The 57,671-nt window shown below is 53.3% G+C and carries 37 protein-coding genes and 1 tRNA gene (1 of these 38 running past the window's edge); 17 read left to right on the top strand and 21 right to left on the bottom strand.

What is annotated here, in order from left to right; genetic code table 11:
- Positions 1-78: 78 nt before the first annotated feature.
- Positions 79-1,182, bottom strand: coding sequence for a redoxin domain-containing protein (locus CA13_RS09590; protein ID WP_419194128.1), 1,104 nt, complete (start codon positions 1,180-1,182; stop codon positions 79-81).
- Positions 1,183-1,470: 288 nt separating this feature from the next.
- Here CA13_RS09590 and CA13_RS09585 point away from each other — a divergent pair, with 288 nt between their 5' ends.
- Both CA13_RS09585 and CA13_RS09580 read left to right on the top strand, forming a co-directional pair.
- On the top strand, positions 1,471-1,749 hold the full coding sequence (locus tag CA13_RS09585; protein WP_419194127.1) for a hypothetical protein: 279 nt from the start codon (positions 1,471-1,473) through the stop codon (positions 1,747-1,749).
- A gap of 88 nt (positions 1,750-1,837) precedes the next feature.
- Positions 1,838-2,662, top strand: coding sequence for a ParA family protein (locus CA13_RS09580; protein WP_146395858.1), 825 nt, complete (start codon positions 1,838-1,840; stop codon positions 2,660-2,662).
- 28 nt (positions 2,663-2,690) lie between these two features.
- On the opposite strand, the gene CA13_RS09575 is transcribed toward CA13_RS09580, so the two are convergent.
- Positions 2,691-3,416: a MotA/TolQ/ExbB proton channel family protein gene (locus CA13_RS09575; RefSeq protein ID WP_146395856.1), complete on the bottom strand. Its 726-nt coding sequence runs from the start codon at positions 3,414-3,416 to the stop codon at positions 2,691-2,693.
- 2 nt (positions 3,417-3,418) lie between these two features.
- Complete coding sequence (locus CA13_RS09570) at positions 3,419-5,302, bottom strand: GTPase (RefSeq protein ID WP_146395854.1); 1,884 nt, start codon at positions 5,300-5,302, stop codon at positions 3,419-3,421.
- 209 nt (positions 5,303-5,511) lie between these two features.
- On the opposite strand from CA13_RS09570, the gene purE reads away from it, so the two are divergent.
- Positions 5,512-6,021 (top strand): 5-(carboxyamino)imidazole ribonucleotide mutase, encoded by a 510-nt coding sequence (gene purE / locus CA13_RS09565; RefSeq protein WP_146395852.1) that lies wholly within the window; start codon positions 5,512-5,514, stop codon positions 6,019-6,021.
- Entirely contained in the window at positions 6,022-7,215 is a 1,194-nt protein-coding gene (locus CA13_RS09560) for a 5-(carboxyamino)imidazole ribonucleotide synthase (RefSeq protein WP_146395850.1), read from the top strand. It abuts the gene before it with no gap.
- A 28-nt stretch (positions 7,216-7,243) separates the two neighbouring features.
- On the opposite strand, the gene CA13_RS09555 is transcribed toward CA13_RS09560, so the two are convergent.
- Complete coding sequence (locus CA13_RS09555; protein WP_146395848.1) at positions 7,244-8,710, bottom strand: prenyltransferase/squalene oxidase repeat-containing protein; 1,467 nt, start codon at positions 8,708-8,710, stop codon at positions 7,244-7,246.
- A 34-nt stretch (positions 8,711-8,744) separates the two neighbouring features.
- Between CA13_RS09555 and CA13_RS09550 the strand changes: the two genes are divergently transcribed.
- The 3 genes from CA13_RS09550 (at position 8,745) to CA13_RS09540 (ending at position 11,055) form a co-directional block, all read left to right on the top strand.
- Entirely contained in the window at positions 8,745-8,972 is a 228-nt protein-coding gene (locus CA13_RS09550; RefSeq protein ID WP_146395846.1) for a hypothetical protein, read from the top strand.
- Between the two features lie 499 nt (positions 8,973-9,471).
- Positions 9,472-10,644, top strand: a complete 1,173-nt coding sequence (locus CA13_RS09545) for an endonuclease/exonuclease/phosphatase family protein (protein WP_419194126.1) — start codon at positions 9,472-9,474, stop codon at positions 10,642-10,644.
- 337 nt (positions 10,645-10,981) lie between these two features.
- Positions 10,982-11,055, top strand: a tRNA-Met gene (locus tag CA13_RS09540).
- Positions 11,056-11,503: 448 nt separating this feature from the next.
- Here the strand turns inward: CA13_RS09540 and CA13_RS34960 are convergent.
- The 17 genes from CA13_RS34960 to CA13_RS09460 all read right to left on the bottom strand — a co-directional run bounded on the left by CA13_RS34960 (position 11,504) and on the right by CA13_RS09460 (position 36,515).
- Complete coding sequence (locus CA13_RS34960; protein ID WP_419194125.1) at positions 11,504-11,626, bottom strand: hypothetical protein; 123 nt, start codon at positions 11,624-11,626, stop codon at positions 11,504-11,506.
- 104 nt (positions 11,627-11,730) lie between these two features.
- Positions 11,731-11,883, bottom strand: coding sequence for a hypothetical protein (locus CA13_RS09535; RefSeq protein ID WP_419195101.1), 153 nt, complete (start codon positions 11,881-11,883; stop codon positions 11,731-11,733).
- 387 nt (positions 11,884-12,270) lie between these two features.
- Complete coding sequence (locus CA13_RS09530) at positions 12,271-13,059, bottom strand: DUF5655 domain-containing protein (protein ID WP_473087452.1); 789 nt, start codon at positions 13,057-13,059, stop codon at positions 12,271-12,273.
- 177 nt (positions 13,060-13,236) lie between these two features.
- Complete coding sequence (locus tag CA13_RS09525) at positions 13,237-14,475, bottom strand: hypothetical protein (RefSeq protein WP_146395842.1); 1,239 nt, start codon at positions 14,473-14,475, stop codon at positions 13,237-13,239.
- A gap of 98 nt (positions 14,476-14,573) precedes the next feature.
- The gene (locus tag CA13_RS09520; RefSeq protein ID WP_146395840.1) at positions 14,574-16,295 is read right to left on the bottom strand and encodes a hypothetical protein; all 1,722 of its coding nucleotides are present in this window, start codon (positions 16,293-16,295) and stop codon (positions 14,574-14,576) included.
- Positions 16,288-16,842 (bottom strand): hypothetical protein, encoded by a 555-nt coding sequence (locus CA13_RS09515; protein ID WP_146395838.1) that lies wholly within the window; start codon positions 16,840-16,842, stop codon positions 16,288-16,290. Before CA13_RS09515 ends, CA13_RS09520 begins: the two co-directional genes overlap by 8 nt.
- Positions 16,839-17,255 carry a hypothetical protein gene (locus CA13_RS09510; protein WP_146395836.1) on the bottom strand — a complete coding sequence of 139 codons (417 nt, stop codon included), beginning with the start codon at positions 17,253-17,255 and terminating at the stop codon, positions 16,839-16,841. The genes CA13_RS09515 and CA13_RS09510 overlap by 4 nt, the downstream gene beginning before the upstream one ends.
- Positions 17,248-17,682: a MotA/TolQ/ExbB proton channel family protein gene (locus CA13_RS09505; RefSeq protein ID WP_146395834.1), complete on the bottom strand. Its 435-nt coding sequence runs from the start codon at positions 17,680-17,682 to the stop codon at positions 17,248-17,250. Before CA13_RS09505 ends, CA13_RS09510 begins: the two co-directional genes overlap by 8 nt.
- 37 nt (positions 17,683-17,719) lie before the next feature.
- Positions 17,720-18,247, bottom strand: a complete 528-nt coding sequence (locus CA13_RS09500) for a hypothetical protein (protein ID WP_146395832.1) — start codon at positions 18,245-18,247, stop codon at positions 17,720-17,722.
- 31 nt (positions 18,248-18,278) lie between these two features.
- Positions 18,279-19,667 (bottom strand): DUF3482 domain-containing protein, encoded by a 1,389-nt coding sequence (locus tag CA13_RS09495; RefSeq protein WP_419194124.1) that lies wholly within the window; start codon positions 19,665-19,667, stop codon positions 18,279-18,281.
- The gene (locus CA13_RS09490; RefSeq protein ID WP_146395828.1) at positions 19,664-22,192 is read right to left on the bottom strand and encodes a DUF2868 domain-containing protein; all 2,529 of its coding nucleotides are present in this window, start codon (positions 22,190-22,192) and stop codon (positions 19,664-19,666) included. The genes CA13_RS09495 and CA13_RS09490 overlap by 4 nt, the downstream gene beginning before the upstream one ends.
- Before the next feature lie 154 nt (positions 22,193-22,346).
- The gene (locus CA13_RS09485) at positions 22,347-23,948 is read right to left on the bottom strand and encodes a P-loop NTPase family protein (RefSeq protein ID WP_419194123.1); all 1,602 of its coding nucleotides are present in this window, start codon (positions 23,946-23,948) and stop codon (positions 22,347-22,349) included.
- Positions 23,941-29,445, bottom strand: coding sequence for an N-6 DNA methylase (locus CA13_RS09480; protein WP_146395823.1), 5,505 nt, complete (start codon positions 29,443-29,445; stop codon positions 23,941-23,943). The genes CA13_RS09485 and CA13_RS09480 overlap by 8 nt, the downstream gene beginning before the upstream one ends.
- Positions 29,446-29,489: 44 nt before the next feature.
- A complete protein-coding gene (locus tag CA13_RS09475; protein ID WP_146395821.1) occupies positions 29,490-30,713 on the bottom strand; it encodes a restriction endonuclease subunit S in 1,224 nt (407 codons plus the stop codon).
- Complete coding sequence (locus CA13_RS09470) at positions 30,710-32,269, bottom strand: class I SAM-dependent DNA methyltransferase (RefSeq protein WP_146395819.1); 1,560 nt, start codon at positions 32,267-32,269, stop codon at positions 30,710-30,712. The genes CA13_RS09475 and CA13_RS09470 overlap by 4 nt, the downstream gene beginning before the upstream one ends.
- Before the next feature lie 85 nt (positions 32,270-32,354).
- Entirely contained in the window at positions 32,355-34,757 is a 2,403-nt protein-coding gene (locus CA13_RS09465) for a DEAD/DEAH box helicase family protein (RefSeq protein WP_146395817.1), read from the bottom strand.
- Between the two features lie 219 nt (positions 34,758-34,976).
- The gene (locus CA13_RS09460; protein WP_146395815.1) at positions 34,977-36,515 is read right to left on the bottom strand and encodes a sigma-54 interaction domain-containing protein; all 1,539 of its coding nucleotides are present in this window, start codon (positions 36,513-36,515) and stop codon (positions 34,977-34,979) included.
- A gap of 428 nt (positions 36,516-36,943) precedes the next feature.
- On the opposite strand from CA13_RS09460, the gene CA13_RS09455 reads away from it, so the two are divergent.
- From CA13_RS09455 to CA13_RS09410, 10 genes are all read left to right on the top strand, one after another.
- A complete protein-coding gene (locus CA13_RS09455; protein WP_146395813.1) occupies positions 36,944-38,464 on the top strand; it encodes a caspase family protein in 1,521 nt (506 codons plus the stop codon).
- Between the two features lie 123 nt (positions 38,465-38,587).
- Positions 38,588-41,665, top strand: coding sequence for a hypothetical protein (locus CA13_RS09450; protein ID WP_146395811.1), 3,078 nt, complete (start codon positions 38,588-38,590; stop codon positions 41,663-41,665).
- Between the two features lie 2 nt (positions 41,666-41,667).
- Positions 41,668-44,949 carry a DEAD/DEAH box helicase family protein gene (locus tag CA13_RS09445; protein ID WP_146395809.1) on the top strand — a complete coding sequence of 1,094 codons (3,282 nt, stop codon included), beginning with the start codon at positions 41,668-41,670 and terminating at the stop codon, positions 44,947-44,949.
- Positions 44,950-44,964: 15 nt separating this feature from the next.
- Positions 44,965-51,396 (top strand): DEAD/DEAH box helicase, encoded by a 6,432-nt coding sequence (locus tag CA13_RS09440; RefSeq protein WP_146395807.1) that lies wholly within the window; start codon positions 44,965-44,967, stop codon positions 51,394-51,396.
- A 32-nt stretch (positions 51,397-51,428) separates the two neighbouring features.
- Positions 51,429-53,171 (top strand): NERD domain-containing protein, encoded by a 1,743-nt coding sequence (locus CA13_RS09435; RefSeq protein WP_146395806.1) that lies wholly within the window; start codon positions 51,429-51,431, stop codon positions 53,169-53,171.
- On the top strand, positions 53,171-54,244 hold the full coding sequence (locus tag CA13_RS09430) for a hypothetical protein (protein WP_146395804.1): 1,074 nt from the start codon (positions 53,171-53,173) through the stop codon (positions 54,242-54,244). Before CA13_RS09435 ends, CA13_RS09430 begins: the two co-directional genes overlap by 1 nt.
- A 331-nt stretch (positions 54,245-54,575) precedes the next feature.
- The gene (locus tag CA13_RS09425; RefSeq protein ID WP_419194122.1) at positions 54,576-55,034 is read left to right on the top strand and encodes a helix-turn-helix domain-containing protein; all 459 of its coding nucleotides are present in this window, start codon (positions 54,576-54,578) and stop codon (positions 55,032-55,034) included.
- A 146-nt stretch (positions 55,035-55,180) separates the two neighbouring features.
- Positions 55,181-56,734, top strand: coding sequence for a recombinase family protein (locus CA13_RS09420; RefSeq protein ID WP_146395802.1), 1,554 nt, complete (start codon positions 55,181-55,183; stop codon positions 56,732-56,734).
- On the top strand, positions 56,731-57,618 hold the full coding sequence (locus CA13_RS09415) for a plasmid partitioning protein RepB C-terminal domain-containing protein (protein WP_146395800.1): 888 nt from the start codon (positions 56,731-56,733) through the stop codon (positions 57,616-57,618). Before CA13_RS09420 ends, CA13_RS09415 begins: the two co-directional genes overlap by 4 nt.
- On the top strand, positions 57,615-57,671 hold the start of the coding sequence (locus CA13_RS09410; protein ID WP_146395798.1) for a plasmid partitioning protein RepB C-terminal domain-containing protein. 843 nt of this gene lie beyond the right edge of the window; the window shows 57 of its 900 coding nt (coding positions 1-57); its start codon is at positions 57,615-57,617; the stop codon falls past the right edge of the window. The genes CA13_RS09415 and CA13_RS09410 overlap by 4 nt, the downstream gene beginning before the upstream one ends.

Below are 57,671 nucleotides of genomic sequence, written 5' to 3'. Positions count from 1 at the left end.
TCGAATTGCGATTTTCCGACCTGGGCGATCGATTCGTCGAGGCTTACGACCAGCATAAACGTTTTAACAATGCTGCGTTTACGAGCCGAGTAACTGTTCAACCGATTGCCGCATGTCCTTTTCTCCTTCGGTTCCTTGCCAATTCATTTCGCCTTGCCACCATCGGCGGATGAATCCTTTTTTGTCGATCAAATAGACGGTTGGCCACATCGTATTGCCCCACGCATCCCAATTGGACGACTCTAAGTCCATTAAAACGGGATACTCGATGCCTTCCTTTTTCGCCGCTGCACGCACGGCGCTGATGTCTCGTTCGGTGGAGGTTTCCGGACGTTGGATTCCAATGACGACCAAACCTTTGTCGGCGTAATCGGTATGCCAAGCTGAATAGTGCGGCAAATTGCGTCGGCAATTGATGCACTGAAACGCATAGAAATGCAAGGCAACGACTTTGCCTCTCAAATCGGCTAGCTTTACCGGTGTACCCTGAATCCACGTCACTCCGTCATCGACTAGCTCGGGTGCAAGTGGATAGGTTCGTTGAACGGAAGCAAATGAAAACGGTTTTCCTGTTAATGCTCCGATACTAGAGCGCTGTTTGGTCGTCAGTACGTCGACAAACGACTGGCGTTCGTTCGCCTGCAATTCGCCGAGTTCTTTTTGTACCTCGTCCGCCGTCAATTCGCCTTTACTGAGCGATTGTTGGAGCTCATTGGATCGCTTGTCCGTTTCCTTGAAGCTTTCCACGAATTCGGTTAGTTGGCTATCCGAAATTTCAAGCGTATCTCGCAGATCGTTTCGTAGAACCATTCGCGATCCAAGTGCTTGTCGTTGCAATTGCGTCAGCCGAGTTTGTTGCTCGGGGGTCAATATCGTTTTCAACCGGGTCTGCAACTGGGTCGTCATCGCGTTGATGATCTCCTGCTGTTCTTTCGCCGGTTGGATTCGAGCGCGGAACCACGGTCCATCGACGTCGACCAAGACACCACGGATTTCTTGAATTTGCGATTCGCTGATTCCTAAATCCTGATGAACTGTGTCATCGCGGATCATTTGAAGAAGTACCGGCGGCAGAGTGGGAAACGCAGTTTGAGCGTAAGCATTTTTTTCACCGACAGCACAGATGATGAGGGGTAGAAAAAGAAGCATCAATACCAGGAAAACGGATTTGTATTTGTTCATGGGGGGTGTATGCAAGAGAAGTTTGAAGACAAGTGGGTGCAAAAGCAAAATAGCTAAACTGGCCGGATAACCGCCATTTGAGCACGCTAGGCCCGGTTCTGCCCCAACATCACCCCTAAAATCCTTACTTTCGTCTCAAGTTCCCTAACCGGAAAAGTCGATACGTTGAAAGTGAGAGTTCTCTAGACGGGCGACAACCAAACCGTGTAGTTGTATCTCCGACGCGTTTCTCCCAACTCGTTTTTGTGCGGTCATGCCGCTCGATTCACCCCGACTAGCTAGAAACAGATGCCCGAATCGAAACTCCGAATTGCTCCCTATTGCACCGATTCGACCCGCCAAGCGAATCCCACTCGCCAAGAACGCGAGCTTGACCGATTGACGGGGCTTTCGCCAGCCAAAACGGTATCCGTTTCCCTCAAGGAATTTGTTCCATTGATCATGGACGCAGCCAAAACCAATCGTAACTGGTTAGAAGACTTCGCCACCGACGACGTTCGCATCGACGCCGACCTCTATGAAGTACTACTGGCCTACCACCATCTTCGCCGTCAAGAAGCGGCCTAATTATGAGCCGTGTTTCCATTGGATTGGATTTTCGCCAATGGTCACAGCCAACCTCAGAAGTTGACTCACCCAACAAAGGATAGAGACAATGCGATCGATCGCCGTAATCAATCAAAAAGGTGGTGTGGGCAAGACCACTAGCGCGGTGAATTTGGCGGCAGCCTTAGCCGATTCAGGGCACCGCGTTTGCCTAGTCGATCTCGATCCACAAGCTCATGCGTCGTTACACCTGGGCATCGCTGCTGTCGATGGTGAACCGAGTATGTACGAAGTTCTTTGTGGCGATGCTTCGATCGGCCAAGCTCGTCGTCGGATCAACGACAAGCTCTGCGTGATCCCTTCGAACTTGGATCTTGCCGCAGCCGAACTTGAACTTGCAGGCGAAGTCGGTCGCGAAATGATCTTGCGCGACAAATTTCAAGACAACGACGAGCAATACGACTACATGATTCTTGATTGTCCTCCAAGTTTAGGGGTTTTGACTGTCAATGCATTGGTTGCGGTAAACGAAGTCTTCTTGCCCCTGCAGCCTCACTTTTTGGCGCTTCACGGACTCAGCAAATTGCTACGTACTGTCGAAGTGGTTTCGCGTCGCTTGAACGAACGTTTGCGACTTTCGGGTGTGATGCTTTGCATGTACGATTCGAACACGCGTCTGGCCGCCGAAGTCAGTACCGACATTACTGACTTTTTCGAAGCGGGAAAAGACTCGCGAGAATTCTTCCGTAATGCGAAGTTCTTTGACACGCGGATTCGGCGAAACATCCGTTTGGCGGAAGCGCCAAGTTTCGGTCAATCGATTTTCCAGTACGCGCCGGGCAGCAACGGCGCGATCGACTATCAATCGCTAGCCGAAGAAGTGATCGCCCAATCAGCGGCAAACGCTCAGACGCCGGTAAAAGCGGCCGCGTAGGTTAGCGTAGCGCACACGCAATGGGAGTCTATTTTGGTGGCCGCGTTCGCGCGGTTGGACGCCGTTTGATTGGTGCAAGGGCGTGTTGCGACTGATACGCGACTTGAGCGATCAACGAATCGACGCGGTTGCGGCAAATCGCGTATGCGGCAAGCGACGGGATTGCAACGATCAATCCGCCGACCGTGGTAACGAGCGCTTGATAAATGCCCTCGGCTAAATCGCCTGCACCGGCGGCACCGCGCGTCGTGGCGACTTGTTGGAATGCGAAGATCATACCGGTAACGGTCCCAAGTAGCCCCACCATAGGAGCGATGTTTCCAATCACCGAAAGGTATTCGATCCGTCGCATCAGTCTCGCCGATTGCTCGGCCAGTGAATCCTCGACTCCCTTTTCCACTTCACGCCAACCGAATTCAAGCTCGCTGAGTCCCGACAACAACACCACGCTCAACACGCTTGGTTCTCGCCTGCACGCGGCATCCGCTTCCGCCACGCGGCCATTTAGCAGCGATTGTCGAACGGCGTCACTGACCCCGTCGGGTGAAATCTCTTTTCGCCTTAGTGTCATTACTTGATCAAAGACCAAGTAAGTTGCCGTGATACTCAATGCGAACAGCACCAACAAAATCAATAGTCCGACCACGCCACCACTGAGGATGATATCGAACCATCCCGCCGGCTCGGCGGCAACGGCTGTTTCAGCCTGGGCGATCAAGGTCATGAAGCCGAGGTTGATCGTAGAAACATCCATGACTAATTCGTTTCCTCTGTTTCATTGTCGCGTTGTTCAGCCCCGACCGATAGCAGGAATTCGGCATCGGCTAGCAGCGGATCGTCCCACTTTAACCGCAAGACGCCTTCGGTTTGCAAATGATGGATGGCCAAGTCATGTTTGCCTCGGATTCGTTCTTCGGCTTGTCGCACACGTCCGCGGCTTTGGGCAATGGAAAGTACTAGCATCGAAAACAGTGCCGTCGGCAAGATCGATAGCAGTAAACTGGTCAGCATCATCGCCAAGTCGGGCCTCGGAAAACTCTCCAAATCACCCTGCATGTGTCGTAGCGTCAGGAAGCTAGCGTCAAAATAGCCGCGATACAAAGCGACCACCGGACCAGCCATCAGTACCCAAAAAATCAGCGTCGCGATCATGGCACATAATGTCGTAGTCAATCGTGAGACCGAAACACGATCGACTTCCTCGTCAAAAATTCGCTGTGACATTTCTTGTAACGCGTCGATACCAGCCAAATAGGCCACTTGAGTTCGCGAATCTTGTTCATCGCTCGCTATCATGCCCGTTGTAGCCGGCCGCTGTTTGCGTAGCTCTGATAGTTCTCGGCGAAATCGAGACGCCAAGGGTCCTAGTCGGTCGGCAACCGCCGCGGCGCTCCGTTTGCGAAGTCCCTCGCGGATATCTTGTTCGGCTCCCTGCTGAGCGGTCAAATTCTTTGTACTTGTCCAAATCGCTCCGACCAATGATGGAAGCGAACCCGACAACGAAATCATGACGCGATCCCACGCTCCATGAGTCAAATTCAATACTCCAAGTAACGATCGATAAGGAAACCAAATCGAACCCGTTTCTGATAACAATGCTAAACGCAATCTCGCTCGCACCGCAGCCCGCAACGGGCCGCCACTGCCAACGAGAGTTTCTGCGACCTGCGTCGGAATCTCGGTCGCCTCGCGGTTCAACCGCCGCACGGCGGATGTCAGACCGGGCAATTGATCACTCATCACACCGTGTAGTGCTGCACGAAAGCGGGCGTCTAATGCCGCCAACCGGGTGCTGCGGCGACGGTCACCTTCCCAAAGTTGACCCAGCTCTTCCTCAAGCCGCGATGCGACTTTGGTTGCAGCACTCTTGCCGACTGCGTCTTCGGTTCGCCCTTCGATTTCAAAATCGTCGATCAAGATCGCAGGGGCAATCACGCTCGTTGGCGCCAATTCTCGCATCCGACGGGTGAACGCTTCGCTATCGGAATCGAGTAGCGAATCCTGTTCGCGGATCGCATTGATCACGGGGATCACCACGCTCCCCTCACTCGCTTCGGCTAACATCCCCACGGCTTCGCTGCGCAATTGGTCTCGGCGAACCACCAACAAGATGACCGATGCGAGGGATAACGCCCGTGAAGCTACACCCGCGATCGATCGACGATCATCGGTAGATCCTGGGGCGTCGACCAACATGTATGGCATTCCGACGGATTGCATCTGAGCAGAATCGCAATGCAGGTAATGTTCGAATCGTGAATCCAAGTCGGCTGGCGGGCTTGGGCCGATCCATACGAGCTTTTCGGTTGCTTCGTCTGAATTGTTGCCGCTTCGGATAACTGCTGCGATCGATGATTTCTTGACCAATTGGCGTATCAGCCACGATTTGCCTTGTCCGGTCGCTCCGACCACCGCCACGACCGTTGCCCCGCTGCTGCGATCTTCCAAAATCATCTGGCGGGCTTGAGCATGCTCGTCGCAAAGCTCTAAGACTTCACGACCCGTCGAACTGTCGCCTAACACGTTTGCAGCCGATCGGCGAACGCGGCCAAGAACAGCATCGCCAGGTTGTCCGAGAGATCCATTGACGTCAACAGTGTCAACTGAAACGAATCGTTCGTTGGGAGCGGGATACGGCAATTTCGGATACTTTCCTAAGTGAGCGGCAAGACGCTAGCCGCCGGTATTGTCGCGGAAAATACGGTTCGCCGATACCCGCGGCGATCGACCAGCGACTCACTCAAATTTTCGGGGTTAGCCCTCTAAGGATACGGTCTTCGGTGTCGTTTCACAACAAGCAATCACCATCACTCCTTGTTTCCTCGCAACTGAAAAACTAAAACGGTTGAATGAATAATGAAAACCTTTTTGAACCGACCGATGCCCTCGTGGGTGTAATCATGGGCAGTCGTAATGACTGGGTTACCATGGCTGCGGCAGCGGATGTCCTCGATGAATTGAAAATCCCTAACGAACGGCTTGTCGTTTCCGCTCACCGAACACCCGCACGTATGGTCGCCTACGCGACTTCGGCGGCTGAACGCGGGTTAAAAGTCATCATCGCTGGTGCCGGGGGTGCCGCCCATTTGCCGGGAATGGTCGCTTCGGAAACGAATTTGCCGGTGATCGGAGTGCCCGTACAATCCCGTGCTCTGCAAGGACTTGATTCGCTACTTTCGATTGTCCAAATGCCCGGCGGTATTCCAGTGGCAACCATGTCGATCGGAAAATCCGGTGCCAAAAATGCAGGGATTATGGCCGCTCGAATCTTGGCACTATCGGACCCTTCCCTTGCCAAGCGACTTGATGACTTTGTCGCCAAACAAACCGCGGCGGTCCTCGAGTCGGCGGAGCTGTAGATGAGCAAATCACCGCAAGTCGCACCGAGAATGGTCCTGCCCGGTGGTACGATTGGGATGGTCGGTGGTGGCCAACTTGGACGTATGTTTGCCATGGCCGCTTCGCGGATGGGCTATCGGGTGATCGTGTTTTGCGAATCGATCGATGAGCCAGCACCGCAAGTCGCACATGGTTGTGTGACCGGAAAACTTGATGACAAAAAGGCGGTCGATCAATTCGCCAGCCAGTGTGACGTGATCACGCTTGAGTTCGAAAATATTCCCGCGGAGACGATTGCGGAATGTCAACGGTTTGCCCCGACGTATCCTTCTGCAGACGTATTGGCAACGGCACAGGATCGTCTGCTTGAAAAAACAACACTCCAAAAATCGGGGTTGCCTGTCGCTCCGTTTGCCGAAGTGACCGATCTCGATTCACTTGAAACCGCATCGGCCAAGGTGGGTTTTCCACTCATCCTAAAAACGGTCCGCAGTGGCTACGATGGCAAGGGGCAACATCGGATCGGGTCGATCGACGATGCCAAGCAAGTCGATTGGGCGTCGTGTTCCCAATGGGTTGCTGAAAAGTTGATCCCGTTCGACCGTGAAGTCTCTGTGATCGTGGCGCGGACACGCGATGGCAGAACTTCGACGTTTCCCGTTTTTGAAAACGACCACGTTAATCATATTCTTGACGTGACGATGGTCCCCGCATCGATTGGTGATGACTTGACGCGACGAGCCAACCAGATTGCGATCGGTGCAGCCGTGGCGCTGGATGTGGTGGGACTGCTATGTGTCGAAATGTTTGTCTGTGGTGAATCGGATGGCAGTGAATCGGATGGCAGTGGGGAGGTGTTGATCAACGAAGTCGCGCCGAGGCCGCACAATTCCGGTCACTTAACGATTGAAGGGTGTCACACTAGTCAATTCGAGCAGCACGTACGAGCTGTTTGCGGATTGCCGCTCGGAGATACGTCACTCGTTTCGAACGCCGCAGCGATGGCTAATTTGCTTGGCGATTTATGGCCTGCCGATGGCAGCTCGCCACCATGGAATCGCGTCTATGACGTGCCCGGCGTGAGTTTGCATTTGTACGGTAAACAGCAAGCCAAGCGAGGTCGAAAGATGGGGCACTTGACCTGTGTGAGCCAAGATCGCGACACCGCAGTCGTTCAGGTTAAGCAAGCTCGTGAGCAATGTAAGAGCGGTTAAAGTCCAACGAGAGGCTTAACGAACTTGCCTACTGCTCATTCGACCAGTCTGCGTATAACGGCATATGCCGGTAGTAGACTTCCAGGCAGTAAAGGGACAAGCAGGTTGTGTACAGTCGTCCTGAACTGCCCCATTCGTCGCTTTGCGGGTCCCAGCTGCCTTGTTGCCGGCCTCGCTTTTCTTGCGTCATTGGCAATTCCGATCGCATTCTTAAATTCCATTGCTTCCACGGTTTGCCCCCGTAGTGATGCATGATTTGCGTGGCGTAGTACCAATAGTAAACATCCCGATTGCGAATCGAGAACGGGTTTGTATCGAGAAGTGCATCGATCCCCTCGGTCATCGCAGGATGATTACGAGGCCAACCAAGATATTGTCGACACAACAATCCTTCGGCCGTCATCGCCGCACTCGGATTGCTTCGTGCTTGATAGCCGTACGCAGCTCCTTCGAAATGTTGGGCTGCATCGAGGTAGCCTTCGACGTTGTAGAGAATGTTGCGGTCAACATCGAGGCCGCCCGAGATGCCGCTTTGCAACGCCATCACGAACCAACCTGTCACCGAAGTGTCGGAATCGGATTTTGGATAATACCGCCATCCCCCTTCGTGCCCTTGAGCATCTTCGGCATAGTCGATCGCTAATTGTGCCCTATCGCGAAGCCATGAATCTTTGGTCATAGCGTACAATTCACACAACACGATTGTCGCCTGGGCTTGTGCGTACGCTTGTTCATGTCCTCTTGCGTCCTTGGCCATAAAGCCGCTGCGAGATTGTTGGCGAACCAACCACTTGATCCCCTTGTCGACATTCTTTGCGTAGTCGCCACTTTGGTGGGTATTGCCATCGCCTAAAAACGCAAGCAATGCCATCGCGGTGGCGGCCGGTTTGTTTTCGGCTACCGCCCCGTCACTATACGGGCCTTGCATGCTCCAGCTACCATTGGGCAATTGATTGCGACTGAGCCATGCCAATCCCAACTCAACCGCTTCTTGTGTTTTCGCCGTTCCGCCATAGAGTGCCAATAGCGTTCGTTTCATCGCACCGCTGCGTCCATTGAACATCGGTGTGGAAACGTCCACCATCGGGCCGATGCCGACCGCAATGCTGGCGAGCTCATTCGTGTCGGACAGATTCATCTCATTAAAGATCGATGCGATATCGACATCCGATTCCGATTCCGTTTCAATTTCCGATGCAAGTACGGGGGTATCACTAGGGTCAATGGAAAACTCGGTAAGCCCGTCCTCCTCGGTTCCCTCGCTGCTGCCGATCACCAACATCAAGTCGCCAAGGGAACTGCCGGCAGGTGTCGAGATTAACGCAAGTATCAATAGCAGCATCAAGTGAAAAACAGTGCTGATCAACCATGGAGGAGCTGATCGTTTGATGGTCTGTTCCGAAAAGAAATCTTCTTTCTCAGCCGGATGTGGATCGGTTTCGCTCTGGCCGGATGCGTCCGCAGGCGTCGGTTTAGGATCCTGTAATTTCGGCATCTCGTCACGCCACCGCAGCGACTTTGCTGAACCTATGCCTGAGGGAACATTCGGTGTCGGACTAACCGGTTGCGGTTGGGACGTGATGGGGGCGGCCGGCCGGATCGGCGGCAATGTCGATCGCGGCGGTGGTGGCGGTGGAATTGGCGGTGTGGCAGGGGCCGCATTCACCGGATCTTTCGGAAGCGACTCTGAAGCGGCGGGTGATCCCGCCGGTGGAGGTGGTGTCACAGAAGGGGGGGAAGATGGCGTGGACGATTGAAATGCACCCTGACCTGGCGCGTCATTCAGGGAAGAATCCGATTGGTAATCCGCGTGCGTCATGTAATCCCAAGTGCCTGTTTTCCCATAATTTCCCACATGGGCTTCTCTCTAGGATAGGCCGCAAATCCATACCTGCGAAGCGATCAAGCTCCCCAAGAAAGCGAATATCCGCAATTTACCACTTTTTTTGTCTCGAATGCGGGGTTTGGGTGCGTTGGGGTTTTTTTCGGAAGTGTTGGGGTTTTTCCTTTTGCGCCGCTCGAGTAGCCACCGAACGCGGTTTTTTTGTTCGCTTTCAAGGCCGGGGGGGCGGTGCTCGTTTGGAGCGAACTGACCCGCAAATTTCAGCCGACCAGCCCAGGGGCTGATTGCGCCATTCATCAATGGGCAATTGCGGGACCGTGTGTAATTGCGGAACCGTGTCGAACAACGGGACGGTGTCTAACAAGTTGAATGGTAGTAAACTGAGTTCGACAATTCCGCTATGTGAGAAACCGATGATCTGGAAATCAAACTTTCTTCTGCTAGTGACATTCATGATTGCTCTTTCGAATGCTCCCCAATCCGAAGCTCAGCAAGCCGATCAGGTTGTGCGATTTGCGACGTACAATCTGTCGCTTTACGGGAAACAGGCTGGCGAAGTTGCATCGCGTCTGTCCGATGGCAATGACAGGCAAGCGAAGAATTTGGCAAGCGTGATCCAAACGGTTCGCCCTGATATCATCCTTCTGAACGAAATTGATTTCGACGCGGACGACAAGACGCTCAATTTGTTTGCGGACAAGTATTTGGCCGTTGATCAGGAAAATTGCAGCGCGATGGAGTATCCCTTCCGATATGGTGTGCCAACCAATACTGGATTGGACTCAACAATCGACATCGACAACGATGGCAAACTGTCGGGCCCCAATGATGCTTGGGGCTACGGCGTTTACCCTGGGCAATACGCCATGGCGGTTCTTAGTCGTTATCCGATCGATCAAGACGCGATTCGCACGTTCCAACAATGGAAGTGGTCGGACACGCCCAATGCACTTAGGCCCGTTGATCCCAATACGAGCAAACCTTACTACGACGACACGGTTTGGAAGTTATTGCGTCTGTCGAGCAAGAATCACGTTGACGTGCCAATTGCGATTGGCGATTCCACCGTGCATCTACTCGCTTCGCATCCAACACCTCCAGTTTTTGACGGTCCAGAAGACCGAAACGGATGTCGAAATCACGATGAAATTCACTTTTGGATTGACTACATTGACGGCGGAGCTGGTGACTATTTGGTCGACGACCAGGGCCGCCGAGGTGGTTTGAAAACATCCGATTCGTTTGTAATTGTCGGCGACCTCAACGCCGATGCGAACCGAGGGGATGGCAAGCAAGACGCCATCGAGCGATTGCAATCGCATCCTCGACTTTCCGATCCCGCGCCGACACATGCGTTACCGGCGATAGAATCGGCAGGGAAAACCGTCGTGTCGGATTCGATCACCACCGCTGCGTTCAACGGCGGTATGCGAGTCGACTATTGTTTGCCAAGTGCACAATGGAAGGTCAGCGATTCGGGCGTCTTCTGGCCCGCTCCGCAAGACTCACGTTCCAAGTGGATCCGAGCAAGCGACCACCGATTGGTTTGGGTCGACGTTACGATTGAAAAGGATGGTGAGCAGTAACGGGATTGCTTTGGAATAAATGGGCGATATTCGACCGTTGAAAGATTTTTTGTTGCGACAAACATGCCGGCCAATCGAGCGAAGTGCCGTAGTTCGTACGTTCCAGCTCGGAGCAATTATCCCAGCTCGGAGAAATCATCGTCAGGAAACAAACGAAATGGGGCTGGAACTCGATATTCGCAGTCCATTGGCCCCTTTGGAATTCGCTGCAAAATCGTCCACAGAGATTTTGGGGATTGTTCCCAGTTCAGGGCGTTGACAGGATAGGCTCGGTTTGCGATATTCCTGCCCTCACGCGTTGAGCGACACGATTGTTGCGACGGGTGAACAACATCACCGCGGGATGGAGCAGCCCGGTAGCTCGCGAGGCTCATAACCTCGAGGTCGTCGGTTCGAATCCGGCTCCCGCAACTTCTCGGAACGATCAAAATCGTTTCCGACCCTGAAGTGAACAAAAGGTTGGCATGGTTTCCATGCCGGCCTTTTTTCGTTTTTACGCCGTATTTCGCGTTGTTTGCAAATTCACCGCCGCGCGGCCGCGTTCTTCGTTTCTCTGGCCGCCTCATTACTTAGGTTATGAGATCGGGGCTGATTTCGGCCCTCTGCGCCAGTTTTCTTTGTTTCTTCGTTTCTCTGCCGCTCTGGGTTAACGAACGTAGCGACCGCTCAGACGGTCACTACGTGAAAAGGGTTTGGTCCCGCAAAACACTGTGTTTTTGAAATCCTGGATTTTGCTGCTCCCTAAGAAGAGCCGGTCTCTCCGAAGAACACGAGAGAACGCCGGGTTATGCCAAACAGAGAAACAGAGAAAATTTATGAGCCGCCGGCCGCTCCAAGATAAACGGAGAGCGTTCTCTGCTTACTCGACCTCGAATCCGCTCGCGTTCACGATCCTCTCCGTGGCGTCTTCCATCAAGTCAAGCGTGATCTCTTGGTCGGCATGGTGCCAAATAACTCGGCGAAGAATGGTCGCCAGTAGCATTTCTCTGCATGGCTTCTTCGAGCTTGTTCCAGGCTTCGTCGATCCCAGCCATCTCGTCCGGATCGCTGGCGTGGGGCTGACCAAGGGTCGTGATGATCAGGGTTTCACTCACAGTGATGCACGTTTACGCCCGCGCAGGGCGGACGCCCGCCTGCGGTCGAGCGACAGCGATTGCACAGATAACGAATCGAACCGTTCTGTGAGATACTCGTGCTCATCGGCCGGTCGCAATGGCCGCAGATCAAGGTACCCCTCAGCAGCGCCGTGTCACGCTCGGGTTTGCCTTCCGTTCGCCCGTCTCAAAACTGCGAGTTTGTCGTGACGTGATTTGCCGTTGCACTTCGTCAAACGTTTCCTGGTTGACGATCGAATCATGCTCGCCGGGTAATGTTTCAGTTCCGTTACGAGAAGCACCCCACAGGCCTCAAGCGGCTAAGCCACCTGTGGCCAAGATTACCGAGACTTTGTCACACCTTGATTCCTCTGATGCCCGAATCTCACCGCCGCGTTCTCGCCGAATGCCAATCACTCGGCGAGACCGGCAACTCTCATACCTGATCGCTAGACGGCAACGGTTACGAGGAGCCTCACAAGGCTCATGCGGTTGCATGGATACCGTCAAAGAAGACGTCGCTCAATAGCGATCAACTATCTTCGTAACTTTGCAGGAGAAGAGGTTTGGCTCGTTCAAGATCCTCCATCGAACCAAGCGTGATTTCGAGATCCCCCGTCCCGAAATGTCCGATATCTCGGACATCGCGTGTGAACCCTTCCTCAAGAGTCACCGTGTCCGGATCGACCTTGGCATAGACTTGGAGTTTGCCCGTTTGCTTGCGAACTTCTACGCACGCAAAATTCTTGATTCGCTTGAACGCAAAATAGAACTTCAGTGTTTTGAACTGAACGTCATCGCCCAATCCCATCAAAAACGCTTTCAATGCTTCGTAAAGATCAACGGTCGATGCATTCGCGGAGCTCAGATGGTCTGTGACTGTCTTATAAACCGTTGTCGACTTGCCTCCGACGACATCGACAACTGGCTCGATGCTACCCGCATCCGCCGTCACGGAATGAACCAAATCCAGCAAAAGCAGTTCCGTTCCGTAACGTTTGTATTTGATCAGTTCGATGTTTCGATTGATCTGCTGAACCGCATGCTGATCGTATTTTGTGAAGTCACCCGCAATGCACACCAGTCTTGGAGCGGACCACTCGATTGTGTCCGCCATCGACTGGCCGAAAGTACGCAAAACCAGCAACTCGAACTCGGCTTTGTGATCGAGCAACCAATCAAGATAGAAAAGCCCCTGGTTGATCACGTTCTCGTTCGTCGACCGTTCGTACTCGATGATGACCGGGCAACCGTTCTCGTCGATGCCAAGAGTGTCGATTCGACCGGCGTGAGTCTTGCCGGTCGAGTATTCGGTAGCCAAGAATCGAACACCCAAAACACGTCGAGGTGTTTTTCGATTAGTTCCTGCAGTGACTTTTCCAACGCAACCGATGTCCCCTCCAATTGATTGACGGAGTCGCCGTTTGTCTTGAATAACTTGATGTCGCCCATCTTGGCCTGCAAACTGGTTGGGTGAGATACTGAATGGTTCCTGAGTTTATCGAGTTTGCGTTTTTTCAACAGATGTTGAGTCGACGCCATTTATGGAACGATTCGTTAGTTCCCGAAGCGTTTCAACCAATTCGCCAATCTTTGCTATCGTTGCGTTGATTTCCTCAGCCGTTTCTCGTTCCGTTTTCTCTCGCGCAGGTGCCGTAACCGATCGCGGCAACGATCTTCGGTTAACGTCATCAACCAGATTCCGCAATTCCAGGAGAGTTTCGTGCAGTTGCTTTGCGGCCCGGTCTTGCTCAGCAATGCGATCTTGCTCGCTATTGCGTCGTTCCTCGATTTCGATCCACTTCTCCAGCCCGCTCGCAAGGAGACCGCTGTAGTCGTTTGACGCACCCTTGTTGTCGAGATAGTGCAGTAGGCGAGCCGTTTCCTGATCAACCGACACCGCCGACAAGCTTTCTGAATATAGCTCACCAAAAAGCGTTCGCAGCTGTGCCAATGTCGACTTGGCGAACTCATCGCTTTGATTGCTGCTCGTGTTTGATGGGTCAAGAACCGCCGGTGTTGAAATTGGCAAAGCGGAACTGTCTTCATACTGCCGTAGCTCGCTCTCTCTGTCAGCAAGCAGGGCATCTTTCTCTTCCAGCTTCGTCTTTAAGAAAGCATATGACAGCGCGAATCCCAAGAGCAAAGCAATTCCGCCGGATAACACCGCCGTCTTCAAGTCAAAGGTGCGTTGCGAAGAAACATCGCTTTCATTTCTTGCGGAGGACAAGCCTGGGCTGGAACCGGCTCGATACACAATCAATGGATTGTTGCGGTCGCTTAGCTCTGGCGCGAGAAACTCGATCCTGGGGCGATCTTTGAGAGGACAACTGGATAGGAATGCCGCCAGGACTCTGTCCGCCACGGTTGCTGAATCCTTCCAATCAATCGCGAATGACTCGAACGGATTTGTGTGGGCAACCGAAGGTTCTACTGGCAACCCTTGAACAAGCCCGGGAAGCACGCCGTCGCCTCCAACCTCCCAACGCGTCTGAGATCGCATTTCTGCAAGAAAATGAAAGGGCTGCCAGTGAAATCGATCGCACTCGTCGAGTCCGAAAAACACTAAGCGAAACTGCAAGGTTTGGACCCCGTTTTCACTTGTGCAGACCAATGCAGCGGCGAGCACCCTTGCCTGATCCGAAAACGGAAGCCAGAACCAGCCCATGTCCTCGCCGAGGGTTGCTGGACGAAGCTTTAACTTTTGAATTAAAGCGTTCACGTCAAGGTCGCTCACAGGATTATCGGACGCTGACCGAGATAAAATCCGGTAGCCGCTCCCGTTTGCCCCAGATGAATGTCCGTAGAGAACCTTTTCCGCCATCGATGAACCGCTCAATTCTTGAAAGCTTCCTGGATGGCCGCTGGCACTTTCAACTCGGTGCTGATCCTAACGATAAGATTATAGGCGTCATCACTGACCCGGACAGACTGCGAGCGATCGAACCAATCGAGTCCTAGAGGACCGTCACGGGGGACCTTCACGAATTCGAGCGTCTCGTTGTCAAAGTCATACGAATACAGCCTGACCCAGACCTGTGTATCAAACTTGATATTCACAACAAGGTTCTTCTCGCTGCTCTGTTCAGCGACGGCACCAGCCCACCGCACGCTGTACTCATCGCCCGATTGAACTGATCCTTTAATATCGGTCCCAAGTGAAGCGAGTTCGTCGGTATCGGCATCAAATGGTTGTGGGTCGCCGGGCTCGGCGAGCCAGATTTCCAGCTTCAAATCGTCCTCGCCAATCGTGCTCGTCCACCAATAGGGACCTTTAAAAGATGAATGAGCTAGTTGCACGGGGACGCCTCCACTCACTTGTTCACAGAACTTCTCAATCACTTCCCATTCGTCTCTCGCATCCTTCTGCCATGCCACATCATTCATACGCTCCTTCTTTGCCAACTCAGCGAGCCCGACGTAGAACGCCGTCAGGTTCGGACCGTGAAGCTTCCGCAGTTCAACAATTGCGCTGGCAATCTTCTCACTTCCCGACGGCTTTTCGATCGCGTTCAAATCGGCACGCAAGTCTTCAATCCGTCCCGATACTTCTGGGCTATCTATCGATGGAAAATCCGTCTTGAATCGTGACTCCACTCGATCCAGCTCAACGACAAGCTTTTGTGCCTTGGTGTAATCTATCGAATTGTTCGCGCCATCTTCCAGGTTATCGAGTTCAGCAATCAATCCCTGCCATTTAGGGTCATCTTGCGGTGTCGGCTTCTCCAAATACATCCAGATTGAAGCGAATAAAATGGCCGCAACTACAGCGAACACATAAGCCCAACGTCCTACCCTTTGTTGCTTTAATTTCGGTAACACCACCGCACCAGGTCGGTTAAGTACGCTCAGCATGGTTTGCGCAAAAAACTGGGCGAAATGCCGCTCCGGTGCCGCTTGCTCTTTCTGCTCCCAAACCTTGGCGTTACCACACTTGATAGGCAACGTCGCCAAGTTTGACGACTGAATTGCTTCGCGCAAGCTTGATTCAGCTTGATCTATAACGTCTTGGCTCGCCTGGTCTCCACGCGACAAATAAATTGTTGCGTTCGCAATCGTCCCGTCACCACCAGCGAAAAGTAAGCGTGGCAGAACTTTGGCTAGCCACAGCGAATCGACCACCTGAGCTGCCGTGCCCTCAGCGATACTCTGGGGATCATGAACCATGATGATCCAATCCGCATTCTCCAAATCACTTACAAATCCAGCTTCGAGGGGATTAAGCGATTCGCCATCTGCGCTATGCAAGAACTTGCTAGCGCTACTACTGATGTCTTCGCCGGAGTAATCGATCAATTCCAGATCAAATTTGTGGTGTTGATGCTGACAATGAAACCGCGATCGTGTCACTTCACCACGATTTGTCGGATCAACGACGGCTGCATCAATATATCGCTGGTACGTTTCAAGAAGTTGGGCTGTTTGCTCATACTCCATGATTGGATCCGCAGCATAAACCGATTTAGCGAGGTGGAACCAACCGCACATCATGGTCGTCTTACCAGCCTGCTGTGCGCCCACAAACATGATGCGCCGAATCTCGCAGTCTTCACTCATTTGGCCGATCCCCTGACAAAGATTCGACAAACTCGAAGCTAGGCTTCACGTTCTCGAGACTACTCTCGATCTCTTTCATGTACAGGCTCCATTCACCATGCTGCTTGCCTGGCAAGTCAATCCTATACTCGACCCGTGTGAGCTTGCCGAAGCTGACAAGCGGGTAGAGCTGCATGAATATTTGGTCTCTCTCAACGATGTTCTCACCTATTCGCACCGAGTCGTCACCGTTTGAATCTGGCTCAACGACAAGCTGCAAAGCATCCATTTCAAGCATTTCCTGAGGGATGCCGGGCGGAGCCAGCGAGGGGATGCCAGCGGAACCGTCTCCTTCACCAGATCCGGTCGCAAAGAATGCCGCTGCAGTCGCTGTCACGCCTGCGACGCCGCCTAACGCATAACGCTTGATCGCAATCTTAGCGCCCTGCTTAATCATCATCTTTGCGGCAAACCAAGTGACACCCGCGACCGGACACCCAATTGTCAGCGCCAGCATTCCAACTGAGACAGCAGTGTCCACCATGTCCGCTGCTTCTAATGCGTTCATTCTGAAGCCCCTTCTGGTTTATCGCGACCGATCGCCTTAAGGTTAAAGCCCCGTGCTTCGATCGTACCTATACAAGTTGCAATAACGTCTGCGTTAACAGACTGATCTTCGTCTGAGGGCCGTGTGTAGTACATCAGCACCAATGGAGCGTCGAGCGTTTCCAGTTCCTCAAAGAACCTCTCAAACTTTGCCTTGTCGACGCCGGATTCAGTAGTTGCGAGGATACTGTCACCGAACATGACGTTTCCGTTTTCAAGAACAATGAGGGTTGCGACGTTACCTTCGACCCCGGATTCGCGTTGTTCATTGCTGATCGAAACCATCAGGATCAACACGCCAACGAGGGATAGTGCCACGTCCAGCAGTGGCATGATGCGTTTTTCGAGCCGTGGACCTCCGAGCATTTCATCCATTGTGTGATCGCTTTCGACGAAAGACTTCCACTGCTGGCGCCAAGCACAATTGCAAGAAAACCAAGTTCGCCAATGAGCAAAGCAGTCCGCTGACCGTTGATGTAAGTCCTGGAGCGAAATCCGCGATGATGTTGGACGTGACGTGATTCCCTTTGATTCCTGCGAAAGTGACCAACAGCGAAGCTACTGTTCCAAGCAATCCAAGCAGCGGAAATCCGTCGATTGCCAAAGTTGCGATCCGAACCACGCGATAAGCGCGTTTCTGAGCGTGCTGAAAAGGGTTGTTGATCAACGCTTGGTTCGCCGACAAGAACCGCCACTCTTGAAGCTGAAATCCCAGCGTAGCGATCCCCAAGGACACGATCAGGAGATCAATCGCCGAAAAGTGCTGGACATACAACGCAATGAAGTCGAAGAAGAAACCCATCAATTCGCCTGCCTTGGTCTGGATTTGTGAGTCCGAACTACCATTTGCGTTTTCCTTCTTCTATTTGCCTGCAGAGACGACTGATAAAAGACCATTTTGCTTCAATGGTGTGTGTCTTGAGTCTTTTTGGAATTCTACCGTTGTGCTTCAGGAAATACATGAAGACCTCGGCGAAGTCCTCACTCGAATCCGTAGCGGCGTAGTGTGAAACATGGACCGAAGAACAATACTCCGACTCGATACAACTGTCGTGCGGAGTTCCGAAAGCAGCTCGAAACTGGCGGGATCGAAATAATCCCCGATTCGTGTCTGCCACCGCGTGACCGTATTCATGCCGCAACAGATCACGAAGTGTACGACGCGGACCTCCAAAAACGACTTCGCTCAGCCTATCCATGGAAAACGCAGGAATCTCGATATGACCAGTTGTTCGGTACAGCTGGTAACCGTATGCGGTGCCAATCCAAGTAAGGTATACATCAACGTTGGCAAGACGCTCGTTCCAAAGTCCAAAGGAATCAAGTTCGCTTCGCACCTCATCGAGCGCCTTTTGCAGGCGTGGCATCGTTATCACGGCATGTTTTCTATTCGCCATTCTAGTTTTCGGAAGCCTCCTGCTGCGGATCGATTGCCCGTCTCACGCTGGTGACGAGATCGTCAAAGTCGACATGCATTCCTTCGTGCAACGCGACAATGTTTGATGCGAATTCGCTCTTGGGATCGAGTGCTTTCTTATCGAAGCGTACGTCGACGCGATGTGGGTCAGCGCGTCCTCGCGTTTTCAACGCACGAACAAGACTGATGGTCATCCCAGCTAAAAGGAACAGCAATGCCTTACTCGCGTTGATCGACTCTTTACAGCTTCCCTTATCACTCTTGTACTCGTATCCAGTTGCCAAACAGTATCCCGCAACTCCGCCAATCAACGTAGGAATACCGAAAGTTCCTCCCACCAGCATCATGTCAACGGCTAACCCGGCAGCGGCACCGGCAGCGGCAGCACCCCACTTGAGCCATGAGCTATCAAAAAGCGACATTCCAGTAATGGTGTCGGCGTCATCAACTTGGTCAGTGTCGTTTTCGATGTCGTTAAATTCAAAATGAAACCGCTTCAATATCGTCTTGATGCATTCATCCTTCATTTCAATCACGTCTATCTCGAACTGTTCTTTTAGCTCCGCCCGCTTCGCGCTTCGTGTTTTGCGATCAACACCGTATGCCGTCGGACGATGCTTCGCGACATCACGGATTAGACTTGCGATATCCGTTGCAGAATACTTCGTAGCCTCTGCCACAAAGTCCTTCCGGTAATCCACCCAGCTGGAAAGAAAATCCTGATGAAGTGTCTCCGCGGCAAGGCTCTCCATTTTCTTAAAGAGTGTGTGCTCGTCTTTCCAACGCCTGGTGTGAGCGTCAAACTTGGTGTAGGTATGAATCCCGATCTGTTGAAAGTAGTCTTGCCACGCGTCGACTTTCGCCTGCTTGTGATTTACGAAATTCAACGTGATGATTAGCGGAATACCACAACGCTGCAGGAACTCGATTTCGTCGTGGTACTGAGGATCTGTGGCTTCTTCTCGCACATCGAGCACTTGGATTACCAAGTTCGATGACTTCACGGCCTCGAGGGTGCGTAATAGACGGCGATCGTTCTCGCCTCGATTTCCAGTCAGCTTCTTAATCAGACCATCGATCTCGCGTTCCTTGGAACGCGAGTTCTTTGCTTCCCTCAATTCGTAGAGACGTTCATCAAGCAACTCAAATCCGGGCGTGTCGAGAACGTGGAACAAGGATTTACCGCTGATCGCCACGCGAGTTTCTTCAACATTGCGAGTCACGCCAGGCGCGTTGTCGACGACTCCGAACGAAGCGTCTTCAACGAGCGTCCGGATCGTCGATGTCTTTCCGTGGTTCGTATGGCCGACAACGCAAATGCGAAGTGGGTTTTTCTTCAATTCCTTGAGTTGGTTAAATCGAAACGTCACCGTATTGTTCTCCTCACTTCGTCCAGGTTGCACTTAAACGCCAGAAGCACGCCGTCAACCTCGGATTTATCCGCCGTCTCCAACTCACCAAGTTGCTCTGTCTGTTTTCCAATTTGATCAGTGATGAATTGCTCCGAACTGCCTTGGAATTCAAGGATCAGAATTCTCAGTATCAACATCTGCAAAACGGAGGATGTGTTGATCTGTAGACAGCCAGCGACGTCGTCCGAATCCTCTGATTTTTCGCCAGTTGATATTCTGGTCTTTAACCATTGCCCCACACCGCCACCGGTGACAGCAGAGACCAAGGCCGAGCCTGCCACGAATGGAGCAAGAAGCGGGGCAACGGCGGGTGCCGACAGCGCTAAAGCCACGCCGCCACCGAGGCACAATGATGCTCCAGCTATTGCCCCTGACCCAATCCATCGCGGCGACAGCGACTTCATGAATTCACCGATTTTCGCAAACTGCTCCAGCTGTTCTGGTAAGACACCGGGCGGAAGTTCGACGTTCTTGACAACCTGTTTGAGCGAGTCATTGCATGCCTTTGAATCGAAGAACCGTCGAAGCTCTATGCGTTCTTCTTGGTAGATCGAGTCGATTTTGTCCATTGCAGTCGTGGCGAACTCATCCCAACTCCCAGATGCTGACGGTTCATCGAACATCCTTCCAAATCCGATTCGCAACCAACTGACGCCGGCCATGTATTTGCCGGCCATGCGCCTAACTGCTTCCCCGCTATTTTCGGCAGGCGGCCCTGCGATCAACGAGCGGCATGTATCGATGCCTGACGAGGTCGATAAGTCAACATCGTGAACGCGATTGGACGATACACCACACTGGACGCATGCGGTTCGCCACTGTTCGATGCGGCTCTGAAATAGCTTGAGATCATTCTCCAACCGCTCGCGTGCTTTCGCCCCGTCAGACAAAACGACATCGATACGTTCTGCGTCCGCTTCAGAATCGTCGCAACAGAGATCGACAACCGAATCCAAGAACTCGACTAGATTTTGCGCAGGCACGTCTAACAAGGAAAAAACGAAGACCAGCCGGTGGCACCGATTCTCAGACAATCGCTTCTTGAACTCACCGCGGTCTCTGGCACTTCGTAGGACGCCGCCATCGGCCAATCGGCTGTCGCTCAATGCAAGTTCCGAAACTATTCTCGAAAAGCCTGGGTTTCCTCCTACAGCGACAATCCCGGTAGATCGACTGCTGGATCGCAAAGAGTCCACCGCTCCAACTTGCGCCGTTGTACTTACATCGGTTTCGACATTTGACGGAACGGCATTGGGTAGTTCTTTTTCGCGTGCAAGATCAGGGACAGTGTTGGTGAGATCCTGGGTCTCGGATTCTGAGTCGCTATGTCGATGAATCGTTTCAGTCGCAATCGGAGGATCGAGAATATTGTCGACTATTCTTCTGCACTCTTTCTCAGTTGGCTTTGGAACAAAGTCGCGGCGAAAGTAGCAAGTCATTCCAAATGAGACGACTGCGACAACCAATCGAGGGAAAAACACATAAGTAAAGACGAGAGCGAGTAAAAATCTCGACCACTCGACTCGAAAGCCCTGCGTCAAACGGGCAGCAAGCGATTCAGCCGCCTCTGCCTCGGTGGGGTTATCCTCAGTCGACGAGCCTGTCACGTTTTTGCTTTTCGCCGTTGCCGGCTTGGGCGGAACCCAGGTGCCACCGGCCCACGCAATCGCGTCTTCGCTGGGTATCTGTGTGCCGGTCAGCCAATGCACCGGCGACGCAACGTGCTGTATCTTCGTCTGCCGACTTTCGATGTGCGAAGTCGAGTCTTGGTAGAAGAAGTCGATTCTCTTGGTGGACAGGTGAAAGTAGACCGATCCCCAAATCACCAATGCAACGACTAGAAAATACAAATTTGCAATGAACACTGCCCCAGCGGAGCCAAAGTAGGAATGCGACGCGACCACCTCCTCAAAGCTGGTGACGGCATTCGGGTCAGCGTCTTCGATCAAACCCAGTCGCATTGCGAGCTTGCACCAAATTCGGCGAATCGTCCGAAAGGATCTGATCACCACGGTCGCCATCCCAGTTCTCTGTCGATGTTGCGATCTGTGGATCACCAAAAAGAGCAGCGAGATCACCGGAAAGACGATAGGAAGTGCCGTCAGGGCAACTAGCCAGAAGATTGCTAGAACGCTCGCAGTACCTTTTTCAACATCGAAGAAACTTGATGCGATCGCCAAACCCGCAGCAAACGCGATCACAGACAGGACGAATAAGACTACGGCGGCAACACCCGTGGCATGCAAAAACTGCTCTTGAATCGACTTCTCACCTACGCCGAGCCTTTCCTTGCAGAACAGCTTGGCTCTTTCTGCAAGTAATTTCGCGAAGTACCGCGGCGAATCGTGTCGGTAGGCTTCCGTAACTTCGCTCCGGACCGCTGTGTCTATGTTGGGATCAAAGTCGGAATAGCTGGGTTGCTTTCGCATCACCTGGATCATTGCCAGTTCAGTGTTCGACAAGCGATGCGTTGGTCGTGACATGGTTTGAGCTTACGGACGATGGTGATGACAAATCGGCTTACAAATTCAAGACGTTTCTGCACTTGGAATTTTCGTTTAGCGACTGTAAACATAATTAATTTTGCAGTCGAACAACTGGCATGTCGCTTGCGTGAAACGCCTCAAAGGCTGGTGTCTATGGAGGCGAGAGCTCATGTGACAAACAGCCGAGCAGTTCGATGCACAACAGCAACGCTGATGCTGCGACGCCGACGGGCATCTGTTGACCGTCAGTGTGTTCGGTTCGATTGCGGAACGAATGGATCGCGTTGAGCAGCACATAGGTGTCTTTGGAAATGCATCGCGAGAGTGGACTAAAATCCTTGCGGGATCCAGTCAAACGCTCGAGGATCAGAATCTGCTGCAAACGATCAGTTGGGATCGTCCAGTCATTATTGTCCATGCGATCTTTTACCGTTCGATCGCGATCGCCCGGCGACAAAGTCCATGCCGAAATCACGTCGGCGGGAAGTTGGCTATTGGGTTCACCTTCGACTTGCCAAACAGTATCCAACGAAAGCTCTTCGATTCGCGTCAGATTGTTCAGACAGTCATCCGGGTCCGATGGAAGATGACTGATGGATTGTGTGACCAACCGGTGAAGCCTCGCGTTAATCGGTCGTTTGATTTGAGACAACCGCAGTTCAAGCAATTCACGGATGTTAGATTCGTAGTCGTTGGTGCTGCCAAAGCTGCGTTTGATGCCACCGCCTTGGCCCTTCGCTGATTGAATGTGTTGCTGCATCAGAGTGCATGATGGCTTTAACTTCGATCCCGAACCGATCGCGAAAGCCTGGCCCGTTAGTGAATCCTGCACTTCACGCGAGACCTTTCTCGTTTCAATCTCACCAGATTCGACGATCGCCAGATACGTCGACTTTGCATCGGCGGTGCAGCAACTCCACAACTTCGCCATGAAGTCCGCAAGTGATTGGCCGACATTTTTGGCGGCGGCGCTCACGTGAGTGTTGTCAAATTCGGTCACCGAGTCTGCATGCAACTCGTTCAGAAGCGACAAGAACAAGACTGGATGCCCGCCAGTCCAATTCCCCAATTCCTTCTCGCCACCTCGTTGTGGCTGGAACCCGCCTTTGGCGAGTGCGGCTTGGCAGTCATCGGAATCGAACGGTCCAATCCGAACTGGGTTGACGTCGAACATATTCCAAAACGGGCTATCTTCGACCTGTTTGTCGGCAGCCAGTTCCGACTGTTTCGCGCGTGCGGCAGTGATGATCTTATGTTTCTTGCCGTTGAACAGGTCCCGCAGGTTCCCAAAGAGCGTTCCAGTGAGTTGACCTTGGCTCAGCGGTTTATCGAACCCATCCCACACCATCAAAATCGAATCGCCCTCCATCTGAATTAGGTCCATCACCTCCTTCAGCGTCAGAAAAGTCTTGTCTTCCGCAAGCTCGCTTCGATGCTCGCTGTATTTCACTGGATCAACACCAAGCGTCTCATGAAGCTGGTCGCAAAGATCAGCGATGAATGCTTCGTCGGACTGTGGCGGATGGAAGCCCAACTCCCAGTAGAGAACCAGCGAGAAAGGCGAATCATCACCGTTGGCCCGTTCTACAAGTGCCTTCAACAAAACCGTCTTACCGATGTAGCGCGGGCCAACAATCGATAAATTGCTCGGCGTCGTCTTGCTAATGTCGCCCCAAATGCGATCCATCAACCGTTCGCGTCCAAGCATCGGTATATCTTCAGTTCCAAGAATAGGAAACAATCGCTCAGTCATTATCATCAGTCTCCAATAGGTTTTTTAGATCAGCAACGGAGTTCTGCTGACTATTCCGGAATTCGTCATTCACTTCTGCTGCGGCCATCGACCGAAGTATGTCCTTGTCTTGATGCTTATCGATCCACCGTCCCACCATGGGGACTGCTAGTTTGAAACTCGCGACCGAGTGCTCATTGTCGGACATCTCTACTATGCCGTCTTCGTAGAGCATCAAGATGTCGGCAAGAAGACCTGCGGCGGGTACTTCAATTCCGAGTTGTTCGTATCGGGCTTTGATATCGACAAGAACTGCGGGATTCGCCTTTTTGCATTCGTTCCATATCAAGGCGAGAATGAATCGAGAGTTGTTCGACCCAAGCGACTTCCAAGTGTTCTCGAAAAACTGGGTTTGTTCACAAAGCTCATCGATGGCGTTTTCAACATGGAAAAGCTGAACTCGGTTGAGCTTGTTCTTAATGGCGTTCTCGAAAATCTGATTGCCAAGCAACTGCAACAGGTACGGCTCACCGCCAGACGACTGGACAGCTAATTCCAATGCTGCAGCGTCGTACTTGAAGACACCCTGTGCCGGTTCGGACAGCAGACCCGATGCGACCTTAGACGAAAGTCGCCCAAGTTTAATCCGAGAGACAGATTTGAGCAGAGCATTGATTTGGGAATCGGAATCACCTTCACGAACTCCGTCGCCCACGAAGAGCACGGCAAACCCATCTAACTTTCGGGTCATCGATTCGAGCGAGCGAAGGAAGCAGACATTTCGACCGCCAATGGATTCCTTATCTTCTGCAAGACGGACATCATCCAGAGTCAGCAGCAGCCGCTTTCCCTCGTTCTCAAATACTGCGACTGCACGTTCAACCAATTGTTGAAAATTCAAGTTGATATTTCCGTCGCCCATCGCGGAGCGAACGGCTTTCTGGTGACCGATTGCTTTTCCGCGATTGATCGTCTTTCCATCTGGCAATTCAAACGTGTCGACGAAATTCAAAACCGTACTTACGATTGAATACGCTATTGATTCCGTTGGTTCGAGTTCATCGGGCCAATGAATTCCGCAATACGCGGGCACCCAGTCAACCAAGCTGGGTGATTGCTGCAGTTGAAATAGTATCGAAGTCTTCCCTATTCGGCGTGGTCCTTCCAGCATAAGAAGCCGGTGACCATTCGAGAGTAGTTGCGCAATAGTATCGAGTGTCTCATTGCGACCAACGAATAACTCTTCAGAACCTGAACGAAGCGGATTACCTGTCTGATAGGGCGATTCGGTTAGCGCCGATTCAACGTCGCCGCGTGCGCGACTCCTGAGCACCTCGTAGTCTTGTTGCAAATCCAGCCACTGACCCATCATCGGAATGGCAAGCGTGTAAGACGCACCGCCTGATTCACTGTTCAGATCGATGAGTTCGAGTTCACGGAGATACTCAAGATCTTCCATCAGTGTTTCTTCGCGAACCTCCACTCCTGCTTGTTCGAGCTTCGCTTGGATCGCTCCAAGTCTCATCGGGTCACTTCCATTCCGTTCCTGCCACAAAACGATTAGCAGGAACCGGCGGCGATCGCACTCCGTGTAGTCCCACAGACTCGCAAAATGTTCATTGTCTTCGACCAGGGCTTCGGCGGCCTGATCCACGTGGTCGATGGTGATTGAACGGAGCTTTGATTGTGCAGCGATATCAAAGATTCGATTGCACAAGCACTGCAACAGATATGGTTGCCCGGCAGTGAGTTCGTAGCAGCGATCCACAGCAGGCGTCGCGAATGCTAATTGACCCTTGACGGGTTCAACAATCAGACGTGATGCAGCTGGCTTTGGCAACGAAGAAACGCCAAGACGCGTTCCCAATCCAAACAATGCGGACCAGTACTCTTCACGCATTCGCTTTAGGCGTCTCGAACCGGTGAGAATTGCCGAGAAACGGGGAAGCGACTGCACCAAGAATCGAATGTTCTCCGGAACCTGCGGCGAGGTGACTCCTTTGTCGATGCCCTCCTGTAACTTGTCGAATTCATCAAGCATCAACAGGATGCCTAGATTCTGGCTGGAGAGGGCGTCGAGAATCATCTCTACGTATTCACGGAAGTCTTGAAATGGAGCATCGTCACTGATTCCCTTTCGCAGCGATCTGCTGATGCCCATTTTTCGATTTTCATCCAGAATCGTTCCATCCGGTAGCACCGCCGATCCGTTGAGTTTCCGAACACTTTGGACAAGCTCGTAAGCAATTGCGCGGAACACATCGGCGGTCGGTATTCCGCCTTTGCTGTCGCCTTCGGCACCTTGCAAACTGCAATAGACACCCATCCATCCAGGGATAGCGGTCGTTCCCTCTAAGTGCCACAGAACAGATGATTTTCCTGCCCGTCGATTTCCTTCCAACAATACAACGTTGCCACTGTCGATTACCATCCGGCGGATTTGTTTCAGCAATTCCTCGCGACCGAAGAACACTTCGCCACGCTCCGGTTTCACTGGGTCGCCACAGATATATGGGCTACCCCCAGATCGCGTCGTCAATTCCGACTGATCAACAGCATCGTTGACACTCGGCGCATCAAAATCGATGGCCAATTCTCGGGCTTCGCGAAATGAAGTTCCAGCGATCGTTCTGCCCGACCAACTAAGAACAACGTCGGGGCTTGTCCATTGCAGCGCCGTTAACTGATCATCCGAGTACCACTGATTACTACCGCTGAAGTCGATCTCGATCGATGAGCCAGGGCCAACAAAGGGGAAACGCGATCCTTGCTTGGGAGTCAATGGCGGTTTGAACTCAAAATCCAAGTCATGCAGCGGTAGCTTGCCAGCATTTGTGATGCGAACCGATACCTTCATGGTTTCGCGATCTACGAAGCTCGCGTCGACCACATCCACAACCAATTTCACCGCGCTGATCAGATTGGAGAGATGCCAGGTGATTCGCGACGATAGTTCTTCTGTCAGCTCACGAGCTCTTTGCTCATTCGGCAGGCTTCCTTGAATCTTATCGAGCGCGGCGCCAAGCCCAATCTTGGTTGACTGCAGCAAACTATAGATCGCGGCCGTGTCGGGAATTGCGGTAACGCGTTCCAGTGGATCGACGGCCATCTGAAACACGATAGCCCATGGGACCAATGGACTCTGCTTTGTTAACTCCTCAATCCCCTCGGCACTTGAGCCTACATCTAGCCAACACCCCAAACACATCTTCTCAATGCCTGCGGCGTAGTTAACCGGACCTTCGATGTGAATCTCGTCGGAGTAATCAGGCACGTAATGTCGGTCGCAACTCTCGCACAGTTTGATCGGAAACCGGGATCGTGCGATCGACTCAACATCTTCCAGGAAGCTCGCCAGTTTATCCGACTGCTCCATGGAGTCGACGATTCGCAAGTTCAACACGACCCACTCGCTCAGCTCCGTCGGCAGCGCGTCCGATTGGTCTTCACTGACCAGCTCTGCCAAATAGGTCAGGGCGTCAACGCCAAACTTGCGACACTCCTCCGCGACACGCTGTTGGATTTGCAGCGGCGGCACTGGGACGGGAAGCGTTCTTACAACGCCGATCGCCAAATGCCGCGCCGCCGACCCTCTGGCGTGATCGTCAAACCAAGCGTTCGCCTCGGCGCTTTGTAGGTAGGCCAACAGAAAGTGTGGATCAAGCTGGCCAGCGTTGGGTCGCAACACGAAGAACCCGCTTGATGCGATCGCACCGACCGCCCCGTTTCGGACAATGCCAGCCTTGCCGATCGTGCCGGACTTGGAAAGTAGCAAGTCACCTGAACGCAACTTCCATTCAGGTTTGAGCTGTTCCGCGTGAGCAGGGTCTACGAACGACGATCCGCTAGCGGCGACTCCCTTGCTGACATCACCGATGCGGACATAAGGCACCATTGCATCGAGTCTCTGGTCGACGCCGCGTTCTCTGGCTAGTTCTTCTACCTGTTTACGCGGCAACTTCCATGACGCGCCGTCACGAAAGCCTTGCAATTCGCCTTTTTCTCTGAGCTCGACGACGACCTCGGAATCGACGGCCAACAGGCTCGCGGATTGTCCTACAGTCAAATATGTCGCGTTCGCATCTGCCAGCAAGTCGGCAGATCGAATGTTGCGACCGCCTCGAACGTCACAACATTCATCCAAAGTCGTGATCCGAACATCGTCGGGCAACGAGTCGAGAATCTGCTGCAAACCGCTTTGGTCGCGGCGACGGGGGGTTAGGTCATAGCTGGTCGCACGCAGCGTTTCGATGTCGACATCCCACGTTTCGTCCGATCCGCGGTCGTACTTCTCAGGATTGCGAATCAGCATCTCCGTCATTGAGGACAGAAACAACTCCGGCAGCATTTCAGGAAGATTCGACTTTGCTTTCGGAAATCCCGCCTTCTGGAAAAACTTGGTCGGATTCACCATGCGAACGGTGCGAGTCGTTCCGCCACGACGCAGTACCAGCAAGCTGAAGTCAACGGATGAATGGGAAGCGAGAAGACTCGGCGGCATGGCGACAACCGCTTCGAGTGTATTTTCAAGCAGTAGCCATTCACGCAGTTCGACTCCACGTCCGCTACGAAACAGCACACTCGCGGGAACCGCAATTACGGCTCGTCCGTCGGGACGCAACTGCGATAGGGCATGTTGAATGAACAACGATGTGGAATCGTTCAGTTGAATCGGCAGATGATCGAGTCCATGCAAGTCGACTTTGCCGCCCCAGGGCGGATTGGCCAGGACGATGTCGAAACCCTCGGTGCCGGGGTTGCTGACGGGGACTCGCTCCAGGCTGTTGCCCAGTTCTAGCTTCGGGTCAATCACGCCAGAAAGCACCAATCGGGTCAGGCCGATCAAGTAAGCGTGTGGCTTTGACTCGACGCCAGCAATCCGCAGCGGTTGTGCGCCCGATTGATACGACTGCTCATCCGCGGTCTTGCGACCATGATCGCCGACGTGCTCCAGCGCCGCGGTCAGCAGACCAGCGCTGCCAAAGCAAGGATCGTAGGCCGATTCACCGAACTTCGGTTCCGCTAATCCGGCCATTAACTTGGTCAGCAAAGGCGGCGAGGAATGTTGATTGGCTTCGCGTCCCGAGGTTTTGGCGAGGACTTGATCCAGCAGATCGCGTAGTTTCAAGCGATCGCTGGGCGTTTCAAACGGTTGGTTGGCCAGCCATCGAACCAGGATCGACAACGCTTCGCCGTCGAGCACTTGCAGCGGCTCGAGTCCGCTGGCGGCGCGGCTCAGTTGGGTCGCCAACGGATCATCGCGACGGTTAGTGAGCCTCCCAAGTATGAACGGCATTTCACCAAACACATCCGCCAGTTGCTCCGGCGAGCTATCGCACCAGTTGCGCCAACGACAATGATCCGGCACGACGGGTTCGTAGTTCAAGTCCTCGAACGCCGCGATCGCTTCGCGTTCGGCGTCTTCAAAGTCGGCCCATCGCAAGAATAACAGCGCAGCGAGCGTCAGCCCGATATCCGATTTCCGGATCGGCGTTTTCTTTTGGAGGTGTTCGATCACCTGCCAAATCGACCGCTGTGTAGAGATTTCAAACTCGGCGATGGCTACAGTTCTCCCGCAAAAGCTTTCCGAAGGATGGCGTCGCGAAGGGCGGATTCCTGTGACGACGTTTCGGTATGCGCTACTTGAAGAGCAGAGACCGTTGACTGGCGAGATTCCAATTCCTCAACAACCTCGTCCTGCACGCTCAGCGGCGGTGTCGGTACCGCGATACTTCGCAAGTTTGTCGAGTTGATGTTGTATTGGCCGGCAGATGTCCGACGACGCTGATCCAGCTCGACCCGACCACGTGTGCTATTGAGAAAGAAGGCCAGAAATTCCGGACGCATCTTCTGAGTATCAAGACGAACACGAATCAGATATGAAGCGAACGCATATGTATCATTGGTGCCCCCGTCAAAAACAGCGCATCTACCAACGAGATCACGACTTCCATTTGTCCGCACAAAGAGCAAGTCGCCCTGTCTAAGAGCGAGTTTTTCTAAATCGCTATTTGACAGTCCGCAGTATTTAAGATTGCAAAAATTGACGAATCCTCTCGCAACGTTAGGAATTCTCAATACTGGCGTATTGGTTTCATCGTAGTCACACTTCGAGGAAGTGCCGTACCGAGTTTCCAATGCAAGTTCACCAATTTCGGCGGTCTTGTAGCTAGCCTCCAAACTGACAAATGTTTCGTTCAGCATTGATGGAAGTAACGCATCACCCTCCTTTATTAAGTTTTCTCTCAGAATTGCAATTTCTTCAACTTGGCTAAGACACTCAGTAACCCTACGAACAATTCGATGCTGCTCCGTCTTGGGCGGAAGTGGGAGGACCCCATTCTTAAACTCAGAGATCTTTAAGTTGCGAAGCCCAGAGGTCGTTCGCTGAGCTCCGAAGACCTGCTCTTTAAATTGTGGCGACTGAAGTGCAAGGTAAAGGTATTCGGAGTCTATGCGGGTGCGGTCCGCACGTAGGCAGCGAATGAAGTTTGAGCAAACATAATCCTCATCCCCTTCGTGATCGAATAGGACGCTTGCTCCTACTAGGTGAGCGCTTCCGCTACTCTTGTTCACTAAAATATCGCCAGCCAACAACTTTTTGCGAGCGACTGTGTCGCGGGAGAGCACCCGACGCGAAGCAGTTGACAGATCAAGTCGTCCGCCACGCATATTGGTGCTGCGAATGACGGGCGTTCCCTCATTAGCCTCCGCTTCCTTTCCCCACGTTCCGTCGAAGTCGGTGGCAAGCAATTCGGACAGCGCAACATTCTCCCGGTCATTCATTGTGAAGTCTCCAGAATCCCAGCTAATTCGTCGAGCAATTCGATGATTCGCTCTTCCTTCGCTCGAATCGACTGCACTAGTTCCAGTGCGGGGCGATGCTCAAAATCGTCGCTGCGATTCGGATTCTTTGCTGATATGTCATACCCGTTTTCAATAATCTCTTTTGCGGACAGCGACCACGAATGATCGCTGTCTTTTTGCTTCGGCTGTAACTTCAAAAATTCGGGAAGTTGGTTGCCGTCGATTGGGCGACGGGTTTGCTTCAACTCGAATCCGTCGTTAGTCAGCTCGTAGAACCAAACCTTCTTGGTGCCTAGTTTGCCGGAGGGAATGTCTTCGGTCGGACGATCGAAGAACAACACATTGGTCTTCACACCGGTGTAGGGCAGAAAGCAACCAGCCGGTAGCGATAGGATCGTGTGCAGGTTGAACTGCTCCAGCAATTCTTGCCGCACCTTTTGATCCGGGCCGCCACGGAACGAAACCCCCTCGGGCAAGATCACCGCGGCGCGGCCACCTTTGCCGAGGTTGCGCATGATGTGTTGTAGGAACAAACATTCCGTCGCCGCCGAGCGGACGCGGAAGTTGGTTTGCAGCTCCGACGCCATCTTGCCTCCGTACGGCGGATTGGAAAGGATCACGTCGTAACGGTCCTTCTCACTGACGTTTTGGTTGTGCAGTTCCAGCGTGTTGCCCAGTTCCAAATTCGCCGACTCAATCCCGTGCAGGATCATATTCATCGTGCCTAGCAAATACGTCAGCGGCTTGATTTCCAAACCGTAAAACGTGGCGTTTTGCAGTTTCTCCAGATCTTTGCCGCTGAGCTGCTTTCCTTTCCCTCCGCGGACCGATTCCCGCATATAGTCGGCCGCTTCGCCCAAGAATCCGCTTGTGCCGAAGCAGGGGTCGTAAACTCGATCGCCGACTTGCGGACTGACGACCTCGACCATCGCGCGGATGATGTGTCGCTGGGTGTAGAACTCGCCGGCGTACCCGGCACTGTCGGCCGCGACGCGTTTGAGCAAGTCTTCGTAGATTTCCGAAAGCACATGCACGTCGGTTTCGCTACTGAATTCCAGCTTGTCGACTTGTTGGACGACGCGGGCAAACGAGGCACCGCGTCGGCTGTAGTTGCGGACGTTGTCAAAGATGCGACGAAATCGCTCGGCCAACGGATCGTCACCAAGTCCTTTCTTGGGATCGGGACTGGTTAGTTTGATCCAAAGCTTGCCATCGACAAATTCCAACATCTCGTCGGGCCGATCGGTTTTGGAAGCCCACGACGACCAAGCGAACGGCCCCGACAATCGCCGCTCGTAAGGCGTATCGTCAAACGCGGCTTCCTCCTCACGCCGCGTTTCCGCTTCGTCGAATGCCTTGAGGAAGAACAACCACGCAAGTTGTTCGACGTAGTTGCGTGCATCAACGCCCTCGCTGTTGAGCTGGTCGCAAGCGTTCTTGACGATTTGCTGGACTTCCTGGCGACGATGGTCAACGGTACTAGTCGCCTTGCCGGCTGACGCGGCTTTCTTCTTGGTTGCTTTTTTCTTTGCCATGTATTTCGTATCAGTGAATTTGTCTTGATGTGTGATTGCTTCCAGCCTGTCTTCAATCGTTCCGAGGCCGAAAGTGTGTGCGCGTCTACTTCGCCATTTCGACGTACAGGTGTTTCTTGACGGCTTCCAGGTCCGACTTCAGCTTGGGTGCGCCGCCATAACGCTTTGCCAACGATTGGAAGCTGCCAAATTGATCGACAAACTGAGGAGCCGAATAGGTTCGGGCTTGTTCGAGATCGTCGATCCCGAACAGTGAGTAGTGGTCTAGTGCAGTGCGCCAGAAGTCCATCTTCCAAAGGTCGCCGTTGTCTTCGGGTCGTTCCGCCGCCAAACTGAAGTCGTTGTTGCCCAGTGCAATATTTGCATCGTTGGGCTTTGGTAGCACGACGCCGAATTGCGATTCATACCACTGGTCGTCTTGTTCCCAGAATCGGGTGACGCGATCGGTGCGGGTCGGCACCTGAGTCAGCTCGAAGCCGATCTTGGCCAACACGTCGACATCGTCGGTATCGGGCAGGTCGAAGTAGTGTCGGAACGCGGACGTGTAGATGTCCTGGTCGCCCAGTTCCTCACGCAATTCCTGACGGCTGTTTTTGTCGATCCAAATGTCCAGCAACCCGGTCAAACTGCCGGTCGAAACATTTTGGATGAACTCGCGAGACTTCTCGGCATACTCGTCAAACGGCATCCATTGGCCATCGCCGAACGAGATGCTTCGATTCGTTTCCGACATCACCACATGGACGTTCTCTGCAACCGGTTTCGGGGTTTCCGGATCTTCGTCGTCGCCCGCGGGCGTTTTGGGCTTCGGTTTGGACTGCGAGAGCTTCCCCGACTGCTTGTTGGCGGGGTGCCCATCGAATTCGGCATCCTCGAGTGCGCTGGCACCGGAGTAGTCGAAGATTGTGAAGTAGCGTTTGTTGACGTCTTCGCACAACCGCGTGCCGCGCCCCTTCATCTGCTTGTAAAGGATCGAGCTTTTGATCGGTCGCACGAAGACGATGTTCTTGACATCGGGCGCGTCGAATCCGGTGGTCAGCAGATCGACGGTGACGGCAACTCGAGGTTTTCCGTTGCCGACGATGGCAAAGTTGCGCTCGAGCTGATGACTGTTCCGCTCGCTGCGGGTGATTCGGGCGGCGTAGCTCGGATCGCCTGAGAGACGACGAAGCTCGGCGGCCATCTTGGAGGCATGGGTATCGTTGACGCAAAAGATGATGGTCTTTTCGTCCCGCAGATCGTATTTGCCGAAGACGTCCCACAGGTCTTTGGCGATCGCCTCAGTGCGGGTGGGGACGATGATATCTCGCTCGAAATTCTTGGTTTCGTAGCGTGTCCCGTCTTCAGCGGTGTAGCCGTCTTTGTCGATATTGGTGACACGTTCTTCCAGCAGATACGGCACAAGGTAACCGTCGTCGATCGCACGTTTTAGGCTGTACGTGAAGATCGGCTCGCCGAAGTAGTGATACGTTTCGCGACGCTGCTCCTCAGGCGTAAGCGGGCGACGCTGCTTCTTGGATTCGTCATCCTCTTCAAATTCGCGGGGAGTGGCGGTCAGGCCCAATTGTAGTGCGCTGCCGAAATGCTCGAGCACGCCAAACCAGTCACCGAAACCGCTACGGTGGCATTCGTCTATGATGACCAGATCGAAGAAATCGGCATCGTAGTGCTCGTAGACCTTCTTGCCATCCAAGTCCTCGTCGAGGTTCTGGTAGTTGGCAAAGAAGAGTTTGCCGACTTGATGCTTGCCGTCTTTGACGGTCGCTTTGTCAATCTTGACGCGTTCATTGGAATCGAACGCACTGAAAGCACGGTATGCCTGATCTTTCAAGCTGTTGCGATCGGTCAAGAACAAGACGTTTTGTCGCTGGAGCGTGCCGCCGTTGATCAGTTTCCAAATCAACTGGAACACGGTGAACGTCTTGCCTGTGCCGGTCGCCATCAACAGCAGGGCGCGGTCGGTGCCTTGGGCGAATTCCCACAACGTCTTGGCGATCGCCATCTCTTGGTAGGGGCGAATCTTCTTTCGCGTGACTTGATCAACGTGAAAGCTGGCGGCGAACGCGCCTTCCCAACGGTCCCAGTCGATGCTGACGCCCATTCGGGCAACCAGTTCTTCTGGCGTCGGTGGAGCACTGAGTGTTTCGTAGTCTCCGGTTTGATTATCTGTCAGAATCCAATCGTGTCCGTTGGACGCGATCGAGAAGCGGATCATCAGACGGTTTGCATAACGTGATCCTTGCTGGACCGCATTTTCGGCAGGCACTGATTCTGCCTTCGCTTCCAGCACGGCAAGCGGAACGCCGCGGTAGCGAAGCAAGTAGTCAGCAATGATTGCCTGCGTCGAATCGTACATTGATTCGGCGCTGTCACCGCTGAAGTTCACACGGCCGGGACCGATGCGAAGTTCACGCTGGATTTCCCAACCCGCTGTTTCAAGCTTAGGGTCGATCAGTTGTTGGCGGGTTTCCCGTTCGTTGAGTGGCATGGGTTCAGGTTTCCGAAACGCAGTTTTGCAAATTGAATTGGCGCTGGCCGATTATTGGTCGGGCGATCCAGTTGTGAATTCGATGCGTTTGGGTGAGCCGCATCCTCCCTTGAACTTGATTGGGTTGTTGAGTCGTGCTCGATTGAGCGTTGCTGGGGGCATAAAGCACGAGGTGTGCCAAACGCGTTTCTGTTCGTAAAGTTTGTTTCGCCATGACGCTCACTTCGACTCCGTTTCTTTCTCGAACTCGACGTCCAGCCGCTCCAGTTGAGCGGACAGCGTCTGATAGTTTTTGTAACCAAGTAGCTTGGCCGCTTTGGTGACTTTGCCGTCCGCCTCCAGCATCGCTCGACGCAGGAAATGCCGCTGAATATCAATTAAATGCGACTCCAACACGAAGTCGCCACCGAGCGGAATGTTCATGGCGTCGTCACTCTTGGCCGAGGGAAACTCTGCGACCGCCGCGGCGATGTCTTGGGGCTTGAGGGCCTTTCCATCGGCCATCATCGAGGCTTGGACGAGGGCGTTGGAAAGTTCGCGAACGTTGCCGGGCCAGGGATATCGTTGCATAAACTGAATTGTGTCAGCAGAAATGGATTTGTCCTGATAGGACGTGCCGCCCTGCTTTTTGAGACGCGAGTTGATGCCCACCAGCAGTGATTTCGCTATTTGGGTGATGTCCTTGCTTCGCTGGCGCAGTGGTGGCAGCTTGAGTGTGACAATCGACAGCCGGTACATCAGGTCATCGCGAAACTCGCCAGCGGTGATCGCGGCGGACAAGTCTTTGTTGGTGGCCGCAATGATGCGGACGTCAACGACCCTGTCTTTGGTCGCGCCAACGGGACGGAAAACACTTTGACACGGACCTTCGCCGGGCGGCGGTTGCAGCGCACGCAGCAACTTGGCCTGCATCGCTAGGTCGCAATCACCGACTTCATCGAGAAAGAGCGTTCCGCCATCGGCCTCTTCAAACGCTCCCTTGCGGTCCTTATCAGCTCCAGTGAAAGCGCCTTTTACGTGGCCAAAGAGCTCCGATTCAAGCAACTCTCTCGAAATCGCTGCACAGTTGATGGAGACGATTTTTTGGTTACCGCGGTGACTGGCTTTGTGAATCGCCTCGGCGAACAATTCCTTGCCAGTGCCACTTTCGCCAAGGATCAACACGGGCACATCGTGAATCGCAGCACGCTGTGCACGGCCCACCGCAGCCTTGATGGCTTCGCTCTCACCCACAATCGACTCGAAACCGCTGACTTCCTGCGGCGTTCGCGTTGCCAGGTGTTGCCAATAGCGGTCGGGTTCTCGCAGCAAACCCGGCAACACATCGGTCGTGATATCGAATGGGATCTCCGTTTTTGAAACCGCACCGTTGTAGGTCTGGTACATCGTCGCAGGATACTGGCTCTTGCCGAGCAGAATCCAAATTGCCGCCATTGCCGGCGTGCCCGGACTGAGATGAAAAACGAGCTCGTCGTCTTTCTTGCGTTGCAGCCGTTCAAGAATCGGTCGGACTGTATCCAGTATTTCGCCGTGGTGCGACGGATTCGTCAGCTCGACCGCATGGAGAACTGGTTTGCACCCCAGCCATGTCGCGAACTCTTTGCTTGCCGCTGGCGAGTAGTCACTGAGTAGATGCACTTCATCAAAGGACTCGTGATCCAAGAGCGTCTTCGCTGGGCCGATCCCGGCCTGTGCGTCACCCTCGCCGACGATCTTACGAACCGATTTGGATTTTTGCGCAGGCGCAGATGCGGCCATTGCTTTCAGGTCGGTTCGACCAATCCAAGATACAAGTATTCGCTTCACTGCCAGTTCCGCCACTGCGTTTGTGTTTTGACAACCGGAATTGTATTGCAGCCGCTCCTGGCTTCATAGATAGCGTCCGAATGACAGTAGTTCTTGATGGCGGGGGAAGTTTTTCATGCCGCAAAACACAGCTTATATGGCTGTTCTTCTCGCTTTCTATCGTTCATTGGCATCAGAGGTGCGTTAGCTCTCCCGTGTCAACATCCTCATGCGTTCAAGGAGACAGTCATGATTGTGAAGGAATTCATTTGCCAACGTTGTGGCCACCGGTTTGTGGTTGAACTTCTCGACCGAAAAGACCCAGACGAACGCGATCGTCTGGGTTCACCGGTTTGCTGCCCGAAATGTCGTAGTCAATTCGTCGAGGTAACAGGGCGGTAATGAAGAAGAAATCAACCTCGCGCGGTGCGAAGCAATCTGCGTTGATCGTCGGTGTTGGAAACTATGCTCCCGAAGTTGGCAAGCTGCCCGCTGTGGCCAACGATGTCCGGGCAATGGGTGATCTGCTCGCATCTCGCAAAGGCATGTTCACGAAGGCGACAACAAAAGTCTTGCTAAATAGCCAAGCGAAACGTGGATCGGTATTAAACCAACTCAAATCTCTGTTTCAGAATGCTCCGGCTGAAGGGACGGTGTTCGCGTACTTGGCAGGCCACGGGATGGTGTTGGGCAACGAGTACTTTTATCTGCCGTACGACTACGATCGAAGTCAACCGAAGCTGTCGTCTGTTCCGCTGGCAGAGCTGAAAGCCATGTTCGATGCCACCACGGCAAATCGAGCGTTCCTGTGGCTGGACTGCTGTCATGCCGGAGGTGTTTTGCGTCGGCGGAGTGGCCCAGACGAAACAACAATTATCAACAGAACACTCAAGGCTGTGAAAGGCACCGGCAAGGTGATCGTGGCCGCATGCAAGCCGGATCAATCGGCCTACGAAGATTCGGGAATTGGTCATGGTCTTTTCACGGATGCTCTCGTTCGCGGACTGAGAGGTGAGGCGAAAACGACATCAGGCGAGGTGACAGCGGGATCGCTGTACGACTTTATTGACCAGTGCGTAACGCATCCAAGTCAGCAGCCAATGTTCTTTGGTGAACAAACGGGCCGAATCGTGCTGATGAACCACGGGCCACGAAAAGCCGCCAGTGGGGCGTCTTCAAAACCTAGCAAAGCATCCAAATCGAGCAAAAAGAATCCGACAGCGGTGCGAGCCAAAGGCACTTGGGTCATGCTTGGTGAAGACTTTCATTTGGCCAGTAAAGTTCGCTCCCATTCCGATGGCAGCATCGACTTGACGCTCACTCCGCACTCTCCGGAATCCGAAGCGAGAATCGTTTCCCTGAAACCGAGAGGCTTCAGCCACCGAGGCAAAATCCGTTATGCCGCTGACAAAGACGCCTGTGACGTCGAAGTGCTTGAGGTGGTCAATGAAATTGAACGTGGAAAGCCTTGCTATACCGTTCGCTTGAAGTCAGGTGAGCAGACGACAAACCAAATGATGGAGATGTCGGTACAAGGCCTTAGCCCAGATGAGATTGCGCAGCGCAGAATCGGTCGATTGCTATTCAACGACCCACCATCGACATCGAGCTCTGGCTACGGTGAAGAACAGTTCATCGAAAATGCGATCTCAGGAAGTTTCAGTGACGTGAAGATCGACGGTAGCGTGATCCAAGAAATCTATCGGTTACATGGTGAATCATCTGACTGGCGAAGTTTCGCAAGGCTCAAAGCGATTTCAATGATGAAGGCAAGTTGCGCTATCGAACACGTGCTTGAGTTAACAATTGGCCCGGTTCGAGCAAGCCGCGTCAAAGTGTCCTTTCGAGGCGTGCGCCCGCAGCGATACGCCAACCAAGAACCAACATCAATCCGTTTGGATGGCTACTGCCGCCTTGAATGAATAGCTTGCACAACATCGCCGCAATTCACTCGCTAGAATCTCCTCTGTAGAGGTAGGAGCCAATTGCGTTCAATCGAATACTCAAACAACAGATCACTGGAAATATCGGGTAGAGGGGCAACTTTGAAAGCTTTGCGAGAATCGCACGAAAGGCTCGCTGAGCACTTTGGGAATCAACGATCGGCCGAACAGAACGCGGTTGCGCCTACCTATTTTGGGGACCATGGTCTTGCTGCCGACGAACGTGAGACGCTATGCGGATTAGTTCGCAGTGGGCTTCAGTGCAAACGGCTTGACTCATTCGATTGGTCGTCGGCGTATCTTCCGCTGCTGGTTTGTGCTGTCGAGGTTGGTTACGAGTACCAAGGGAACGGCACTGATTTTTGGCCAAGGTTGGAGGAAAAGGTTGGCCATGCTTTTGACGTCGATGATCGAGTTCGCTTGTCAAGTTGGTTCGCCAAGGCGAGTGCACGCTATGGCGGCGTAGCGCCGGGCGAAAGCGACTGGGAAAAGGCCTTTTGCCACATCGCCTGGCCCATCACGCATGCGGTCGCAGCCAAGGACATCCGCCGGCCATTCGCGGATTGTCTGCGCCGTTTTCGACGTGATGTGACGAATGAGGCACTCAAGGACGAAACCATCGTTTCTGATCTGGCAAAGATTTCGACGCCGGTTGGATCGCGGCGTTTCCGAACTTGGTTGGACCGGCCGGCTGTTGTTGCAGGGATCGTTCGCGATCTACTCGGCGGAAAGCCGTTAGACGATGCAGGACTGTTTTCAAAATCGTTCCGTGATCGGCTGATTACAGATCTCAGAAATGAGCCAGAGATTCGTCGAGCGGTTCGCCAGGTCGAGACGGGGCGAAAGACGAAGCCGAGGAATCTTGAAGGAAAAAGCGAAGCTACCAAGGCGGCTGAAGTACGGTTTGGCGAGTTCTTTTTGCGGCAAGACGAGAACGGCGGTTTCGAGTTTTGTGGTGAGATGCCGGAATTGCCGAAGTCCGTTCAGCGTTCACTCAAGCCGATACGTGGTCGATGGAAGGTGCGACCTTGGGGGCACCCAGGTGCCAATCCGATTCCGTCCGACTGCTTGCGTTCAACTCGTGGGCATTTCTTGGTCAGCTTCAGCTACGTCGCACGGACCGATGCCGAAACAGCTTTCTTTACTGGCCTTGAAGAACTATCGCTTGATGATGACGCGAAAGGTTGGCTCGAAAGCGTCCGATTTCCGGCGGCGGAAATGCTGGCGTTTCCGCCGATGGATCTGAGCGACGACACTTCTCACTGCATTGGTTCACGTACGCCACATCGCGGAAAGATATGGGTATTAGCACGACGGAGTGTCGTTCAGTCGCGTAGGTCCGCAGAGGATGAATCGCATTGCCGGCATGTTGGTGACGTCGATGGTGGCGAAATCTACGAATTTGAGGCGGACAACGCGGAAGTGCGCCAGTGGTTGGGTTGGCCGCCCGCGAGTGTTGCGTCGGAAAAAGTTGAGGCCTCCTTCTCTTGGCTTCGACCTTCGCCCGTGTCAATCGACTCCAAGAATCAGCCGGTTTACACAACGGATGACGAGATCGGTGTGTCGGTGATCGGAGACGAACCGGTCCAGGTGGTCTTGCGTCGAGGACAAACTGAACTGGCGAGAGAATTGGTGTCATCGGTCGCAACATTATCAATCGAGTCCAAGGGAGCCTACGAACTGGTTGTCCTTCGAGGAGACCAAGAGCTTGAATCGTTTTCGTTTGTTATTGTCGATGAAAAGGGCGACGGCTTTATTGAGCCAGACCCCGAAACGCCTTGGCATGCGGTTGTCTCGCACGTTGATGCCGGCGAAACGGAGCTGTCCCGAAAAGATTTGTTTAACCGCCGTCTGAACCTGGACATCATCGGCGACCGTGGCATTGAGAATCTTAGTGCCAAGATGACCCTGTCACCGGGTGACGCTTCGGTCACGGTTCGGTTGGACCGCATTCCGACGCGTCTCGCTGCGAATCATCCGGTTTGGGACGAACTTTCTCAGCAGTTGACAGCTGCGGTCTTGAAGTCGCCTTGTGATCTTTCACTGAGCGTCGAAATCGAGGGATTATCGCACGACACATGGCTTCTTGAAGCGGAACTACAGACGCTTTGGTGGGAACACGACGAAGACGGTATTCCCCTGGCCGTCAGCGACGATGGGCCATTTGAAGTTCGCCGGCAATGTGTCATCAACGGTACGTGGATTGACGAACCAACGAAGGGCGATCCGTTCATTTCGATCGCGTTGGACCGGGACGGCAACGAATTGCACTTCGATGCCCGCGTGGGCGTCCATGGCGATTCGCGGCTGCAGCGTCAGCTTTTGTCGCCGAAGCGTCTTCTCAGGCAGATGGATGATGTTGGCGACAACGCGGGTCTGCGATCCATCACTCAAAGGTATTTGCAGCTTTCATCCGCAAGCAGTTCGTCGCTAACGGCAGAATTCAATCGCGTCGGAGCTGCCCAAGCAATTCGGGCCTGGATTCTGCACAGCGTTTGCGGCCCTAACTGGATTCACAAGCAACGCGAGTTTTGCAAAATCGAATCAGCAAACCCAGTCGAAATTTGGTGGGAGTGTCAGTCAAAACGAAATGATCTGCTTCAACCACCATCGGAGGACGAACGCTCCTTACCTGATTCGCTGCCGGCGATTGTTCTTGCGGAGTTTGACCAAGTTCTTCCCGATTCTTGGTGGGACGGTTCCATTTCCGAAATCGAAGCAGACGATGCTGAACCGCTTGATTCGATCTTTCAGTATTTGATTGATGACGACACCGTCATGGTGGATGCCGAAGCCTTGACTACATCTCTTCGACACGCGAATCAGCGTCTCTGTGGTGCTCATTTGGCTGATCTACTTATTCCCGCCGATTCTGGCGACGAATTGCTGGCGTGGCACGTGTCGGAAATGAGCATCACGGATTGTGCTTCGGACTTGCACAGTTGGATACGTCGTTCATTGGGTCGCGGACGAGGTCGACAAACATGGGCGACCAGTGAATTGCAAACCTGGTTGAATCTCCTGATTTATCCCGAACGATTACGAAAACAACCCTGGGAAACCGTGTTAGAGAAATTGTTACATGACCGTCCGGTGGCACGCGCGGGAGCGTTTGTTGCCTGGCGATTAGAACAGAACGCTCGGTTGAATACAGCTCAGACGATCAAGGAGGCGACGTAGACATGCCGGAAATCGAAGACCTTGAATTGCTGATGCACGGCGTACAGGCGCTGCGGCGGCGAGTCGAACAGCTATCCTGCCCAATCAGCGGTGCATCTGGCATTCGCGCCCAGTTCTATCCCCATCAAGTCCAAAATGTACAGCGAATTCTTTCATCCGCTCGGATACACCATCTGATCGCGGATGAAGTGGGAATGGGAAAGACGATTCAAGCGTTGATGGTTGCGAACGCCCTTAGGCTACAGATCGGAAAGCTGCGAGTTCGCATCGTTGTGCCGCGAGCAGAATTGCAGAGCCAGTGGATCGAGGAGATTGCGTGGCGGGCACAATGCACAGCTGAGCTGGGCGATGAGATGGTCGGCGAGGATTGGTTTGACGTTGTCGATGATTCGGCCATGGTGAAGCCCTCGGAGACACTTTCACCTGATACGTTTGACTTGCTGATCCTTGATGAGCCGCAAAGCCTGAAGCAGGACACGCTTCGTTTCGTCGCTGCAAACTCGGCCGACTTCCCGCGTCTGCTGTTGTTAACGGCTTCGCCGAACTTGCGCGACATGCGAAGATTCCTTGAGTTGCTTCAAATCCTCGAGCCAGAACGGATCGAGCGAGCCCGCAGAGAAGCCGATGGAGACGCTAACCACGAGGACTTGGATTGGACCCGTTCGCGCATTGGTGACTTAAGCGACGCTGCTCTTCGGCTTGTGCAACAACAGTTTGAAAATCACAGCGCAAACGTAACAAACGGCACTCTGGATACGGCTATCGTTCCCGAAGGCGTTTCCGAGCAATATTCATCGTTCGCTGAGTTTCGTCGCGTTCGAGTGCTGGCGGATACACGATGGAAGTACCGCAATGTCCTCCGATCGTATCGCACGGATTTCCCAGACCATCTGCCGCGTCGCCATCCGAAGCGAATGATCGTCGAACCGACCAACGCAGAGCGGGACCGAATGCGTGCAGCGTCAAGTTACGTTGGCGAATTCCTTGAAGAGCATCACGAACCCCAGCATCTGCAGGCGGCGTCTTCATTGCTCCAGCGATCGTCCCTAGGTGGTCAAAGCCTTCAGGACCGATTGACTCGTTTGCGTCGTGGGGAAGCAGAGCATGAGCCGCGTTTGGTGAAGATGAGCGAGCTTTCAAGGCGTGAGAATGCGGATTCGCGTTTGGATTGCCTGGTCGATTGGTTGGTGCGTTTCTGGCAGGAAGACCCAACGCGTAAAGTCGTCTTGGCTGCCGAGGACAATGTAACGGTAGAGGAGCTGGCTGATGAACTGTCTTGGCGAGTGCCGCGTGTTGGCCCGCGTGAGCGGCGAGTCAGACTGAAAACCGTCATTGCGACCGATGACCGGCGTGTGTCCGATGATGGAGACGAAGAACTCGACTCGCAAACTCTACGCAATCTGGCGGGATCGAAACTACGAGAATTCGAGGAGTCCGATGCTCAGCTCTTGATCGCACATCATGCGTATCGTCAGTCCTACAACTTGCAGGCCGCCGACGCACTCATTTTCTATTCGCTTCCGTGGAAGCCGGAGGATGTTGACCAGTGGATTGGCCGCGTCGATCGACTCGGTCGTGAATTCGTCGACCCCGAACGGCCCAATAGCCGTCCAAAGCCTATTCGTATTTTGACACTTCATCGGCAGGGTGATCCGACGATCGGCGTCCAAGAGGTCCTAGATGAATACCGCATCTTTGAAACGGCGATCGACCCGGAACGCCGATTGCTGGAGGAAATCTCAACAAGCATTAATGCCAAAACCTTACCGGAGGCAATCTCGACCGGCACAGGTGCAGGCCAGATGCTATTCGAGTTCGATACGGAAGGCGATGAAGTTGAGGATGTCCCCAGACGATCAGGCAGGGAAAAGGAAACTGCCGTGCCATCGGGTTCTCGCTGGACCGTAGAAAATGCGATCAGACTTCATCAGCAAGTTGCTCGCCGAAAGGATCTCGGTCCAATCCTTCGGCAAAACCGTTCTCTTGGTTACGTAACATCACCTAGCGAAGAAGCATTGTCGCGATGGGTCAACATGCTGCGCAACCACAAGTGGATCAACATCGTTACGTTCAGGGGCGAAAAACAAGCTGATGGAAGGCGAAGCCGAACTTTCTACACGCTTGGGCAAAGCAAAACGGCGAAACTGAAGCTGGATTCCGTTCAAGACAAAAAGCACCCTTTCCCGCCGTTCTTTATCGCTCGCGGGAATATCCAACGTCCGCCCCGAATTGAGGTTGAAACCGGCACTGATCACGACGGAAATCTGCGACACGAGACGCTGCAATTTCTGTCCTTCGGGTCACCACTGCATAAGGACCTCGTCCAAACGTTTGAGCGAGCGGGAAAGAATGCGGAACCGCTTGGAATGACCGTCTATGCATTGGGCCAACGACATTATCCCAAAGGAACCGAGCTTGATCGCGGCAGCTACCTGTGTGGTGTGGGGTTCGTCGATCCGGCTGCAGAGTACGACAGTGCTAATATCACAGAAGTTTTGCTTCACGACCTGCCCGAAAAATCCGGAACCCGACGCGAGTTCATGCGAGGCCGAGTACTAGCGAACCTAAAGGCTGGCTTGGAGTCAGACGAACGATTCGTGCGTCTTCAGCGACCGCCGTTCTTGGCGTCCTTGGCTTGGCGATTAGGGCAAGGCAATCGAATGGAACCTTGCGATGAGCAAATCGCTGCGGATCTCTTTGGTGCCGATTGGCACAAGAAGGAACGCCCAAACATCCAAAACAAACCACTGCCAGCCGACTACATCAAGCAACTGCCATCGTTTTGTATTGGTCAGATCGCACAAACAACAAAATCGACTTGGGCCATTGGACTCGATGCCGCAATCGAGGCGTTTGAAGAGCGCTCGGAGGTAATACGGATTGAGTCTGAAGACCGTCTGCTTGCGTTGCGAGCAGCAGTCCACGAGATCGAGAATGAAATCGCGCAACGAGAAGAAAACGCTTCGGAGGCAAATCAGCAAGCCATTGCGGCCAACTACCGACCTCGATTGCTTCAATTTCTAGAAGAGTTGCAATTGACCGAGCGAAGTCGTGACATGCGTTTACAACTTCTCGAGCGAAGTCTCGACCACCTCAGCAATCCTGGCCAAGCGAAGGTCGTTTTGCAATGCACGGCAGTAATTGAGATGGAAGATGACCCCGTGCCGATTCCCGAGGAATCTGTTGACGGTGATGAGGCAAGCCCGACGGCAAGCGAGTTTGCTACGGCGTCGCCGCCTCAACAAGAATCAACCACCACCGACAAACCAAATAAACCTCGGTAAGGAAACCTCCACGCCATGTATAACGAACTGGAATCCATTCGAAAGCGACTGCTCGCCTACATTGAATCTGCATATCACTTGTCGGACCCTCAATTGGTTGGGCTGCGAAGAGAATTGCTGGAGCAACCCGAGGTGCTCTGCCACTCGCCGTTCATTGAAAGCTCGGCACGCTATGCAATCGGCAAGCCGTACGGTGAGCTGAGTATTCCGGCCGAAGCCGAACAGTTGCTGTCGTTTCTTGCGACAAAATCCGGTGGCAAGGTAGTCTTTCCGCAGCCATACGAGCATCAAGCTCAAGCCTTGGAAGCCGTGCTGGGCGATGACCTGAAGCACACGATCGTAACCACCGGCACTGGTTCGGGGAAAACCGAAACGTTCTTGCTTCCCATCATGGGCAGGCTTGGCCGCGAGGCGGCGCAGTCACCCAGTTCATTTAAGACGCGAGCCGTTCGGGCATTGTTGCTTTATCCAATGAACGCACTCGTTAACGACCAGCTTTCGCGTTTGCGACGGTTGTTTGGCGCGCCAGCAACACGCGATTGGTTCAATCAACACGGCGGCCGGCCAGTGAAATTCGGGCGCTATACGAGCCGGACTCCGTTTCCAGGTGTCATTCCTGATGACACGAAACGTATTTCACAGAAACTGGCCGGGCTTCGATTCTTTGTGGATATGGAACGTCGGGCCGCTGACGGCGATGGGGATGCAATCGAACTGCTGGACGCCATGCGAGAGATGGGCAAGTGGCCGGCAAAGGATATCGGAGATGATCCTGGTCTGGCTCGCTGGCTCGGATCTGGTGGAGTGTGGAAGGATGCAAACGGGAATCTACGACGAGCCGTTGAAAATCCTGATGACACCGAACTGCTAACGCGTCACGAGATTCAGGCGGCAGCACCGGATTTGTTGGTGACGAACTACTCGATGCTCGAGTACATGATGTTGCGGCCAATTGAACGTTCAATCTTCCAGCAGACTCGCGACTATTTCGTTGCCAATCCGAAGGAGCGATTCATTCTCGTTCTTGACGAGGCTCACCTTTACCGTGGTGCCCAAGGTACTGAGGTGGCGATGCTCATTCGCCGCTTGCGTCATCGCTTGGAACTTTCTACCGATCAGTTTCAGGTCATCACCACTAGTGCGTCGTTCGAGGATGGTGAACAGGCTAAGAAGTTTGCGGCGGGTTTGACTGGAACGGAGAGCAGTAGATTTCAGTGGCTTGAAGGTACGAAAGAAGCCAAGGTACCGTCGAGTGCCGGAGATGCTGAGTTGGCCAGTGCGATGGCTCAAGTGTCCTTGACTGATTTGCTCTCGGAAGACGCGACGAAACGTTTCCAGTCGATCGTTCCGCTACTGAGCGTCTCAAGCCGACCGCTCACGCCGGCCAACTACACCATCGAGTCCAGTGGGAGCGAGTCGGCGAAAGCTCGATGCAAGGTCACCATAATTGGGATGATCGAAGGCGGCGAATTGGTCGAAGAAACGATCCAGATCGCTAATGGAGGAAAAAGACAAACCGACAATGCGTATCTGACGGTCGTTGAACTTGACTGTTCTGATTCCGCCGTCACGATAAGCGCGCGGCGCAACGAGGGGTATGTCGAATGCGTCGTGGCGAGTGACGATAGCGAACCTTCAACAGAAAAGGGTTTGCACTTCGGTCTCTCACGAATTCTCTATGACATTTTGGTCGATCTTGGCGTGACCGGCCGATTGATAAATCTGACCTCCGGTACTCCTTGCGATGGCGATACCGAAACAGGTGATAATCTGGGCGCACAAGAAACTCGCAAATTGGCCATGCGCTTGTTCCCGCAGTGCGAGGCTCTCCAGGCTCAGAAAGTAACAGATGTGTTGGTAGAAGCCGCGTCAATGGCACGGAACAAGCCAGGAGACACGCCACTATTGGCGGCGCGAGTCCACCGATTCTTTCGCGGGATTCCTGGGATCTGGGCATGCAGCGACCCCAATTGTTCCGCATTGCCAGATTCAATACGTGGGCAAGGCGTTACTGGAAAACTGTATGTCCAGCCCTGTCGTGAATGCGAGTGTGGCAGCCGCACATTTGAACTGTTGGCGTGTCGAAACTGTGGAACGGCGATGTTTCAGGCGTATGCACAGAGCGTTCGTCGTCCAAACTATCTATGGTCCGAGGATGTCGGGGAGGTTGACGATGCGATGGATGCGGTCGTTCCGATTCATCTTTGCCTGGATGACCCCGAAGAGCATGCTTCAGACGATGACGATGCGACTCGCAGTCGAGAAATGAACTTGGAGACCGTCACGGGACGACTGTTTGATCAAATTGTTGATTCGCAAACATCACGCCCGGTCTACATCCCAGCGGAAGCCCCGGCGGGAAATCGAAAGGCCGGCCTCTTCGACAAGTGTCCGAAATGTCGAGATCGCTTCTCAGGCATTTCTAATATGGCGACAAAGGGTGATGAGCCATTCCAGCATCTCGTTTCAGCCCAGCTGATGTCGCAACCACCAACACCAGGAAATGAAACGGCCCTCCAGGGACGTAAACTGCTGGTCTTCTCGGATGGCCGGCAGCCAGCTTCGCGACTGGCCGGCAAGCTGAAATCAAATTCGCTTCGCGATGCCGTTCGTCCCTTGCTTATCAACGGGCTTCGCTACGTTGCAAACCGTTGGTTCGACGGTGAGACAAAACGCGTCTCGATTGAACACGTTTATCTGGCGTTGCTGTGTGGGGCCAGTGAGCAGGGCGTCGGGCTGCGACCGCAGTTGAAAGACACTGAGCAGAGGACGTTTTACCAAGACCAGGATTTGGCATTGAAGCTGTGTCAATCGAAGACAGCAAAGCGTAAAGCATTTGAAGAAGCATCGTCGCAAATTGCAGAGCGTACTCCGGCCGACATCCTGATTTCGTTGTATGAGGTTCTCTTCAATCCACTTTCCGGTGTCCAGAGTTTGGCGCTTGGTTGTCTGGTTCCTGTTGTTTCCGACTACCTTCAAGAAACGCTCGACCAATTGCCGGCTCCCGAACAACCCGATTCGATCGAATCCGACGAGGATCGACGGCGAGGGCTCTTGGAGTTTTGGCTGCTAAGAATGGCACGCGAAAGAGCGATTCGTTTGCCAGGTACGCCCGGTGAGTGGATCGGCAACAAAGACAGCGGAATCCGATTGAGAGTCAGTGGCGGGAAGTTTGAAAAACTGATGAAGCCCCGCGTTGGCAATGCGTTCTACAAAGAACAGTTGGCTGGTGGGCAGCAAGGCGGTGGCCCTTGGAACCGATTTTTTCAAGAACGACTCGGTACAAGTGGTCGTGCCGATGGCTTCTTGGTAGATCCAAAAAGGCTGGCCGTTGACCTCAGTTTTATTGATTGGGTTCGATGTGAAGTTTGCACTTTTGCGATCCCGAATCATCCGTTCTATCTGGGTGTTTGTCCTGAATGCAGCTCGACCGATTCATTGCGAGCGCTATTCAAACAGAACAAGACGCTGGACAACGTCTTCATGACGCGAAAAGGTTTCTATCGCAAGGACGTTGACCAAAATACAAGCGACCTTCGCCCCTTTGTTGCTGAGGAGCACACGGCCGCGATCGGAGCCATCGACGCACAAGATGCGTTTTCCAGAGCTGAATGGCACGAGATGCGATTTCAGGATCTCGACGTTCTTGGTCCTGGTGATGAGCCTGGCGGCATTGTCGATGTGCTTAGTTGCACAACGACGATGGAGGTCGGTATCGACATCGGAAGTTTGACCGCGGTTTCGCTCCGCAACGTTCCCCCGAACCGATCGAATTATCAACAGCGTGCTGGACGCGCCGGCCGGCGTGGGTCATCCCTGTCAACGGTGATCACCTACGCAGACCAAGGTACCCACGATCAGCGATACTTCAAACGACCGGCGGAAATGATTAGCGGTCCGGTAACTGACCCGGTTCTTAATCTCGAGAACTCCGAGATCGTGCGTCGGCACGGCTATGCGTTGCTCTTGAGTATGTTCCAGCTTGAGCGGATCCGCGATGACCAACAATCCGCCGCGACTTCAAACATCTTTTCATCTCTCGGCCGCGTTGATGATTTTCGCACCGGCGATGAAGAAGCGTTCAGTTTTCGTGGGCTGCAGGCTTGGTTGGCGGCGAAAGAAACAGAAATCGCAGCGGCAATACGCTCGATCGTTCCAGAAGAATATTTGCAAAGCACGGAGTCCGATGACATCAACGAGATTCCTGCTCGACTTCTGGCTCGCCTTACCGAAATTAACTGCGACTACAAACCGCCCGAGACTGAAGAGTCACCAGAGGAGCGAAATGAATCAGCATTCAGTTGGTCAGACGACGATGAAGATTTCGGAGATGATGACCCCGATGCTTCCATCAAATCCAGTAGCGACAGTGATACCGACACTGATGTGTCTGAGTCGCCTGAAGCTGGCCGTCAAACACTGAATTTGCTTGATCGCTTGTTCGAGACCGCAACGCTACCGTCGTATGCGTTCCCAACCGATGTCGTCAGCATGACGGTATTTGATCGTAACCGGTCAACAGCACATCGCAGCGTTATCAAGTACGCACCGCAACGGGGACTCGACCAAGCACTTTCCAGCTACGCGCCCGGTCGCGAAGTCTTCATCGACGGCAAGCGACACTACTCGTTCGCCCTCTACAGCCCGATGCGCGGAGAACGCGACAAAGCATGGGAAAAACGAATGCTCTATTTCGAGTGCGATCGTTGTGGCTACGCAAAACTCGAAGAGCATGGCGGCGAGCATTACGAACGTGAGGTTCTGGATTGCCCGTCGTGCAACGAGCCTGGCGGGCTTGGTCCTGCTATTTATTGGATCGTGCCACCCGGATTTGCTCACCCAGCAGACATGGATGAAGAACTGGCAGTCGATCAACCACCCGATTACACACGGCCTACTCAGGCAAAATTGAATGCTCCTTTCCGAGAAGGTGATTCAATCGGCCAGACCAGTTCATTCGGTGAGAGAAGCTTCACGGTTTGGACCAAGAAGGAGGAACTCTTCTTGACGAACCGCGGCAGCGAGGACTTGAAGAACCGAGGGTTTGTCTATTGTTTAAGATGCGGTCGAATCGAGCCGAAAGGATGGCACGATCAAGAGCGTTCTTACTTGAACAACCGAGCGAATCACCCGAAGCCATATCCGAACCATCGTGATCGGCCGACTTGCACAGGGTTCACGCAAATCGTCAGTTTGGGCACCAAGTTCATTTCCGACGTTTCTCTGTTCCGTTTCCAAATGGGCGGCGATGTTTTACTTCCGCCTGGCTCAACGCTCGCAAAAATCAGCTTGACCACAGTTGCTCAAGCACTGGCTATTTGCGCTTCGGACAAGCTTGAAATTGACCGATCGAACATCGGGGCCGAGTATCGAGCGGCTCAAACTGACAAAGGCCGTAGTGGTGCTGAAGTAGATGTCTATCTTTATGACACAACGCCAGGCGGTGCCGGGTTTGTCAAAGCAGCGGTCAACGATCCAGAAGCAATTTTGCGTCAAGCAATCGACTTACTAGATGGCTGTGATTGCGAGTCTTCGTGTTACAAATGCTTGCGATCCTATGGCAACCGATTCTTGCACCAGGATCTCGATCGCGAACTGGGTTCCGCGCTGCTGAAGCATGTTCTCGGCCAGCAAGAACGCCCACGGCTAGATAAGAAAACCGAGGCTCAGCTTCTTAAAACGATCGCTGTCGATCTGAGAGATATGGATCACGAAGTTGTTCAAAACGACGGATGCTTAATCATCACTTCGATGGGCGATCGACAGATCGTGCTGTCTCACTCTCTCATGCCACGGCTTCCAGCTACCTCCGAAGCCGAAGCAGCCTACGCGGCCGGGCGAAACAACGCGGCACCGATTGACCACTTGAGAGTAAAGCGTGCGTTGCCCTCTGCGATTGACATGTGCGTTACGACTGTCGGATCACGGCCGTCGCCCGACGCACCGCTACCCGCTGGGTTAGAACGCTCTGATACTGGCATAAAGATGTATCGCTTTGATTCGCTTTCCAAGGAAAGTGAAGAGAGTATCGCGAGTGCTGATATCGCGATTCCGGGTTTCGATCCGTCGAGCGTATTCCTTCTGGAGATCGACGGGTCGCAGCTCGAGAAAGCCAAGTTCAAAGTTGATGGAAAAGATGTCGCGTTGGCATCAGGTGCTGTCATCGCGTTTGAACGAGTTACCGAAGCTGCGAGCCAAGATTTGCACGATCAACGGTTAAGGTTAGTTCGCTCATCCGAAAACGCATTTAAAGCAACGAGAGCACGCGCCACGTTAGCGATGTGTAAATGGGCTGAATTTGACGGACGAATTTCAGTTCGTTTGCAGTATCAATCAACCAGCGCAAAGGCGACGCCTCAAAAAGTTGCTCCCGAATCGCTGACAGTCATTGGCAGACCACTTGGGATCGTCCGCCGGGGCGTCTTCTACCCGGTGAAATTGCCATGATAATCCTGAGAAAAGGTTAGAAAATAACAGACATGGCAATCATGCGACCCGATATCGACCCCGACGACATTCCGTACGATTCGGAACGAATCGTTTACCGCGCGCTGAAAGAACAGCTCGGAAACGATTTTGTGGTCTTGCATTCGTATCCGTGGTTGCGTCCTGATCGCGATGGGGCTTTGCGTGAAGGCGAAGCCGATTTCATCGTCCTGCACCAAAACAAGGGAATGTTGGTTCTGGAGGTCAAGGGTGGCGAACTTCGCTACCAGAATGCGATTTGGCAGCGAAAGAAGAAGCACGGCTACGAACCCATCACCGATCCCTTTAAACAAGCACGCGCCAGCATGCACTACCTCGTTGACCGGATCGAGAAGCAAACCACCGGCGATGTATGTGGGCACCACTACAGCTATGGTCACGCTGTTGTGTTCCCGCACGACAACTACACCGGAGCCATTCCGCCAGGAGCAGAAGAGTCGTTGATTCTGTCTCGCCGCCAAATGGAAACGATGGATGTGGCGATTGAAAAAGCAATGGCTAGTTGGCCCCAAAGAGAAACTCCACTGACCAATCATCAGTGGCGTCGAATGGCAACTGCACTTTTGCCTGAATTCAAATTGTTTCGTCCCATCGCTGGCAGCGCCAGCGATGTTTTTGAACAGATTCAAGAGATGACCGACGAGCAGATTGAACTACTCGCTGGTCTGTACGAAGAAAACAATCGGGTCTACGTCTCTGGCGTTGCGGGATCCGGCAAAACGCAACTCGCTTTTGACCGAGCGGTTCATTTGGCGAAGAATGACCTGCGAACGCTGTTTATATGCTTCAACCGACACCTTGCCGATCACCTTCGCCGTAGCCTGAATGGGCATTCTGACAAAGGCTTGCTCGATAAGCGTTTGAAGATCGCTCATTTTCATCAGTTGGCTCGCGAAATCATCGAAGACGCCGGAATTGAATGGGATCCGCCGGACGCTAGCAGCGATCTCGCGAAGTTCTTTGTGGATGATGTGCCTGATCTCATCGAACAAGCGGCGTACCTCGCAATGGAAGAAGGCGAGGAGGTTCAGTACGACGCGATCGTGATGGATGAGGCCCAAGATTTCCATTCCCGCTGGTGGGAAGTACTTCAATGCGCATTATTGAAGAACGCCGAAGAAGGCACGCTCTTCGCTTTTGCCGATCCAGTGCAACGATTGTGGGAGTGGGCACCCGCAACGCCTCCAGTCGCGTTTCAGACGAAATACAGCTTGCGTCGAAATTGTCGCAATAGTCGCTGGATCGCCCGCACCAGCACAACGATCGCGAAAACGGACGCGAAGTTCTTCAAGCGTTCTCCGCTCGGAGGTAAACCGGCAATCAGCACTGTGCCCACGCTGGCAGCGATGAAAGGTATCGCCTGCAAAACAATCGAAAACTTGATCGCACAACACGACATCAAGCCGTCCCAATTGGTATTGATCGGTCCGCGTGGTCTCGAGAACGGATCGCTCGCCGACGTTTCTGAGATTGCCGGCGTCGCTTTAACGACTGACACGCGAGCCTGGAATCGCAACGAAGGAATCTTGGTCACGACCGCCCGAAGCTTCAAAGGGCTCGAAGCTGACGTTGTGGTGGTCTATGACCTGGATGGAATCTCGAAGGGATTTTCGCTCGTCGATTTATACGTTGCCTGCACTCGAGCCCGTTCGCACGTTCACTTCCTAGCCACGGGTAAAGAGATGCTCGCCGACATTAAGGCCGCCATTCAAAGTGCCGAAAAGGAGCTTGTTTGATGACCTCCATTTCGCTTTACGATCAAGAAGGCTTCGCAGGCAAGCTCGGACTTTCCGACCATCTGGAATCCGACGACGATAAGTCCGCCCCGTCGCCATGGGGAATCGCCAGGTTGATTCGTCGTGAAGTACGACGTCATGGGCTGGCGACTCGACGTGAACTACGGAAAGCCATCGAACCTTTCCTAATCGCTGCCGGTTTTGAGGGAGACGTAAACAAGGCCATCCAATCGGTAGCAGGACGCATGGTGGACGTCGGGGAGCTCGCTGACTTGAAGGTCGAGAACCAACGCGGTTATTCTGCCATGCCGTCGCGTTGGATAAAACTAAGCGACACGGATGCGGTCCTACTTGGAACGACCGCAACGGAAACACATCGCTTTTCGTCGTATCATCCCAACCAGTTTTTGAGACGTTTTCGTCCGTCGGATGACATCATAAACGACCTCGCCCACATAGGAGTGGGTGAACAATCGTTCGACGATTGGCTCGGGCAACCGGAGTGGAAGTCGTTGGTTGATTCGTCGCAGGAGTTCGACACACTCTCTGATCTTCTCAATTGGCATCTCAACAAGCTCGACCAGGAAGGCAGTCCGTTGTTTGTCAGCGAGACAAAGGTTTTAGCAGTAAACCATAGGTCGGGCGAGTTTTTCGGAGGCGAGCGTAAGCCGGAACGCAGCCGTTGGACATCCCCATCCAAGCTTGATGATGGTATCTACTTGGCTGCTCAACCTGGACAGAACGAACATCACTGGATTCCCTCGTTACTTCGGATCAAAGGAAGTGACGGGAGGTCCATCTCTCTCAATTGCCGAAACGACTCGGTTGCTACCTACGACCTAAGGAACTGGCTGCTCATCGCGTTGGGCAGAATGAATGGAAAGCCCGAAGTGATCCTCGCGGATCATGAAACGAGCGAACTTCAAATCACTTTTCCTGCGCCGAAGCAAGCGATCAGAATCTTGCAACTAGCCGGAGAGCCTACCGGCAAATGGCAGCAATTTTCAGTTCTCGACTCACGTTCGACGATGGAACTACTATCCACCGCGTTGCCAGAGATTGAAGTCCGCTAGTAGGAATGTAAGCACCGTCACTTTCACCGATTGATCACGTTTCACATGACGTCCTTAGCTGCAAGGGATTCCGGATTTCGTTTAGCTTAAAAGAGACGCTCGCAGCAAAAATGCTCTGTCGAAGTAATTCGTGTTCAGATGCGGCTGACCAGCTCGAATCCAGGCGGCACATGATGGCAACGCCATGCGTAGACAAGTCATTTCTGCAGAGACTCGTTCACGGATGAGCCAAGCCGTTCGCAACGCCTTCCAATTAGCCTAGAGTTTGGCGAGTGCAAAATTCCGCGACGAATCTCGTTGTTTTACATCGAGAGAGTCGGGAGTCCCTACTGTGCAAATTGAAAGAAAGCGAGCGATCAGGGAAGCTCTCGCAACACTTGCTTCGAGCCACGCAATCGTCGTTCAGCAACTCGAACTGGCGATCGAGCTGCTCAATCAGGAAATTGGTTCCGACGAAGAACCGATTACGATCCAAACGTTCCAGCTATTCGGATCCAAGCCGAACTCGCTTGTGGACCCGAACTCGCAGTCGGTTCTGTGGAAAGGCCGGATCTGCTTTCTCGGCAACAATCTTCTATTTCGATTCTTTGAACGCATCTCTCGCTCGCCGAATCAATTTATCTCTTATGACGTACTGCTCGACGACGTTTGGGGAGGCCCGAGAGAGAATTCGAGTATCCGAGGAGTTGTAAAACGCCTTCGAGATCGACTCGCACTGGGAGGCATGGCCGAGCTGTCAAGCGCAATCGATGGTTCCAACTCTGGGTTCTATCGTTTGATACTCGTTTGATCACTGCTTGAAAATCAAACGCAGATCAAACGCAGAATCATGAATAGTCAAACGGGAATCAAACAGGGACTCGACATACTGGGTGCAGCCGCACGGCCTATTTGCCGTAACACACCCAACTTGTCAACAGAACAGGAGTTCCCGTCATGCATGCAAGCACAGATCAAACTGAAACGAAACTGGTTCGAGCTGCGCAGTACGTTCGGATGTCAACCGAACACCAGCAGTACTCAACCGCCAATCAAGACGACATCATTCAAGAGTACGCAAAAAAGCGCAGCTTCGAGATTGTGAAGACCTACGCCGATGAAGGAAAAAGCGGCTTGAATGTCGCTGGCCGGCGATCTCTTCAGGCATTGATCGCAGACGTACAGAATGGAGTGGCCGACTACGAAGCGATTCTTGTTTACGACGTGAGTCGTTGGGGGCGGTTTCAAGACGCCGACGAAAGCGCCTATTACGAGTATCTTTGCAAACGGGCCGGTATCTCGGTGCATTACTGTGCCGAGCAGTTCGAGAACGACGGTGGGCCAACGTCTACGATCATCAAGAGCGTTAAGCGGGCGATGGCCGGCGAGTACAGTCGCGAGCTGTCGACAAAGGTCTTCCAAGGGCAATGCAGATTGATCGAACTCGGTTACCGACAAGGTGGTCCGGCCGGGTTCGGGCTTCGTCGAATGCTGATCGACCAGGCAGGCGAAGCCAAGGCCCAGCTTGCTCGCGGCGAATGCAAGAGCTTGCAGACGGATCGTGTCATACTCGTAAAAGGCCCGGAGCAAGAAATCGAGACGGTAAATCGCGTCTATCGTATGTTTGTCGTCGAAGGACAACGCGAGCGACAAATTGCAGAGCAATTGAACTCAGAGGGGATCAACACAGATCTGGGGAGATTGTGGAATCGCGGTACGATTCGCCAATTGCTCACGAATGAGAAATACATTGGCAATAATGTCTACAACCGAACATCCTTCAAACTGAAACAGCGTCGCGTTTGCAACGAACCAGACATCTGGATTCGGAAAGACGGTGCGTTCGACGCCGTCGTCAGTCAGGAGCTGTTCTACACCGCACAAGGGATCATTCGCGAGCGAGCCAAGTGCTATAGCGATGAGGAGATGATTACCTGCCTACGGTCGCTGATGGAACAGAATCCCACACTGTCCGCTGGCCTGATCGACGCAGCCGACAACACTCCAACATCTTCGACGTACCGCACGCGGTTCGGCAGCTTGATTCGGGCGTATCGACTCGCTGGCTATCAACCTGACCGAGACTACGAGTACATCGAGATCAATCAAAAGCTCCGCGAAATGCACCCAGACTTGATAAGAGACGTGATGGCACGTCTGGGCGCAGCGGGTGCTTCGGTGACCCAAGATGTGGACACCGATCTGCTTCTGATCAATGGCGAATACAGTGCGTCGATGGTGCTATCTCGCTGTCGGCAAACCAAGGCAGGATCGCTGCGGTGGATGATCAACGTCGAACAGAAGGTTGCCCCTGATATCACGATCCTCGTGCGGATGGACGCTGCCAACGAGCAGGTAGCCGACTATTACCTACTTCCGATCATGGACATACAAACCCCGCGATTGCTGTTGTGCGAATCTAACGGCGTCTACCTGGACACGTACCAATTCGACAGTCTCGATTATTTCACTTCGTTGTCCGAACGCCGAAAAATCGAGGTGGCAGCATGAATACGCCCGACGAAAAAGAAATCCAATTGATCCCCCTCGATAAGATTACGGTGGTCAATCCCCGCGATCGAGGACAGACGAAGTTTCGCCAGATCGTCAACAACATCGCCAACATCGGGTTGAAGAAACCGATCACCGTCACACCGAAACCGGGCAGCCATGACGAGTTTTTGTTGGTCTGCGGGCAAGGGAGATACGAAGCCTATGAAACGCTGGGGCAAAATGAAATCCCATCGATCGTGATTGACGTCTCCGAAGACAAGCTGTTGTTGATGAGCTTGGTGGAGAATCTGGCTCGGCGAAAGCCTTCTTGCGTGGAGATGGTTCATGAAATCGGAGCGTTGAAAGAGCGTGGATATTCTTTCGCTGATATTGCGAAGAAAACTGATCTCGCGGTTTCTTACATTCGCGGAATCGTCAAGCTGATTCAGCGAGGTGAGGAACGCTTGGTGATGGCGGTGGAACGAGGGCCGATTCCGGTAAGTGTTGCCGTGACGATTGCGGTCGCGGACGATCATGACATCCAACGAGCGTTGACCGAAGCCTACGAATCGAACGACCTGCGTGGAAAGAAGCTTCTCGCGGCGCGACGGTTGATTGAGAAACGACAAACTGATGGAAAGTCGTTGCGGAGTGGGCCAAGACGCGCGAAGTCCGTGGTGTCGGGGAAGAAACTTCTGGAAACATATCAAGCCGAGTCGGCGAAACAGCGTCTGGTGGTCCAGAAGTCGAAGCTCTGCGAAACACGATTGTTGTTTGTCGTCTCAGCCATTCGACAGCTTGTTGAGGACCAGAAGTTTGTCGAACTTCTGCGATCGGAGGAACTGGACACCATGCCAGCCTATCTGGCGACCGAACTCAGTCGGAAAGGCCGTCTCACATGAACACAAAAGTACAACTAGCATGCGAGACTGTGGTTCGCGAGATTCCGCTATCG

The sequence above is a fragment of the Novipirellula herctigrandis genome (genome assembly GCA_007859835.1).
In the GTDB taxonomy this organism is placed as follows: Bacteria; Planctomycetota; Planctomycetia; order Pirellulales; family Pirellulaceae; genus Novipirellula_A; species Novipirellula_A herctigrandis.
This window is presented reverse-complemented; position numbering and strand designations above follow the sequence as displayed.

Bases quoted from the DNA above. Each gene is read 5' to 3' on its own strand.
- CA13_RS09445 (WP_146395809.1), top strand. From the start codon at position 41,668: ATGCCGGAAATCGAAGACCTTGAATTGCTGATGCACGGCGTACAGGCG.
- CA13_RS09430 (WP_146395804.1), top strand. From the start codon at position 53,171: ATGACCTCCATTTCGCTTTACGATCAAGAAGGCTTCGCAGGCAAGCTC.
- CA13_RS09575 (WP_146395856.1), bottom strand. From the start codon at position 3,416: ATGGATGTTTCTACGATCAACCTCGGCTTCATGACCTTGATCGCCCAG.
- CA13_RS09590 (WP_419194128.1), bottom strand. From the start codon at position 1,182: ATGAACAAATACAAATCCGTTTTCCTGGTATTGATGCTTCTTTTTCTA.
- CA13_RS09470 (WP_146395819.1), bottom strand. From the start codon at position 32,269: ATGGCAAAGAAAAAAGCAACCAAGAAGAAAGCCGCGTCAGCCGGCAAG.
- CA13_RS09455 (WP_146395813.1), top strand. From the start codon at position 36,944: ATGAAGAAGAAATCAACCTCGCGCGGTGCGAAGCAATCTGCGTTGATC.
- CA13_RS09585 (WP_419194127.1), top strand. From the start codon at position 1,471: ATGCCCGAATCGAAACTCCGAATTGCTCCCTATTGCACCGATTCGACC.
- CA13_RS09505 (WP_146395834.1), bottom strand. From the start codon at position 17,682: ATGGGTTTCTTCTTCGACTTCATTGCGTTGTATGTCCAGCACTTTTCG.
- CA13_RS09420 (WP_146395802.1), top strand. From the start codon at position 55,181: ATGCATGCAAGCACAGATCAAACTGAAACGAAACTGGTTCGAGCTGCG.
- CA13_RS34960 (WP_419194125.1), bottom strand. From the start codon at position 11,626: ATGCTACTGGCGACCATTCTTCGCCGAGTTATTTGGCACCATGCCGAC.
- CA13_RS09440 (WP_146395807.1), top strand. From the start codon at position 44,965: ATGTATAACGAACTGGAATCCATTCGAAAGCGACTGCTCGCCTACATT.
- CA13_RS09415 (WP_146395800.1), top strand. From the start codon at position 56,731: ATGAATACGCCCGACGAAAAAGAAATCCAATTGATCCCCCTCGATAAG.
- CA13_RS09515 (WP_146395838.1), bottom strand. From the start codon at position 16,842: ATGAACGCATTAGAAGCAGCGGACATGGTGGACACTGCTGTCTCAGTT.
- CA13_RS09550 (WP_146395846.1), top strand. From the start codon at position 8,745: ATGCCTGAGGGAACATTCGGTGTCGGACTAACCGGTTGCGGTTGGGAC.
- CA13_RS09580 (WP_146395858.1), top strand. From the start codon at position 1,838: ATGCGATCGATCGCCGTAATCAATCAAAAAGGTGGTGTGGGCAAGACC.
- purE (WP_146395852.1), top strand. From the start codon at position 5,512: ATGAATAATGAAAACCTTTTTGAACCGACCGATGCCCTCGTGGGTGTA.
- CA13_RS09560 (WP_146395850.1), top strand. From the start codon at position 6,022: ATGAGCAAATCACCGCAAGTCGCACCGAGAATGGTCCTGCCCGGTGGT.
- CA13_RS09555 (WP_146395848.1), bottom strand. From the start codon at position 8,710: ATGCCGAAATTACAGGATCCTAAACCGACGCCTGCGGACGCATCCGGC.
- CA13_RS09465 (WP_146395817.1), bottom strand. From the start codon at position 34,757: ATGCCACTCAACGAACGGGAAACCCGCCAACAACTGATCGACCCTAAG.
- CA13_RS09520 (WP_146395840.1), bottom strand. From the start codon at position 16,295: ATGAGTGAAGACTGCGAGATTCGGCGCATCATGTTTGTGGGCGCACAG.
- CA13_RS09490 (WP_146395828.1), bottom strand. From the start codon at position 22,192: ATGTCACGACCAACGCATCGCTTGTCGAACACTGAACTGGCAATGATC.
- CA13_RS09510 (WP_146395836.1), bottom strand. From the start codon at position 17,255: ATGGATGAAATGCTCGGAGGTCCACGGCTCGAAAAACGCATCATGCCA.
- CA13_RS09545 (WP_419194126.1), top strand. From the start codon at position 9,472: ATGATCTGGAAATCAAACTTTCTTCTGCTAGTGACATTCATGATTGCT.
- CA13_RS09485 (WP_419194123.1), bottom strand. From the start codon at position 23,948: ATGACTGAGCGATTGTTTCCTATTCTTGGAACTGAAGATATACCGATG.
- CA13_RS09500 (WP_146395832.1), bottom strand. From the start codon at position 18,247: ATGCCACGCCTGCAAAAGGCGCTCGATGAGGTGCGAAGCGAACTTGAT.
- CA13_RS09435 (WP_146395806.1), top strand. From the start codon at position 51,429: ATGGCAATCATGCGACCCGATATCGACCCCGACGACATTCCGTACGAT.
- CA13_RS09460 (WP_146395815.1), bottom strand. From the start codon at position 36,515: ATGGCCGCATCTGCGCCTGCGCAAAAATCCAAATCGGTTCGTAAGATC.
- CA13_RS09475 (WP_146395821.1), bottom strand. From the start codon at position 30,713: ATGAATGACCGGGAGAATGTTGCGCTGTCCGAATTGCTTGCCACCGAC.